At 55.3% G+C, this 57,671-nt stretch carries 49 protein-coding genes and 1 pseudogene (1 of these 50 running past the window's edge); 10 read left to right on the top strand and 40 right to left on the bottom strand.

The genetic code is table 11. The features are described from left to right. A protein-coding gene (gene pepT / locus AC6I8C_RS07440) for a peptidase T (protein WP_497822051.1) crosses the window boundary here: on the bottom strand, positions 1 to 997 show its 5' portion. It extends 233 nt beyond the left edge of the window; only the first 997 of its 1,230 coding nucleotides appear in the window; its start codon is at positions 995 to 997; the stop codon falls past the left edge of the window. 313 nt (positions 998 to 1,310) lie between these two features. Between pepT and potA the strand changes: the two genes are divergently transcribed. The 4 genes from potA to potD are packed head-to-tail and all read left to right on the top strand — an operon-like array spanning position 1,311 to position 5,095. Further along, on the top strand, positions 1,311 to 2,426 hold the full coding sequence (gene potA, locus AC6I8C_RS07435; protein ID WP_041456759.1) for a spermidine/putrescine ABC transporter ATP-binding protein PotA: 1,116 nt from the start codon (positions 1,311 to 1,313) through the stop codon (positions 2,424 to 2,426). Then, positions 2,419 to 3,270, top strand: a complete 852-nt coding sequence (gene potB, locus AC6I8C_RS07430) for a spermidine/putrescine ABC transporter permease PotB (RefSeq protein ID WP_497823317.1) — start codon at positions 2,419 to 2,421, stop codon at positions 3,268 to 3,270. The genes potA and potB overlap by 8 nt, the downstream gene beginning before the upstream one ends. Then, on the top strand, positions 3,267 to 4,040 hold the full coding sequence (gene potC, locus AC6I8C_RS07425) for a spermidine/putrescine ABC transporter permease PotC (protein WP_013357485.1): 774 nt from the start codon (positions 3,267 to 3,269) through the stop codon (positions 4,038 to 4,040). Before potB ends, potC begins: the two co-directional genes overlap by 4 nt. Positions 4,041 to 4,051: 11 nt before the next feature. After that, on the top strand, positions 4,052 to 5,095 hold the full coding sequence (gene potD / locus AC6I8C_RS07420) for a spermidine/putrescine ABC transporter substrate-binding protein PotD (RefSeq protein ID WP_497822050.1): 1,044 nt from the start codon (positions 4,052 to 4,054) through the stop codon (positions 5,093 to 5,095). A 33-nt stretch (positions 5,096 to 5,128) separates the two neighbouring features. Here potD and cobB read toward each other — a convergent pair whose 3' ends face one another. The 4 genes from cobB to lolC form a co-directional block, all read right to left on the bottom strand. Then, positions 5,129 to 5,962, bottom strand: coding sequence for a Sir2 family NAD+-dependent deacetylase (gene cobB, locus AC6I8C_RS07415; RefSeq protein ID WP_497822049.1), 834 nt, complete (start codon positions 5,960 to 5,962; stop codon positions 5,129 to 5,131). A gap of 146 nt (positions 5,963 to 6,108) precedes the next feature. Further along, positions 6,109 to 7,353 carry a lipoprotein-releasing ABC transporter permease subunit LolE gene (gene lolE, locus AC6I8C_RS07410; protein WP_497822048.1) on the bottom strand — a complete coding sequence of 415 codons (1,245 nt, stop codon included), beginning with the start codon at positions 7,351 to 7,353 and terminating at the stop codon, positions 6,109 to 6,111. Beyond that, positions 7,353 to 8,057, bottom strand: coding sequence for a lipoprotein-releasing ABC transporter ATP-binding protein LolD (lolD, locus tag AC6I8C_RS07405; protein ID WP_497822047.1), 705 nt, complete (start codon positions 8,055 to 8,057; stop codon positions 7,353 to 7,355). The genes lolE and lolD overlap by 1 nt, the downstream gene beginning before the upstream one ends. Next, positions 8,050 to 9,249: a lipoprotein-releasing ABC transporter permease subunit LolC gene (lolC, locus tag AC6I8C_RS07400; protein WP_150009675.1), complete on the bottom strand. Its 1,200-nt coding sequence runs from the start codon at positions 9,247 to 9,249 to the stop codon at positions 8,050 to 8,052. The genes lolD and lolC overlap by 8 nt, the downstream gene beginning before the upstream one ends. A gap of 247 nt (positions 9,250 to 9,496) precedes the next feature. Between lolC and AC6I8C_RS07395 the strand changes: the two genes are divergently transcribed. Continuing rightward, a complete protein-coding gene (locus AC6I8C_RS07395) occupies positions 9,497 to 9,706 on the top strand; it encodes a hypothetical protein (RefSeq protein WP_013357479.1) in 210 nt (69 codons plus the stop codon). Between the two features lie 227 nt (positions 9,707 to 9,933). Beyond that, positions 9,934 to 13,377, top strand: a complete 3,444-nt coding sequence (gene mfd / locus AC6I8C_RS07390) for a transcription-repair coupling factor (protein WP_497822046.1) — start codon at positions 9,934 to 9,936, stop codon at positions 13,375 to 13,377. Between the two features lie 133 nt (positions 13,378 to 13,510). Here mfd and AC6I8C_RS07385 read toward each other — a convergent pair whose 3' ends face one another. The 3 genes from AC6I8C_RS07385 to AC6I8C_RS07375 form a co-directional block, all read right to left on the bottom strand. Next, positions 13,511 to 14,053, bottom strand: coding sequence for a glycine zipper 2TM domain-containing protein (locus AC6I8C_RS07385; protein WP_033732285.1), 543 nt, complete (start codon positions 14,051 to 14,053; stop codon positions 13,511 to 13,513). 407 nt (positions 14,054 to 14,460) lie between these two features. Further along, positions 14,461 to 15,000 (bottom strand): hypothetical protein, encoded by a 540-nt coding sequence (locus tag AC6I8C_RS07380; RefSeq protein ID WP_497822045.1) that lies wholly within the window; start codon positions 14,998 to 15,000, stop codon positions 14,461 to 14,463. Between the two features lie 286 nt (positions 15,001 to 15,286). Further along, a complete protein-coding gene (locus tag AC6I8C_RS07375; RefSeq protein ID WP_497822044.1) occupies positions 15,287 to 15,850 on the bottom strand; it encodes an Ail/Lom family outer membrane beta-barrel protein in 564 nt (187 codons plus the stop codon). 1,110 nt (positions 15,851 to 16,960) lie between these two features. Between AC6I8C_RS07375 and AC6I8C_RS07370 the strand changes: the two genes are divergently transcribed. Further along, positions 16,961 to 17,191 (top strand): SymE family type I addiction module toxin, encoded by a 231-nt coding sequence (locus AC6I8C_RS07370; protein ID WP_497822043.1) that lies wholly within the window; start codon positions 16,961 to 16,963, stop codon positions 17,189 to 17,191. Positions 17,192 to 17,245: 54 nt separating this feature from the next. Here the strand turns inward: AC6I8C_RS07370 and AC6I8C_RS07365 are convergent, their stop codons facing one another. The 17 genes and pseudogenes from AC6I8C_RS07365 to hinT form a co-directional block, all read right to left on the bottom strand. Continuing rightward, positions 17,246 to 17,656 carry an Imm63 family immunity protein gene (locus AC6I8C_RS07365; protein WP_266308285.1) on the bottom strand — a complete coding sequence of 137 codons (411 nt, stop codon included), beginning with the start codon at positions 17,654 to 17,656 and terminating at the stop codon, positions 17,246 to 17,248. A 1-nt stretch (position 17,657) separates the two neighbouring features. Continuing rightward, entirely contained in the window at positions 17,658 to 18,341 is a 684-nt protein-coding gene (locus AC6I8C_RS07360; protein ID WP_497822042.1) for a TNT domain-containing protein, read from the bottom strand. 33 nt (positions 18,342 to 18,374) lie between these two features. Then, a pseudogene (locus AC6I8C_RS07355) lies at positions 18,375 to 18,584 on the bottom strand (DUF6862 domain-containing protein); the annotation flags it as partial. A gap of 10 nt (positions 18,585 to 18,594) precedes the next feature. After that, on the bottom strand, positions 18,595 to 18,843 hold the full coding sequence (locus AC6I8C_RS07350) for a hypothetical protein (RefSeq protein WP_497822041.1): 249 nt from the start codon (positions 18,841 to 18,843) through the stop codon (positions 18,595 to 18,597). Continuing rightward, entirely contained in the window at positions 18,830 to 20,839 is a 2,010-nt protein-coding gene (locus AC6I8C_RS07345) for a VENN motif pre-toxin domain-containing protein (RefSeq protein WP_497822040.1), read from the bottom strand. Before AC6I8C_RS07345 ends, AC6I8C_RS07350 begins: the two co-directional genes overlap by 14 nt. A gap of 148 nt (positions 20,840 to 20,987) precedes the next feature. Next, positions 20,988 to 21,608, bottom strand: coding sequence for a hypothetical protein (locus AC6I8C_RS07340; protein WP_497822039.1), 621 nt, complete (start codon positions 21,606 to 21,608; stop codon positions 20,988 to 20,990). Then, positions 21,598 to 22,170 (bottom strand): HNH/endonuclease VII fold putative polymorphic toxin, encoded by a 573-nt coding sequence (locus AC6I8C_RS07335; RefSeq protein WP_497822038.1) that lies wholly within the window; start codon positions 22,168 to 22,170, stop codon positions 21,598 to 21,600. The genes AC6I8C_RS07340 and AC6I8C_RS07335 overlap by 11 nt, the downstream gene beginning before the upstream one ends. 93 nt (positions 22,171 to 22,263) lie before the next feature. Continuing rightward, positions 22,264 to 22,527 (bottom strand): hypothetical protein, encoded by a 264-nt coding sequence (locus tag AC6I8C_RS07330; RefSeq protein WP_497822037.1) that lies wholly within the window; start codon positions 22,525 to 22,527, stop codon positions 22,264 to 22,266. Continuing rightward, positions 22,511 to 32,854: a hemagglutinin repeat-containing protein gene (locus tag AC6I8C_RS07325; RefSeq protein ID WP_497822036.1), complete on the bottom strand. Its 10,344-nt coding sequence runs from the start codon at positions 32,852 to 32,854 to the stop codon at positions 22,511 to 22,513. Before AC6I8C_RS07325 ends, AC6I8C_RS07330 begins: the two co-directional genes overlap by 17 nt. 39 nt (positions 32,855 to 32,893) lie before the next feature. After that, on the bottom strand, positions 32,894 to 34,612 hold the full coding sequence (locus AC6I8C_RS07320) for a ShlB/FhaC/HecB family hemolysin secretion/activation protein (protein WP_497822035.1): 1,719 nt from the start codon (positions 34,610 to 34,612) through the stop codon (positions 32,894 to 32,896). A 548-nt stretch (positions 34,613 to 35,160) separates the two neighbouring features. After that, positions 35,161 to 36,465 carry an NAD(P)/FAD-dependent oxidoreductase gene (locus tag AC6I8C_RS07315; RefSeq protein WP_497822034.1) on the bottom strand — a complete coding sequence of 435 codons (1,305 nt, stop codon included), beginning with the start codon at positions 36,463 to 36,465 and terminating at the stop codon, positions 35,161 to 35,163. Positions 36,466 to 36,677: 212 nt separating this feature from the next. After that, the gene (gene ycfP, locus AC6I8C_RS07310) at positions 36,678 to 37,220 is read right to left on the bottom strand and encodes an alpha/beta hydrolase YcfP (protein WP_497822033.1); all 543 of its coding nucleotides are present in this window, start codon (positions 37,218 to 37,220) and stop codon (positions 36,678 to 36,680) included. A gap of 40 nt (positions 37,221 to 37,260) precedes the next feature. Then, entirely contained in the window at positions 37,261 to 38,301 is a 1,041-nt protein-coding gene (gene nagZ / locus AC6I8C_RS07305) for a beta-N-acetylhexosaminidase (RefSeq protein ID WP_497822032.1), read from the bottom strand. 39 nt (positions 38,302 to 38,340) lie between these two features. Beyond that, on the bottom strand, positions 38,341 to 39,123 hold the full coding sequence (gene thiK, locus AC6I8C_RS07300; protein WP_497823316.1) for a thiamine kinase: 783 nt from the start codon (positions 39,121 to 39,123) through the stop codon (positions 38,341 to 38,343). A gap of 16 nt (positions 39,124 to 39,139) precedes the next feature. Next, the gene (gene lpoB, locus AC6I8C_RS07295) at positions 39,140 to 39,739 is read right to left on the bottom strand and encodes a penicillin-binding protein activator LpoB (RefSeq protein WP_135909237.1); all 600 of its coding nucleotides are present in this window, start codon (positions 39,737 to 39,739) and stop codon (positions 39,140 to 39,142) included. Between the two features lie 11 nt (positions 39,740 to 39,750). Beyond that, entirely contained in the window at positions 39,751 to 40,119 is a 369-nt protein-coding gene (locus AC6I8C_RS07290) for a YcfL family putative periplasmic lipoprotein (RefSeq protein ID WP_033732268.1), read from the bottom strand. Positions 40,120 to 40,139: 20 nt separating this feature from the next. Then, positions 40,140 to 40,490 (bottom strand): purine nucleoside phosphoramidase, encoded by a 351-nt coding sequence (gene hinT / locus AC6I8C_RS07285; RefSeq protein ID WP_013357465.1) that lies wholly within the window; start codon positions 40,488 to 40,490, stop codon positions 40,140 to 40,142. Positions 40,491 to 40,850: 360 nt separating this feature from the next. On the opposite strand from hinT, the gene AC6I8C_RS07280 reads away from it, so the two are divergent. Together AC6I8C_RS07280 and bglB are read left to right on the top strand one after the other, a co-directional pair. Beyond that, complete coding sequence (locus AC6I8C_RS07280) at positions 40,851 to 42,449, top strand: MFS transporter (RefSeq protein ID WP_497822031.1); 1,599 nt, start codon at positions 40,851 to 40,853, stop codon at positions 42,447 to 42,449. A gap of 3 nt (positions 42,450 to 42,452) precedes the next feature. After that, positions 42,453 to 43,592 (top strand): beta-galactosidase BglB, encoded by a 1,140-nt coding sequence (gene bglB, locus AC6I8C_RS07275; RefSeq protein WP_497822030.1) that lies wholly within the window; start codon positions 42,453 to 42,455, stop codon positions 43,590 to 43,592. A gap of 53 nt (positions 43,593 to 43,645) precedes the next feature. Here the strand turns inward: bglB and ptsG are convergent, their stop codons facing one another. The 14 genes from ptsG to yceD all read right to left on the bottom strand — a co-directional run bounded on the left by ptsG (position 43,646) and on the right by yceD (position 55,855). After that, on the bottom strand, positions 43,646 to 45,082 hold the full coding sequence (ptsG, locus tag AC6I8C_RS07270) for a PTS glucose transporter subunit IIBC (RefSeq protein WP_150009707.1): 1,437 nt from the start codon (positions 45,080 to 45,082) through the stop codon (positions 43,646 to 43,648). Positions 45,083 to 45,371: 289 nt separating this feature from the next. Further along, entirely contained in the window at positions 45,372 to 46,163 is a 792-nt protein-coding gene (locus AC6I8C_RS07265; RefSeq protein ID WP_013357461.1) for a metal-dependent hydrolase, read from the bottom strand. 18 nt (positions 46,164 to 46,181) lie between these two features. Continuing rightward, a complete protein-coding gene (gene holB, locus AC6I8C_RS07260; RefSeq protein ID WP_497823315.1) occupies positions 46,182 to 47,171 on the bottom strand; it encodes a DNA polymerase III subunit delta' in 990 nt (329 codons plus the stop codon). Beyond that, the gene (tmk, locus tag AC6I8C_RS07255) at positions 47,171 to 47,803 is read right to left on the bottom strand and encodes a dTMP kinase (RefSeq protein WP_497822029.1); all 633 of its coding nucleotides are present in this window, start codon (positions 47,801 to 47,803) and stop codon (positions 47,171 to 47,173) included. Before tmk ends, holB begins: the two co-directional genes overlap by 1 nt. Then, positions 47,793 to 48,812 carry a cell division protein YceG gene (yceG, locus tag AC6I8C_RS07250; protein ID WP_033782645.1) on the bottom strand — a complete coding sequence of 340 codons (1,020 nt, stop codon included), beginning with the start codon at positions 48,810 to 48,812 and terminating at the stop codon, positions 47,793 to 47,795. Before yceG ends, tmk begins: the two co-directional genes overlap by 11 nt. Then, the gene (gene pabC, locus AC6I8C_RS07245; protein ID WP_497822028.1) at positions 48,809 to 49,624 is read right to left on the bottom strand and encodes an aminodeoxychorismate lyase; all 816 of its coding nucleotides are present in this window, start codon (positions 49,622 to 49,624) and stop codon (positions 48,809 to 48,811) included. Before pabC ends, yceG begins: the two co-directional genes overlap by 4 nt. Positions 49,625 to 49,716: 92 nt before the next feature. Further along, positions 49,717 to 50,958, bottom strand: coding sequence for a beta-ketoacyl-ACP synthase II (gene fabF, locus AC6I8C_RS07240; protein ID WP_497822027.1), 1,242 nt, complete (start codon positions 50,956 to 50,958; stop codon positions 49,717 to 49,719). Positions 50,959 to 51,043: 85 nt separating this feature from the next. Then, entirely contained in the window at positions 51,044 to 51,280 is a 237-nt protein-coding gene (gene acpP, locus AC6I8C_RS07235) for an acyl carrier protein (RefSeq protein WP_003849865.1), read from the bottom strand. A 154-nt stretch (positions 51,281 to 51,434) separates the two neighbouring features. After that, positions 51,435 to 52,169 (bottom strand): 3-oxoacyl-ACP reductase FabG, encoded by a 735-nt coding sequence (fabG, locus tag AC6I8C_RS07230; protein WP_013357455.1) that lies wholly within the window; start codon positions 52,167 to 52,169, stop codon positions 51,435 to 51,437. A gap of 10 nt (positions 52,170 to 52,179) precedes the next feature. Beyond that, positions 52,180 to 53,112 (bottom strand): ACP S-malonyltransferase, encoded by a 933-nt coding sequence (gene fabD, locus AC6I8C_RS07225; RefSeq protein ID WP_497822026.1) that lies wholly within the window; start codon positions 53,110 to 53,112, stop codon positions 52,180 to 52,182. Between the two features lie 16 nt (positions 53,113 to 53,128). Beyond that, the gene (locus AC6I8C_RS07220) at positions 53,129 to 54,082 is read right to left on the bottom strand and encodes a beta-ketoacyl-ACP synthase III (RefSeq protein ID WP_098050954.1); all 954 of its coding nucleotides are present in this window, start codon (positions 54,080 to 54,082) and stop codon (positions 53,129 to 53,131) included. Further along, a complete protein-coding gene (plsX, locus tag AC6I8C_RS07215) occupies positions 54,083 to 55,123 on the bottom strand; it encodes a phosphate acyltransferase PlsX (protein ID WP_497822025.1) in 1,041 nt (346 codons plus the stop codon). It abuts the gene before it with no gap. Positions 55,124 to 55,148: 25 nt separating this feature from the next. After that, complete coding sequence (gene rpmF, locus AC6I8C_RS07210) at positions 55,149 to 55,319, bottom strand: 50S ribosomal protein L32 (protein WP_003849870.1); 171 nt, start codon at positions 55,317 to 55,319, stop codon at positions 55,149 to 55,151. Between the two features lie 14 nt (positions 55,320 to 55,333). Then, entirely contained in the window at positions 55,334 to 55,855 is a 522-nt protein-coding gene (gene yceD, locus AC6I8C_RS07205) for a 23S rRNA accumulation protein YceD (RefSeq protein ID WP_497822024.1), read from the bottom strand. A gap of 140 nt (positions 55,856 to 55,995) precedes the next feature. Here yceD and AC6I8C_RS07200 point away from each other — a divergent pair, with 140 nt between their 5' ends. Next, the gene (locus tag AC6I8C_RS07200) at positions 55,996 to 56,583 is read left to right on the top strand and encodes a Maf family protein (RefSeq protein WP_497822023.1); all 588 of its coding nucleotides are present in this window, start codon (positions 55,996 to 55,998) and stop codon (positions 56,581 to 56,583) included. A gap of 13 nt (positions 56,584 to 56,596) precedes the next feature. Here the strand turns inward: AC6I8C_RS07200 and rluC are convergent, their stop codons facing one another. Then, positions 56,597 to 57,553: a 23S rRNA pseudouridine(955/2504/2580) synthase RluC gene (rluC, locus tag AC6I8C_RS07195; protein ID WP_033732248.1), complete on the bottom strand. Its 957-nt coding sequence runs from the start codon at positions 57,551 to 57,553 to the stop codon at positions 56,597 to 56,599. Between the last annotated feature and the right edge of the window lie 118 nt (positions 57,554 to 57,671).

Below are 57,671 nucleotides of genomic sequence, written 5' to 3'. Positions count from 1 at the left end.
TGATATGCGGGAACGGCTCGACCTTTTCACGCATGTTGCGATAGCTGTTGGTGATCTCAACAGTGACCGAGCAGTCAGGGTGCAGGGTTTTGTTGATCTCCGCAGCGATCTGCAGCAGCGTCTGTTTACGCTGTTCGAAACTCTCGGTTTCAAAGTCACGAATGATATAGAGCATCTCGGCGTGCTCGACGCTGCCCTTGATCTGATGCAGATGGTAGAAGCCCTGATAGCCGTCGGTGTACTGCGGTTTTTCGCCGGCCGGTACGGCCGCATGAAACTGGTTAGCCAGCTCCAGCGCATTGACCATCACGCCTTTGGCGGAGCCTGGATGCACGTTGTTACCGACGATTTTGACCGTAGCCGAGGCGGCATTGAAGTTCTCATACTCAAACTCACCCAAATCGCTGCCATCAATGGTGTAGGCCCAGTCGGCGGCAAACGCCTCCACATCAAAGTGAGAGGTGCCGCGGCCGATCTCTTCATCGGGCGTGAAGGCGACGCGGATCGCGCCGTGTGGCGTATCGCTGCTAGTCAGCTGCGCCATCGCCGTCATGATTTCGGCGATACCCGCTTTATCATCCGCGCCCAGCAGGGTTTTGCCATCGGTAGTAATTAGCGTATGCCCAATCAGCTTGTGCAGCACCGGGAACATCACCGGTGACAGAACCTCATTGCCATTACCCAGCGCAATGTCGCCACCGCGATAATCTTCGATGATCTGCGGATTCACATGTTTCGCTGTGAAATCAGGCGACGTATCCATGTGGGAGATGAAACCGATAACTGGCGTCGGCCAGTCAACATTGGCGGGCAGTGTGCCCATGACGCAACAGTGATCGCTCAGGGTGACATCAACAAAACCCAGGGCCAGCAGCTCCTCCTGCAGCTGACGCGCCAGCGTCCACTGCCCTTCACTGCTGGGCACCTGGCGCGCCTGCGGCTTAGCCTGTGTCTCAACTGCCACATAACTTAAAAAGCGCTCAAGTAACTGTTCCATATCCCATCCTTTAAAAGTGCCGTCCGGTATTATTCACAGACCCGCCGGTCACAACGTTGCGTAAAATCATTCGCAGACAGGTTAGCGCTGTCAGTGACCTTTGTGAAAGTAATAAGCCCGAAAAAAACGCCTGATTACGTGATTGTTGCGGCAAACCTCGCAATGTTGTTAACAGCCGGTCAAATTGCCGCGGCCAGGCGGGCAAAACATGGCAATGCCTTATTTTTCAGGTATCATCCGCCCCTCTTTGCTGGCTGGCTGCGCTGAGCGGCTATGCTCTAACCTGTTCGACCTTAGACAGACTGAGACTAAAATGACGCAAACACGCGCACAGCAGGCGCTGGTTACGCTTTCTGGCATCAGTAAAGCTTTTGATGGTAAGACCATCATTGATGATTTTAACCTGACCATCCATCACGGTGAGTTCATCACCCTGCTCGGCCCGTCGGGCTGTGGCAAAACCACTATTCTGCGCCTGATTGCCGGGCTGGAAGCGGCAGATCGCGGCCGTATTTCGCTCGATGATCAGGACATTACTGATACGCCGGCCGAACACCGTCACGTCAATACCGTGTTTCAAAGCTATGCGCTGTTCCCGCATATGACGGTATTTGAAAACGTCGCCTTTGGCCTGCGGATGCAGAAAACCCCGGCTGCTGAGATAACGACCAGAGTCAATGACGCGCTGGCAATGGTGCAGCTGGAAAGCTTTGCCGATCGTCGCCCGCATCAGCTTTCCGGCGGCCAGCAACAGCGTGTGGCGATTGCCCGCGCGGTAGTCAATCGTCCTGAAGTGCTGCTGCTGGACGAATCCCTCTCGGCGCTGGACTATAAGCTGCGCCGCCAGATGCAGAACGAGCTGAAAGCCCTGCAGCGTAAGCTCGGCATCACCTTTGTCTTTGTCACCCACGATCAGGAAGAGGCGCTGACCATGTCCGATCGCATCGTGGTCATGCGCGACGGCAAGGTCGTGCAGGACGGTACGCCACGCGAAATCTACGAAGAGCCCGAAAACCTGTTTGTTGCCCGCTTTATCGGCGAAATTAATGTCTTTGATGCTGAAGTGCTCGCTAGCGATCGCGCGCCAGACGTGCGTGCCCGGGTCGAGGGACGCGAGTGCGAGATCCACTGTACGTTCCCGGTCAGCGTGGGGGACCGGCTTCATGTGCTGCTGCGTCCGGAAGATCTGCGGGTGCAGGAGATCCATGGTGACAGCGCATCAGATGGCCTGATTGGCTATGTGCGCGAACGTAACTACAAAGGCATGACGCTGGAGTCTGCGGTAGAGCTGGAGAACGGTAAGCTGGTTACGGTCAGCGAGTTCTTTAATGAAGATGACCCGGACGTTGATCACTCGCTTAATCAGAAGATGGCCGTGAGCTGGGTGCCGGGATGGGAGGTGGTACTGCCCTATGAAGCGGATGCGTAATGGTTTTCAGAAGGGGGTCATCGCCCTGATTGTCGGCTGGCTGACGCTGTTCGTCTTTGTGCCCAACCTGATGATTTTTGTCACCAGTTTTCTGACGCGCGATGATGCACATTTCGTCAGCGCGGTGTTGACCTTCAGTAATTACACCCGGCTGCTCGACCCGCTCTATGCGCAGGTGCTGCTGCACTCGCTGAACATGGCGCTGATTGCCACGATCGGCTGTCTGCTGCTCGGCTATCCCTTTGCATGGTGTCTGACAAAACTCACACCGCGCATGCGTCCGCTGATGCTGTTTCTGTTGATTGTGCCTTTCTGGACCAACTCGCTGATCCGTATTTACGGCCTGAAAATTTTCCTCAGCACCCGTGGCTGGCTGAATGATTTCCTGCTGTCGCTGGGGCTGATCGATAAGCCGTTTCGCATCATGTATACCCCGGAAGCGGTGATCCTCGGGCTGATCTACATTCTGCTGCCGTTTATGGTGCTGCCGCTCTACTCCAGCCTGGAGAAGCTTGATAAACCGCTGCTGGAAGCGGCGCGGGACCTCGGTGCCGGTAAGCTGCAGACCTTTTTCCGTATCATTCTGCCGCTGACCATGCCGGGCATTATTGCGGGCTGTCTGCTGGTGTTGATCCCGGCGATGGGGCTGTTCTACGTCGCCGACCTGATGGGCGGCGCAAAGAATCTGCTGATTGGCAACGTCATCAAAAGTCAGTTCCTCAACATCCGCGACTGGCCGTTTGGCGCGGCCACCAGCATTGTGATGACGCTGTTGATGGGATTGCTGTTGCTGATTTACTGGCGCGCGGCGCGACTGCTGAATAACCGGGTGGATTTAGGATGATGGCACGCCTGTTACGCGGCAGTTTTATGGCGATTATTTACGCCTGGTTCTATATACCAATTGTTATTCTGATCGTGAATTCGTTTAACGCCTCCCGCTTTGGCATTAACTGGCAAGGTTTCACGACCCGCTGGTACAGCCTGCTGCTGAACAATGATAGTCTGATTCAGGCGGCACAGCACTCGCTGATCATGGGCGTGCTCTCAGCCAGCTGTGCCACACTGATTGGCGCACTCACCGCTGTCGCACTCTTTCGCTACCGTTTTCGCGGCAAGCCCTTTGTCAGTGGCATGCTGTTTGTGGTGATGATGTCGCCGGACATTGTAATGGCTATCTCCCTGCTGGTGCTGTTTATGCTGCTGGGCATTTCGCTGGGCTTCTGGTCACTGCTCTTTTCCCACATTACATTTTGCCTGCCGTTTGTGGTGATTACCGTCTACTCACGCCTGAAAGGCTTTGATGTGCGCATGCTGGAGGCAGCCAAAGATCTGGGGGCCAGCGAAACCACCATTCTGCGCAAAATCATTCTGCCGCTGGCGATGCCAGCCGTCGCCGCCGGATGGTTACTGAGCTTTACCCTGTCGATGGATGATGTAGTGGTCTCTTCCTTTGTCACCGGTCCGACGTTTGAGATTTTACCGCTGAAGATCTACTCGATGGTAAAAGTTGGCGTCTCACCGGAAGTGAATGCGCTGGCCACTATTTTAATGCTGCTGTCACTGCTGCTGGTCGCGGCCAGTCAGTGGCTGCTGCGTGACAGAAATAAATAAGAGGATTGAGGATGAAAAAGAGATCTTACTGGCTGGCGGCAGGTGCATTGTTGCTGGGTATGAACGTGGCGCAGGCAGACAACAGTAATACCCTCTATTTTTACAACTGGACCGAATATGTGCCGCCGGGGCTGCTGGAGCAGTTCACGAAAGAGACTGGCATTAAAGTGATCTATTCGACCTATGAATCCAATGAGAGCATGTACGCCAAACTGAAAACCTGGAAAGATGGCGCTTACGATCTGGTCGTACCGTCAACCTACTTCGTGGCAAAAATGCGTAACGAAGGGATGCTGCAGAAGATCGACAAAAGCCAGCTCAGCAACTTCAGCAACCTCGATCCCGACCTGCTGAATAAACCCTTCGATCCTGACAATAACTATTCGATTCCCTATATCTGGGGCGCGACGGCAATCGGTGTCAATACCGATGAGATCGACGTGAAAAGCGTGAACCGCTGGGCCGATCTGTGGAAGCCGGAATATAAGCAAAGCCTGCTGCTGACCGACGACGCGCGCGAAGTGTTCCAGATGGCGCTGCGCAAACTGGGATACTCCGGCAATACCCGCGATCCTGAGCAGATCAAAGCGGCATATCTTGAACTGAAAAAGCTGATGCCCAATGTGCTGGCCTTCAACTCTGATAATCCCGGTAATCCCTATATGGAAGGCGAAGTGAATCTGGGCATGCTCTGGAATGGCTCAGCGTATGTCGCACGTCAGGCGGGCACGCCGTTAGCGATCGTCTGGCCTGAAGAGGGCGGCATTTTCTGGATGGATAACCTCGCCATCCCGGCTAACGCGAAGAACAAGGCGGGCGCGCTGAAGCTGATTAACTTCCTGCTGCGTCCTGACGTCGCGGCGAAAGTGGCGGAAACTATCGGCTATCCTACACCGAACCTCGCGGCAAAGGCGTTGCTGCCACCCGCCGTGGCGAACGATCCGTCACTCTATCCGCCTGCTGACGTAATTAAGCATGGTGAATGGCAGGATGATGTGGGCGACGCCAGCCTTCAGTACGAAACCCTGTTCCAGCAGCTTAAAGCGGGCCGCTAGCGGAGTTAAAGAGGCGGCTATCAGCCGCCTCACCTACTTATACAGTCCGCGCAGCAGGGTATGAACAAACTCCGGCACCACTTCGCTCGCCAGTCCGTAATGCCGTTCGGCAAACTCGTTACCCACCTGGCTCGGCTCCAGGTTCAGCTCGACGGTGTGCGCGCCCTGCAGTCTGGCCTCATGCACAAAGCCCGCGGCCGGATAAACATGGCCTGACGTGCCGATCGCGATAAAGTAATCGGCCTGTTCCAGCGCCTGATAAATCTGCTCCATCCCCAGCGGCATCTCGCCAAACCAGACCACGTGCGGCCGCAGCACAGAGGGGAACTGGCAGCAGGTGCAGCGATCATCAGGGGTGATATCGCCGGTCCACTCAATCACCTGACCGCTGGTGACACAGCGCACTTTTAACAGTTCACCGTGCATATGCAGCACCCGGCTGTTTCCGGCACGCTCATGCAGGTTGTCGATGTTTTGCGTGACCAGCAGGAAATTATCGCCTAACACCTGCTCCAGCTCCGCCAGCGCCAGATGGGCGGCATTAGGCTGGATGTCGGCATCCTGCAGCTGCTGGCGGCGCGCATTGTAGAAACGCTGCACCAGCGCGGGATCGCGCTGAAAGCCTTCGGGCGTGGCAACGTCTTCAACGTGGTGCTCTTCCCACAGGCCATCAGCCGCGCGGAAGGTCCGGATGCCGGACTCCGCGGAAATACCTGCGCCGGTCAGCACCACAACATGCGGCTGGGGATGGGCGGCCAGTTCGGCCTGACGATCGCGCTCAAAAATGCGCTGGCGAAAGCGCTGATGCACTTTTCTCCGGGTTTTCTTCAGGCGGGCAAGTCGTATGCGGCGACGTGGTGTACGCATAAAATCTCCTGGCGTAGCAGCTGCGGCGAGCTGCTCTGAACAGATTCCGGGTTAACATCACCCGATAGTAACGGTTGCTGAGGGCATGACCCAACAGCAAAGGTCTTAAACAGATGCGGCGCGAAATCACTCGCGCCGCATTTTTATCACTGCCCGCTTAATACCCGAGCCGGGTCAATGCGGCTGGCGCGTCTGGCGGGATACCAGCTCGCCAGCAGGCTCAGCAGAATGGCGGTAATCAGTACTGAGAACACGTCAATCCAGTGCAGTTCCGAGGGCAGGAAATCAATAAAGTAGATATCTCCTGCCAGCAGATGATGACCGGTGATTGACTCCAGCCCGCGCACCAGTGAGGTCAGATTCAGCGCCACCAGCACGCCAGCCACCACGCCGCTGACGCTGCCCAGCAGGCCCGCCAGCAAACCGTACCAGATAAAAATGGCGCGGATCAGCCGGTCTTTCGCGCCGAGGGTACGGAGTACCGCGATATCGCTGCTCTTGTCCTTCACCGCCATCACCAGCGTGGAGACGATGTTAAAGCAGGCGACACCAATCACCAGCACCATCGCCAGATACATGATGGCGCGGATCATCTGAATGTCGCGGTACATATAGCCGTAGGTGCCAATCCAGCTCTTAATATAGACATAGGAGCGGGTCGCTTCACCGGCATCGCGCACCAGTTTCACAGCCTGGAACGGGTCGGTCATCTTCAGCGCGATACCGGACACGCTGTCGCCCATTTCCAGATAGTGCTGCGCATCGGCCAGCGGCACCAGTGCCAGACTGTGATCGAGCATGCCGCTGAGTTGCAGGATACCGCTGACCTGCAACCGAATGCGTTTTGGCTGAAGCAGTTTGTTATCACCATCGTTATTCGGGATCATGATGGTGATCCAGTCGCCCTGCTTCACCTTCAGCGATTCAGCAATGCCGCCGCCCAGAATGATCTGCTGCTTACCGGCGGCAAAAGAGGACCAGGCGTTACCGGCGACAAACTGTGGCAGTGCGCTGAGGCGCGGCTCCTGGGCAGGATCAACGCCCTTCACCTGCAGCGCTTCCAGCCGGGCACCGCTCTCAATCAGGCCGGTGAAGTTGACATAGGGGGCCGCCGCCGCAATGCCGGGCACCTTTTCAATCGGCGCAATCATCGACTGCCAGTGCTGGAACGGCTGATTAACCGCCTCGATTTCACCGTGCGGCACCACTGCAAGAATGCGGTTATTCAGCTCACGCTCAAAACCGTTCATGGCGCAGAGACCGATAATCAGCACCGCCACGCCCAGCGCAATCCCGATGGTGGAGATCACCGAAATCAGCGAGACCATGCCGCCACGACGGCGACCACGGCTAAAGCGCAAGCCCAGCAACAGGGATAACGACGAACCCATTACACCGCTCCTGCCAGCGTAAGCTGATCGCTTAACTGACCATCACGCATTTCCATCTGACGCGTCATGCGTTTTGCCAGCATCAGATCGTGCGTCACCACCAGAAAGGCGGTGCCCTGACGGACGTTCAGCTCGCCCAGCAGTTCAAAAATGGCGTCGGCGTTGCGCGCATCCAGGTTACCGGTTGGCTCATCCGCCATCACCAGCCGTGGACGGTTGACCAGCGCACGGGCGATCGCCACGCGCTGACGCTCGCCGCCGGACAGTTCAGACGGCCGGTGCGCGGCACGGTGGTCCAGCCCGACGGCGGCCAGCATCTCGCGGGCGCGTTCCTGCGCTTCCGCTTTCGCGATTTTGCCAATCAGCAGCGGCATCGCCACGTTCTCCAGCGCGCTGAAGTCTGGCAGCAGATGGTGGAACTGATAGATGAAGCCCAGCTCGCGGTTACGCAGCTCGGCTTTGGCCGACGAGGACATGGCGTTCAGCGACTGACCATCAAACACCACATCGCCCGACGTCGGCGCATCCAGACCACCGAGCAGATGCAGCAGCGTACTTTTACCGGAACCGGAGCTGCCGACAATCGCCGTCAGTTCACCGGGCTGGAGGCTGAAAGCCACATTGCGCAGCACATCGGTCTGCACGCTGCCTTCCTGATAGCGTTTGCACAGGTCGCGGCACTGCAACAAAGGAGTGTTACTCATAACGTAAAGCCTCAGCAGGTTGAACGGCGGCAGCGCGCCACGAAGGATAGAGCGTAGACAACAGCGCCACAATCATCGCGCTGAGGGCGATGGTGACCACCTGCCACACATTGATATCAACCGGCAACGCGGCACCATCGAGGAACAGGCCAATCACCGGCATTAAGTTATTAAGCTGGCTGGCCAGCAGCACACCGAGCAGGGTGCCGAGCAGCGTGCCGATAATCCCGGCGCTGGCACCCTGCACCATAAACACCGCCACGATTTGCCGGCGCGTCAGGCCCTGGGTTTGCAGGATCGCCACTTCGCCCTGCTTCTCCATGATCAGCAGGCCTAATGAGGTGATGATGTTAAAGGCGGCCACGGCGATAATCAGGCTCAGCAGCAGACCCATCATATTCTTCTCCATGCGCACCGCCTGGAAGAGATCGCCTTTGCGCTCACGCCAGTCTTTCCAGACCAGACCCGCAGGCAGCGTCTGCTGACTCAGGCTGTCAACCGATAGCGGTTTGTCCAGCCAGAGTCGCCAGCCGGTAATGTTCCCGGCCGGATAGCGCATCACGCGCGACGCATCCTGAAGATTAACCAGAATCTGATAACCATCGACTTCGCTGTTGGCGGCATAGGTGCCCGCCACGGTAAACAGACGCTGGCTCGGCACGCGTCCCATCGGGGTAAACTGGCTGACCGACGGCACCATCAGACGCAGCTGATCGCCACGTTTAACGCCAAGCTGTGACGCCAGCTGCTCACCGAGGATCACATTGTACTGCCCGGCCTGCAGCACGCTCTGCTGGGTGTTCACCAGGAACGGCGTCAGCGGATCTTTTTCATCCGGCTCAATGCCCAGCATCACGCCAACCGAGACGCTGTGCGGGCTTTGCAGCACCACACTGGCGGTGGTCAGCGGCGCGATGCGGCTGACACCCTGCAGATTCAGCGAGTCAGCGGGTTGCTGTTGGGGGTTGAGACTGCCTTTGTCGCTGGTGATCAGCGCCTGAGGCATCAGGCCAAGAATATTGCCTTCGAGTTCACGCTCAAAACCGTTCATCACCGATAAAACAGTGACCATCGCCAGCACGCCGAGCGTAATGCCAATCGTTGAGAGCCAGGAGACAAAGCGACCGAAGCGATCCGATGCTCGTCCGCGCATGTAACGCAGACCGATAAATAGCGCGACAGGTTGATACATGGAATCCAGTAAGCCGTTGCCTGAAAATAGGTAGTGGGATGATAAAGGAGCGGCTCGCTTTATGAAACCTCTAACCCTCTGAGTCGGCAGCAAAGTTGCGTCAGGATACGTCACATTCACGACCAAAGCCGCGGAATAGCCGATAAAGCCATCGCTTATTGGCTGATTATCCAGCGCCCTGGCGCGTAGACTACACTCTGTAACAGGATAAGAGGTAATTTATCGCACAGCGATAGAGGTAGCGACCATGTTGAAATTTCCCAAAGGCAGTATCGTTAAACATCAATCCGGGGAAATCAGAGGCGAAATTATCAACGTCTTTGAGCAGGGAAGCGCACCAGCCGGCTACTACGTCAAGTGGGATGACGGCAACCTCAGCTATCATCCTGAGCAGGAGTTATCCTGGGCAAATATCGACCGCCCACGCATGTATTACACACAGCAATCCATAAAATAGAATGCCCGTTTAACCCCGTCGCTGCAGAGCGACGGCGGTTTTTTCTGATCCCTCGCCAGACTCGTCTATCCTCTCTCTATCCGCTGTATTACCGCCGACGCCCGGTAATGGCTGACCGATCTCCGGGTTCAGCGCGGCGCGGCAGGAAAATTGTGCCGCACAGGTGATCCCCCTGACATAATATGGAATGATTACGTCCTGGAAAAATGGAGCAACCCCGAGATCCCATGCCCGAACAGACTCGTTATACCCTGCCCGTTAAATCCGGCGACCACCGCCAGCTCGGCCAGCTCATCGGCGCTGCGCATGCGGTAGAGTGTGCCAGCATTACCGAACGTCATGCTGGCCCGGTATTAATGATTACCCCCGATACCCAAACCGCCCTGCGTCTGCTGGATGAAATCCGCCAGTTTACCGATCTGCCGGTGGTCCACCTCGCCGACTGGGAGACGCTGCCGTATGACAGCTTCTCGCCGCATCAGGATATTATCTCTGCGCGACTGTCGACCCTCTACCAGCTGCCGGTGATGCAGCGCGGTATGCTGATCATGCCGGTCAATACCCTGATGCAGCGTGTCTGTCCGCACAGTTTCCTGCACGGTCATGCGCTGGTAATGAAGCAGGGACAAAAGCTGTCACGCGACCGGCTGCGCGATCAGCTTGAGCAGGCGGGTTATCGTCATGTCGATCAGGTGATGGAGCACGGCGAATACGCCACGCGCGGCGCCCTGCTCGACCTGTTTCCGATGGGCAGCGATCAGCCCTATCGCATCGACTTTTTCGATGATGAGATCGACAGCCTGCGTCTGTTTGACGTCGATAATCAGCGCACGCTGGAAGCGGTGGCAGAAATTAACCTGCTGCCTGCGCATGAATTTCCCAGCGACAAAGCCGCCATTGAGCTGTTCCGCAGCCGCTGGCGCGAAATTTTTGATGTGCGCCGCGAGTCGGAGCACATCTATCAGCAGGTCAGCAAAGGCACGTTGCCTGCGGGCATCGAATACTGGCAGCCGCTGTTCTTTGAGCAGCCGTTACCCAGCCTGTTCAGCTATTTGCCTGACAACACCCTGATTGTGAACTGCGGCGACCTCGAAGGCAGCGCCACCCGCTTCTGGCAGGATGCTGAGGCGCGCTATGAGAACCGCCGGGTGGACCCGATGCGTCCGCTGCTGGAGCCGGTCACCCTGTGGCTGCGTCCCGATGCGTTAATGGGTGAACTGAAAGCCTGGCCCCGCATCCAGATGACCAATGAGGTGCTGCCTGCCAAAGCTGCCAACACCAATCTCGGTTATACCCCGCTGCCAGACCTCAGCGTTCAGGCGCAGGCGAAAGCGCCGCTCGATCATCTGCGGCAGTTTATTGAGACCTTCAGCGGCGCCGTGGTCTTCTCGGTAGAGAGTGAAGGCCGCCGCGAGAGCCTGCAGGAGCTGCTGGCACGGATTAAACTGCGTCCTCAGCCAGTGCATCGTTTTGATGAAACCGTCGACGATCGTTTCACGCTGATGATCGGTGCCAGCGAGCGCGGTTTTATCGATACCCAGGGTAACCGGGCGCTGATTTGCGAAAGCGATCTGCTGGGCGAACGCGTCAGCCGTCGCCGTCAGGATACCCGTCGCACCATCAACCCCGACATTCTGATCCGTAACCTGGCAGAGTTGCATCCCGGTCAGCCCGTCGTACATCTTGAGCACGGCGTGGGCCGCTATATCGGTCTGACTACGCTGGAGGCAGGCGGCATTGAGGCGGAATACCTGATGCTCTCCTACGCCAATGACGCCAAACTCTATGTGCCGGTTTCATCGCTGCACCTGATTAGCCGCTATGCGGGCGGGGCTGACGATAACGCGCCGCTGCACAAGCTGGGCAGTGACGCCTGGTCACGCGCACGCCAGAAAGCGGCGGAGAAAGTTCGTGATGTGGCAGCTGAACTGCTGGATATCTATGCTCAGCGCGCCGCCAAAACCGGTTTTGCCTTTAAGCATGACCGTGAGCAGTATCAGCTGTTCTGCGAAAGCTTCCCGTTTGAGACCACACCCGATCAGGCACAGGCGATTAATGCCGTGCTGAGCGATATGTGTCAGCCGCTGGCGATGGATCGACTGGTGTGCGGCGACGTGGGCTTCGGTAAAACCGAAGTGGCGATGCGCGCGGCGTTTCTGGCCATCGAGAACCATAAACAGGTGGCCGTACTGGTGCCGACCACCCTGCTGGCGCAGCAGCATTATGACAACTTCCGCGATCGCTTCGCCAACTGGCCGGTCCGCATTGAGATGCTTTCCCGCTTCCGTACCGCCAGAGAGCAGGCGCAGGTGCTGGAACAGGCCAGCGAGGGTAAGATCGACATTTTGATCGGCACCCACAAACTATTGATGAGTGACCTCAAGTGGCACGATCTCGGCCTGCTGATTGTCGATGAAGAGCACCGGTTTGGGGTGCGTCACAAAGAGCGCATCAAGGCGATGCGTGCTGATGTGGACATCCTGACCCTCACCGCCACGCCGATCCCGCGCACCCTGAATATGGCCATGAGTGGCATGCGCGATCTTTCCATTATCGCTACCCCGCCTGCCCGCCGTTTAGCGGTGAAAACCTTTGTCCGTGAATATGACGACGTGGTGATCCGCGAAGCGATTTTGCGTGAAGTTCTGCGTGGCGGACAGGTCTACTACCTCTACAATGACGTTGAAAATATAGAGAAAGCGGCGCAGCGTCTCAGCGATCTGGTGCCGGAAGCGCGGGTGGCGATTGGCCATGGACAGATGCGTGAGCGTGAGCTGGAGCGGGTGATGAACGATTTCCATCATCAGCGTTTCAACGTGCTGGTTTGTACCACTATCATCGAAACCGGGATCGATATTCCAACCGCTAACACCATCATCATTGAGCGGGCCGATCACTTTGGCCTGGCGCAGTTGCATCAGCTGCGTGGTCGCGTCGGTCGTTCGCATCATCAGGCGTATGCCTGGCTGCTGACGCCGCATCCGAAGTCAATGACCGCGGACGCGCACAAACGGCTGGAGGCGATCGCCTCACTGGAAGATCTGGGCGCCGGTTTTGCGCTGGCAACCCATGACCTGGAGATTCGCGGGGCTGGCGAACTGCTGGGTGATGAGCAGAGCGGACAGATGGAGACGCTGGGCTTCACGCTCTATATGGAGCTGCTGGAGAATGCTGTTGATGCGCTGAAAGCGGGTCGCGAGCCGTCACTGGAAGATCTCACCAGCAACCAGACAGAGGTGGAACTTCGCATGCCAGCGCTGCTCCCTGAGACCTTTATTCCGGATGTCAGCACCCGTCTTTCACTTTATAAGCGCATCGCCAGCGCGGAGGCTGAAGAGGAGTTGCAGGAGCTGAAGGTCGAGATGATCGACCGCTTCGGCCTGCTGCCTGACCCTGCGCGTAACCTGCTGGACGTGGCGATTATTCGCCTGAAAGCTCGCGCGGTCGGTCTGCGTAAGATTGAAGCCAGCGACAAAGGCGGCTATTTCGACTTTGCGCCGCAGAACAAGGTCGATCCGGCATGGCTGATTAGTCTGCTGCAGAAAGAGCCGCAGCAGTGGAAACTGGATGGGCCAACACGCCTGCGATTTACTCGCGAGCTGTCGGAAAGAAAAATCCGTATGGATTGGGTGCAGGGCTTCGTTTCACAACTGGCTGAGCATCAGGCGTAACGCCCCTGCCCGCGCTTTGCTGAGCTAATCGGTAAAGTGCGGGAAAATGGCGATAAAAAAGGCGCATCCTTAAGATGCGCCTTTTTCATTACGTCGTGCTGTGTGGCCGCGAGTGCGGCAAAGCTTTGCCCAATTACGCCTGGTCACCGTTAAGAATCAGCTGACCATTGCGATCCAGTGGAATACGCGTGCCGGGGTCATTTTCCATACGGATTTTACCCTGCTGATCGCCTATTTTATAGGTCACGTCATATCCCAGTTTTTTCTCTTGTTTGTCATACACTGTTTTACAGCGCTGTTCGGTTGTCGTGTAGGTATCACGATCCTGCAGTCCGCCCTGGACCTGATTACCCGCATAACCACCTGCCAATGCACCTGCTACCGTCGCAACATCCTTACCGCGACCGCCACCGAACTGGTGACCCAGCACTCCACCTGCCACTGCACCTAATACAGAGCCAGCAAGACGGTTTTCATCCTGTACGGCCCGACGGTGAGTCAGTGTGACATTACGGCACTCCTGACGTGGCTGTCTGATGCTCTCTTTGATTGGCGTTGCAGCCAGTACCTGAGCGTATTGAGGACCGCGATCAAACACATTCATGCCTGCTACGGCGGCAACACCCAGCGCTGCTGCCACACCAATACCGATACCCGCTAACATTGATTTATTCACAGGAAGTTCCTCCTGAAAAGTGTTACCGCGCAATCCTGCTGTTAAAGCATCCTCAGTAATTGAGGTATAACCGGCGTGCGCGACGCGCCGTGTTTGTTGAGATGAAGTTTTACAGATGGACCGAAAATGCAACATCAGATAAATGGAGGAAATTGGTCACTTTGCTATCAGGGCCAGTTTTTAGGAGAGTTCTGAGGTGCAGAGAATTGTTACTGGTATCGATTTAAGCCAGAAATTTAACTATTCAAATCAATGTGATAAACCTTTGCACAGCGTTATAAAGACGCTGACTGCCTATTCTGATAACGGCATTTCCATCGCTACCTGTAAGCAGGCGACTGACTATGCCGTAAACGTGAAAATTCATTCCTGAAGCAACCAGGCTTCAGGAATGAAGAAAGAGGAAACTAATCAAAAATACTCTCTGACGGGCATTCCTTCACGTCGCTCCAGCCCACTACGGCGCCGTCTGGAGTGAGATTTTTGATGGACACGCTATCGCCTGAATATTCAGAGCCTCTGACCACGATATCATAGTCATGGTTAGCCTGAGGAATAAATTCAGCAGTGGCAGATTTTTGAGTGTTCTGATAGTACCCAGTCTCAGTCCAGTAGTGGATGACCCGAATCATTTGTCCCGGCTTCAGGGTGAACTCATTGATGAAAGCACCATTATTATCAGACGAGGCTGGCATACCTATTCGTTTATTCCCTGTGACAGGGATACCCAGAATGGCAAAGCCAGAAGTAATACGGCGTTCCAGTACTTTTTTATAGCAACCTGAACCCTGCTTTTCAAAGAACTGAAGAGCCGTATTGCCCTCTGAAGCGACGCGAATCCGGGCCGCATCCTGTCTTTTGTAATCATCCAGAGAAGGTCTGAAACCTGCGGTGCAACCACTCAATAATAGTGCTATCAATCCAGAGATGATGATTTTTGCCGCCATTGTTTATTGTCCTTAATTTAACTGAATTAAAAAATGGGATTATTTTAATGATGTCGGAGCCGGGTGCCTGTTGCGTTGCACAGTCTTTATGGGGCGATGCAACTATTAAACAAAATGGCTGGCCAAATCATTGTGCAAAGACTTTATTAATCCTGCGGGAAGAATAAAATAAGGTATCTATATCTGACAACTAACCAAGACCTTAGATTCATTAAATACTACCCTTCACAGGCCGCAAAAAAACAACCCTGACCAGATGATCAGGGTTGCAGATTTTAGCTTTAAATCAGAAACGGTAGCCGATACCAATGTTGAAACCATTGATAGCAACATCTTCGTTATATTTCACGCGAGTACCTTCATAGCCAACACTCACAGAGAGGTTGCTGACTGGATTCACGACAATACCTGCGCCATAGGCAAAAGAGGATTTATTTTCGCTATAATTTTCGGAATACGCTCCGAGATAAGTCACGTTCTCATCCACTTTGGTATGGGCAACACCGATCAATCCATAGAAGCTGACATAGTCATTGATGCGATATGCCGGACCAGCCATCAGTGAGTAATATTTCACTTTAGTTTTACCGTCATACCCGCTGACATCGCCATAAAAATCTTCGCGCTCAGAAAAATTTTGATCGCCTTTCAGATAGCTGAACGAACCAATAACGCTGAGAGGAGAGTCCCACTCATAGCGATACTGAACATTGACGCCACGGATATTTTTAAAGTCTTCAACCTTGCTTTGTGCATATCCAACCGAGACGGTGTGATTATCAGCCAGCGCATTGCTGCCCACGAGAAGACCGCCACACAGTAATGCCAGCATCGTCACTTTAGAGGTCATGTAGTTAATTCCTTTTCATAATTTAACATTATTTCCCTGCGCTTAACGCAGGACTTCGTTCCCTGAATCACCCATACCCGACGGACTGGTTATTGTTTTATCAATCCGCCTGTACCGGCCAGGAATTTCCTGTAGCGCTCCGCGCCTTATGCTCAGACAGGGTCGGAGTGGATCTGTTTATACCCGGATGTTTTAAAACAGGCTGACCTGTGGAAATCTGGGATTTAAATCCCACTCGTTCACAATGGCATTTCGTCCATTTAATTTGAGTTAAGTCAGGAATTTCACCACCTGAATAACTAATGTACTTTATTTATTAATCCATTTTCAGGGCATTATTAGACCAAAAATAATCAGAGGTATCAAGACCGCATCGTCACAAAAAAAATCACCGAAAATATTATCGCTAATACATCCAGAAAACCACACGGTTTTATACCGTCTATTAACACGGATTCTCAATCTGACCGCAAGGTTCCCCTTTATTCAGACTCTGAGTTACAGATCTATTTAAATTGACCTGTATGGAAAAAAGCAATTGGCGAGTTACACCTGCACTTATTCAAAAATGCTGACCTGAAACTGACTGCCAATGCTTATGCTCCCACCAGTGTGCTCTGTTGTGCAGTGCACATATTTCGCAATGTTGCCGGAGTTCTGCAATCTGATGCCGGAACGATTTTTATTTACTGTAGCTATGGAGGCTGTCAATGCTCCCTTCTGCCGGATGTGCTCATCCGCAGTCATGTTACAGCTGCGTCACGTCGCAGCCTTTATTACCGACTTTAGTGGAGGCAAGGCGTAATCAGTAAGACAGAATGAAGGCTGATTAATTCGGAATCATAGTATGACATTCCGCCGGGAACAGATATTCCGTAAGGCGATATAAAGAAGGGATAAGCAAAATGCAGACCGGAAAAAAAGAATCCGTTTTCAGAGACGCCTCGCAGTTTATTACCTGGCATTAAGCGAGTTTACCCGGCAGAAGGTGTATATTTGAACAGGAGAAAACGGAACAAGAAGAGCACAACGAGAGATTTTTTAGCGCGGGCTGAGGGTGGTGGAACACCAACAGCCCGCTGACCACAAGCAACTATCGAGGAGTTGATTATGGCTGACACCCATCATAAGCCAGAGACGCACACACCCACAACTACCGCCAGCGAATCGCAGGTGCATTATTACAAAGTGGGGTACCGGCCTAATAAAGGCCAGCCGAACCCGCTGCCGCAGTTGACTATTAAAGGCCGCTGGCTGGAAACGCTGGGATTTACGACAGGACAGAAGATCGAAGTGGTCACCGGGCCGGGACAGTTGATCATCCGGCTGGCTGGGGTGTAATCGACAAGTAAAGACATCCCGGCTCGGTAGCCGGGATTAATTGAATTAAAAGTATTAGTAGAGGCTATCGTTGTAAGGGCTGGCAGCAAGAGTTTTTTCAATTTCATCTTCTGCTTTTGATTTCCATGACGAATTCATTTTCGTCATTAGCTCAATATAATTTGGAAAAGCAATACGCCTTCCATCTCTACCCCCAATACGATTTTCTAATTCATATTGAAATGCGATCTTATAAGCAAGCTCTGACATAATCCAATAAAGTAGCTCATCTGTTGAATCTGTAACCTTTCTGGAGAACTCATAACCTCTTTCGGAACAAATGTAATTATACTTTCCGTTCTCAAATGAAATATAAGGAGTTCCATCACCAATAGGAGCTGTACAAAGATTAACTGAAAGCCTTGGCAGGCCTGCTTTGAAAATCAGTTCATCAACTTTCTTTTGCAATTCTTCAATATTTAGCATATTAGTGAACCTCACGGATATATTCATTTTTCAGAAGCCATTCAACATTCACACGCTCTTGCATATTAGGCAGAATCTGAATGCCTCCTCCAGCCTCACCGAAAGCAGGGGCTATTTTTCCTTGTATGACTGGCAAAGGTTTAATGACCTCATATTCATAATATTTTTCTGCGCCCGCTCCAGGAGCAAGAGCGCGCTGTTCATAAGGAGTTCCCTTAGGTGCCAGAAAAGACCCACTTGGTTCTCCATACCTATCCAAACGAGTACCTACAGGAAGCGTTGTTTTTACTGGTTCTTCGGCAAAACCTAATTTTGCAGGCCAGTTCCAGTCTCCACTTTCATTACGGTATTTATTGTACTGTGACCATCCTGAAGCTTCCTCGTCAGCAGCAATTCTATTTGGCTCTGCTGTTCTTCCCGTTGAAGGCTGAGATTGTTGTTTAGCTGAACTCTCTTTTGTCGGTTCCTTAATTACACTTTTCAGCCCATAAGCACCAGCCAGAGCGGCAGTCAGCTCCTGAGTTTGCATTGCTGTATCATAACGGCCAGCTGCCGTTTCCCAGCTTACACCGGAGGCCTGTGCTATTGCTGTGATGGCTTGGTCGCGGCTGATGCTGCCTGCATCCAGTCCCTGCAAAACACCTTCCAGATTTTTCACATCTTGTGGGTATAAATCTTTGTACAATAATGAGTAGGTGGCATTTTCACCGTACTTCTTCAGCGCATCCTGTGCCGGGCCAATCAGAGCACCACAGGCTGCTCCACCTTTATTGCCATCAGTGCAGACCGATTTTATTGCTTTATTACGCGCTTTATCTGACTGATTAATATCTGCCAGTTCTTTCGCTTCAGCCGATGTCAGTTCCTGTTTCAGGTAGTCGCGCTTCGTCTCCAGCTGTTTCTTTCTGTCGGCTTCCTGAACGCTCAGCCAGTTATTCTCAACCCTTGTTGCCCTGCCTTTCTCTTAACTTGCCTTTGAGCCAAATACCGATACCGAGTATTATTCCTCCGATACAGCCTTTTTTAAGAGTATCAGGCAGAACTATTTCCCAGTCGATATTGAAAATACCCACTTTAAAATAGATTATCGCAAGTGCTATTAAATATGCGAGCATTACAGCGCAACAAAGAATGCACATACAATAAAAAATCAATATAAATAGATCCTTGATGTTAATTTTTTCCATTCTTGTCACCTGCATTATTCAGAGCATCTTGTACATTTTTTCCTGTAATCTCGCTCACAGTTCCACCCGTAACTGTCCCTATAATTTCTGCACTTCCTTCTTTGACCACAGGTTTCAACTGTTCTGTAGCAACCTTTCCGGCCACTCCTCCAAATATGGAACCAGCACCAGCGGCAATGGCTGAACCTGTAGGATCTTCACCTTTTATCGCGCTCCCAACCACTGCGCCGCCCACATTGACAGGGGTTGAAACTATAATGCCCTTCCCGGTTGTCGCGGCTGCTGTGACTCCCGCCATAATGACATCGACATAACTGAACGGATCTTTTCCGGCAAGCTGAACGCCAGCATTAACTCCCACACCGATTGCTGCATTAGCCGCCATACCTTTCACAGTCACTCCCAGCACGCTTCCACCAAATATCAGTGGCGCATCGCCGATGCTGGCATTCGATTTATGGTAACCCCAGGTATTCATTATCGACTGAGCCTTGCTCATCGCTTCAGAGTCTGGATTCCGTTTCACATAGTCCTGACCCGACAACAACCCTTTCACCAGTTCCTGTGATACCGCTGAGCCATATTCTTTTTCCATCTCAGCAGCATAAACACGCAGATAACCCGCCAGCTCAGCCCGTTCTGTGCTGTCCATCTGCAACGGGTCTTTAGTGAATTTAGAAACCAGCGCATCGCTGCGTTTGTCGGCATTTTCAAGCTTTATCAGCTCATTAGCCGCCGCCAGTGATTTATCTCCCTGTTTGATTTTCTCAATCGCCTTATCCAGTTTGTCGGAAGATGTGACACTCAGAAAGTTATTCTCAACCGCATTTTTACCCGCCTGCGCGCCCGCCACCGCATTGCCGGCGCTGTCGCCGGCAATGCCGCCCGCAAGGCCCGCCGCCAGCGTTCCCAGCGCGCTTATCGTCTGGCGCTGCTCCTCACTCAGGTCCTCGCGCTTGACCCCCGGATACATCTGCTGCGCGATGTACTCGCCCATCGCCGCGCCCGAGGCACCCGCCAGTGCCGCGTTGCCCGATGCGTATGCCGTCACCGCACCCACCACCGCATGCGCTATCAGGTTCGCCTCAACGTTCACCACGTCCCTGCCGTCGGGGCCTTTCGTGGTCGTCAGCGTATGTATCTGCTCCGCCAGGTACGGTGCCGCCGCCCCGCTCAGCGCCTGGGCCACGTTGCCCCCCGCCAGCCCCTGTATCGCCGCCGTCGCCGCGCTGATACCCTGCTGCACTGCCCCGCCGGTTCCCATTCCGCTGTCCAGCATCGCCCGGTTGTACAGCGTCTGGTACACCTGACCGGTGATGTCGGCCGTGGTGGGTTCATGACCCGGATTCGCCTTCCGCCACTGCGCTTCGGCGTCCTTCCTCTGGTCCGGCGAGATGTTTTTCATCTTCTCAGTAGCGGCCTTTGTCGCCGCTATCTCGCCCTGCGTCCGCGCAATGTCCCCCGCCTGGCTGCCGATTTCCGCCAGCAGCTGCGCCGTCTCCATCCGCCGCTGCTCTTTCTCCTTATCGAAGATTTTATCCAGCCCCGGATTCGCACCCGCCGCGTCGCGGCTCAGGTCCGCCACCTCCTGCGTCTGCTTCGCCTTATCGCGGATAATGAGGGTGCCGTCGCTCACCGCCGCCTTTGTCACCGACGAGGCGCTGCCGCTGCCGTTCAGCCCCGCCAGCAGACCGTTCGCCATGTTGCCTTCGAACTGGCTGCCGATGCTGCCGCCGGTACTCATCCCCACGCTCTGGTGCTCGGTTTTGTAGTCCGCGTGGTTCTCTATGTTGCTGAAGCCCAGCGTGCCGGTGTCGAGCCGGTTTTTATCCGCGCTGGCGATGGAGCTGATAACCGCACCGTTGAGCTGGGTGTGCTCACCGGCCGTCACGTCAAAGCCGCCCTTACCGGCAAAGATGCCCGTCTGTTCGGCCACGCTCTGCCAGTTGCTTTGCATTTTGTCCTGGCTGAGGTTCACGCTCGCCGACCCGGTCATTGAGCCGAAGGTGAAGCTGCCGCCCGCGCTGGCGTTCTGCTGCTTACTGTCGTAGCGGTCGCTGTCCTGCTCTGAGGTCAGCGTCAGGTTGCAGTCCCCGACATACGTTCAAATTCATGTTAAAAATCAAAAATTACCACCACGGCCTTTATGGAATAATTTTATTTACGTCACCAATCATAACAATTTCGGAAGACTTAAAATCCTCATCACCTAAGAGAATAAATACTACTGAACCTTGAGAAAGAATATAATCCATAACTTTACCAAATGAGTTTTTCTGTATAACCGAAATAAAACAACCCTCATCAAAACATGAATCAGAAACAAGAAAATAAAAACCTTTTTCCTTGTATGATGTCGTCATGATCATGTCAGATAAATTTTCAAATTCCAACTTAACAAACCCACATAGCTTTATTTTCTTATCTCTAACTAAAAATACATTTCTTCTTTCTTTGAGGAAAAAATAATTCTTACAGCTATATGGCTTTAAACCCCAAAACCCTTTATGTCGGTTTATTTTTGTATCATCTAACCAAGGCGCTAATTCACCATAGAAATAGAGTGATTTTTTTTCAGATGGGTAATCGAACCACTTCAACATGTCACTTAAAATCTGGTAATAGCCATCATTTCTATTGCTGCTATTTATTTCAAAGCTGACAGCTTTATAATCACCAGTTAATTCATTGATGTAATCAAAGCAGATAACATCATTATCTTTCTTGATGCTATCTGTCTTTCTTATCTTATATTCAATAGTCATAATGGTTACCTAAATCGTCATTAAAATGCGGACCTCTATTTTGGGGATCATTATCACCAAAAAAATGGCCTTTAGCATCATCTCTAATAATTATAGTTTTGATGTTTCCATTTTCATCCCGTGTATCAAACTCATAATTTTTACCGGGCTGTAACTTACCACGGCGATCATAATTAGGAGTTACTCTATCCGGGTGTTTTGATACAGGTATACCAGACTGTCTCTTCGCCTCATTGAAAGCACCTGAGCGACCAGCCCCTTCAGGAGAAAGATTTGCAGGCTTGTCCCCTTCAGCCAGATAAGCCAGATCATCCTTATTTTGTGTGGGAATCGGCGTTACCGTGGTATTGCCTCCCGTATCCGGCAGACCATCCGTATTCCCGGTATTGCCTGGTCCCTGCTCACCAGACCGATCCGGCGTGACCAGTGAAGTTCCTTTATTTTCATCCTGCGCCGGGTTGACCAGCTTACCACCCATCAGGTCATCATTAACCGGCACGGTTTCAGTTTTGCTGCCTGCTCCGTTCGTATGCTGCTGGCTCTGCGCCGAAACTATTGCCATCAGCACGCAACTGGGATTTGCCCGGCAGGACGAATCAAGTCCTTCCTTAACTGCTGTAAAAAAATCCCGGCTAAATTCGACCAGTTTTTTTGTTTATTCTGAATCTGATAGGTGGGATTTTCTGGCTTTTCGCTCATCTATTTTAGCGAAGATCCATGATCTAAGAGCCGCTGCTGTTCCTGCAATAACACTTACGACCACAACATGCTCAATATCTGATCGCTCAAAACTTACCTTATCGGTCATTATGAGTTCTACCATTACCAGAGCCAGAGAGAAAAAGATCAAACAGCAAAAAACCATGTATGAAATGCTTAAAATTAGTAAGCCTACTGTCGGCTTATTTTTTCTTCTCATTAACTCGATCCTTAACAGCATTGCTAATAAATTCTCCTCCTGCAGCCCCGATAATATCACCAACTGGAACTGAACCTGGGCCTAATACAGGACTAAACACAGGGGGGGCAATTACACCAACAGCTGTACCAAATGCCCATCCAGCACTTGTGCCAGTTAACGCGCCTTTATCAGGACCATCAGTAAATATAGTTCCTCCCAATGATATTCCCAGATTACCGCCTACCCCGCGCCCCGGAGCCAATCCCCCCGTCACTGCCGCGGAAGCGCTGCCCCAATAATCCCAGGTTTTTTGCTGATTTTCAGGCAAACTCTGGTTCTTAATACTGTTTATATCAAACCACTGATATGTTCCGTTCGCTATTTCTGCGATTACTGCACCACCCACGACCTTACCTATCGACGCCGCCGGGCCTAAATACCACGCACCCGCAATCAATACACCATCTTTATAACCGTTTACGATAACTTTGGTTATATTTGCCCCTTCAGGCATATCACCTTTAACATTTTTACTCATTGCCGCGTTGATCTCTTCCGGTGTCGCTCCTGCACCTTCCATTGACGTCCCAAGCGTTGAGGCTGCACTACCATAACTGTTCAACCCTGACGGCAGATTGAACATGTCGTTGTTCTCAGAAGTATTTTTTCCTGCCTGAGCCCCTGCAACAGCTGAAGCTCCACTGTCTCCGGCAAGGCCGCCCGCCAGCCCACTTGCCAGCGTACTCAGAGTTGATATGGTCTGCTTTTGCGCCTCATCCAGTTTGCTATAGTCATCCGTACCGTACAGCGTTTTCGCTATCACGGAAGTTACGGCGGAGGCGGTCGCGGCACCTGCCGCTCCGCCCAGCGCTGAGTTACCAGATGCCTGCGCCACTACTGCGCCAACTACAGCATGCGCCATCAGGTTGGCTTGCGGGTTGCCTTCCGTCAGTTTATGAATCTGCTCCGCCAGGTACGGCGCGGCCGCGCCGCTCACGGCCTGCGCCACGTTGCCTCCCGCCAGCCCCTGTATCGCCGCCGTCGCCGCGCTGATACCCTGCTGCACTGCCCCGCCGGTTCCCATTCCGCTGTCCAGCATCGCCCGGTTGTACAGCGTCTGATAGACCTGTCCGGTGATGTCGGCCGCGGTCGGCTCCTGACCCGGATTCGCTTTGCGCCACTGCGCTTCGGCATCCTTCTTCTGGTCCGGCGAGATGTTCTTCATCTTCTCCGTGGCCGCTTTCGTCGCCGCAATCTCGCCCTGCGTCCGCGCAATGTCGCCCGCCTGGCTGCCGATTTCCGCCAGCAGCTGCGCCGTCTCCATCCGCCGCTGCTCTTTATCCTTATCGAAGATTTTATCCAGCCCCGGATTCGCACCCGCCGCGTCGCGGCTCAGGTCCGCCACGTCCTGCGTCTGCTTCGCCTTATCGCGGATAATGAGGGTGCCGTCGCTCACCGCCGCCTTTGTCACCGACGAGGCGCTGCCGCTGCCGTTCAGCCCCGCCAGCAGACCGTTCGCCATGTTGCCTTCGAACTGGCTGCCGATGCTGCCGCCGGTACTCATCCCCACGCTCTGGTGCTCGGTTTTATAGTCCGCGTGGTTCTCAATATTGCTGAAGCCCAGCGTGCCGGTGTCGAGCCGGTTTTTATCCGCGCTGGCCGCTGAGCTGATGACCGCACCGTTGAGCTGGGTGTGCTCACCGGCCGTCACGTCAAAGCCGCCCTTACCGGCAAAGATGCCCGTCTGTTCGGCCACGCTCTGCCAGTTGCTGTGCATTTTGTCCTGGCTGAGGTTCACGCTCGCCGACCCGGTCATCGAGCCGAAGGTGAAGCTGCCGCCCGCGCTGGCGTTCTGCTGCTTACTGTCGTAGCGGTCGCTGTCCTGCTCTGAGGTCAGCGTCAGGTTGCGGCCGGTGTCGACCTTCACGCTATCGCCGCGCACCTGTGCGCCCGACAGCGTGGTGTCGCGCCCGGCGTTCAGGCTCAGCCCGTTGCCCGCCGTGAGCGTGGTCCCGGTGTGGGTCAGCCCGTTGCCGTTTGCGCGGCCTTTACCCGCGTTGACGCTGGCCGACACGCTGATGCCGTAGCCGCCCGATCCGGCAGTCAGCCCGATGCCGGCGCTGCCGCCCCTGCTGCTGCTGGTGCTGTCGGTGCGCTCGCTGTTCTGCGCAGAGAGCAGGCTGATGTCATTTTTCGCCGTCAGCCCGAGGTCGCCCCCCGCCTGCAGCTGACTGCCCTGCACGAGGATATCGCCCGCGCTGCCCGGCTGCGCACCGGTGGCGGTGATGTTCAGATTACTGCCCGCGCCCAGCGTACTGCCCTGCGCCTCGCGGCTTTCAGAGCGGGTCTCGCTTTTCGACGACTGGCTGCCGTAAGAAAGACTGATGCCGATCGAGTTGGTGGAGCCTTCTTCATAACCTTTGTCGCCCGGCTTCAGGCCTGCGGCGGTGTTTCTGGCGTTCGCCGCGTCGGTCTGCGCGCCGTCCATCTGGTAAGCCTGCGCGGCCTGGGCCGCCGTCAGCGCCGCTTTGGTGCCCTGCAGCGCCTTCAGCCGGCCATCATCGCTCTGATCAGCGGTGCGGGCGGTCTGAACCGTCGTGTTCAGCGCCGCGCCCACCGTCCCGGACAGCGCCAGCGTCAGGCCGCTCTGTTTCTGCTCGGTCTTCGTCAGCACGGTATGGCTGTTTTCGGCTGCGCTGACGGTCACGTCGCTGCCGCTCAGAGAGAGATCGTTACCGGCGATGACGTCGCTGCCGTGCACGGTAAGCTGATTACCGGCGCTGAGGGTCACGCTGCCATCGCTGCTGCCCACCGTACTGCCCCGGTTAAGTGCACCGCTGGCGTCGGTGCTGCTCTTCTGCATCGCCTGCCCCACGGTGAAACCGATGCCGCCAGTGCCCATCAGGCCCGATTTTTTCTCCTCACGCTGATGCACTTCATCACGCGTTTCTGTGGCGGTCGTGATGCTGAGATCGCGGCTCGCGGTCAGCGCCACATCCTGCGTACCGGCGACGTTGCTGCCGGTCACGGCAATGTCGCGGCCCGCCTGAAGCCGGACGCTGTCGCCGCTCAGCGTGGTACTGAGCGCCTCGCTGCTGTGCAGCTCGTCGTGGGTCTCCAGGCTGCTGCCCGACAGCAGCCCTTTGCTGGACTGCCTGCTGTGTTCGGTGAGATCGGTACGGCTGTTGCCCGCGCTGAGCACGATGTCGCGTCCGGCACTGGCGGTCAGTGCCCCGCCCGCCGTGACGTCCGCTGCCGTAGCGCGGATATCCTGTCCGGCACTCAGCTGCAGCGCGCCGCCGGCGGTGATGCGTGTCCCGGCATCGTTCTGCTGTGACAGGCGACGGTAGTTGCTGCTGTTCCAGCTGTCGTCTTCACTGTGCTGCGTGCTGAGGGTGCCGAGCGTCAGGTCATTGCCCGCCTGAATCGTCGTGGTACTCTTCTCTCCGGCGTTGCCGATATCGCTGGCGGCCAGAGTGATATTGTTCAGCGCGCTCAGCGTCAGCGCACCGTCACTGCCCTGCACGTAGATACCGGCCGGACGGTCGATCCAGCGGTCGGTGCCGTCGCCGCGCAGCGTGGACTGGCTGGTAATATCCCGTCCGGCCAGCAGCGACACCTGCTTATCACCGCTGATGACGCCGCCGAGGTTAGTGATATCCTGACGGGCGGTAAGATTAACGGTGTTGCCGCTGATGTAACCGCTGTTGGTCAGCGACTGCGCCGTCAGCTGCGTCACATCGCGTCCCTGAATGGTCCCGCTGTTGGTGATGTCGTTACGGGCGTTCAGCGCCACGCTACCGCCCCCGATCAACGCGCCGTCGCCGGTTAAGTCACCCTGTTTTACCTTCGCATAAACCTGCGGCACCAGCACGGTCTGCTGTGTGCCATCCGCCAGCGTTACGGTCTGGTTCACCAGCCAGACGATGTCGCTGGTGAGCAGTGCCATCTGTGCCGGGGTCAGCGCCACGCCGAGTTCCAGGTTGTAGGCTTTGCCAAAGGCTACCCCATTATTCATCAGCCCGCGATACTGATCTTCATCGCTGCCATACCCGCTGATATAGCGGTTCCCGGTCAGCTGAATAATCTGATCACGCACCAGCCGCTGCTCGTAATAACCATCACCCAGCCGCTTCAGAATCCGGCTGCTGTCGGTGGTCAGGGCATTCTGCATATAGTCGCTGCTGAGCCACTGTTTCTGATTCACAAAGCGCGGATCGGTCTCAACCAGGTAGTGGCTGTCACTGCCGGGTTGCAAATGGTAGAGGCTGTTATCCGGCAGACGGATGTCCGGTGAGACGGCGCGGATCACCGGCGTAATCGTCTGTCCGTCGACCACCGTGGCGGGCAGCGTCAGCGAGAACTGCTGCCCGGCAGGTAACAGCAGCGGCCGGTCTTTGAGGCTGCCGAGTTTGTCCAGCGTCAGTGCGCTGTCATAGCGCAATCCGGCGGGCAGTAAGGTACTGCCGCTATCCGTGGCACTCAGCGCCACGGCGGTAACCGCCTGCTGAAGAGAAGGCGAGCCAATACTGTCGGCCTGCGCAGTGACACCCTGCTGCTGCCGGTTGCCGGTCTGATAGCCATTGCCCTGCGGCGCGGCATTCGCCTGCCAGCTCAGCGTCTGCAGATCGATGGTTTCCGTTACGGGGGCCGGGCGATAGGTTTTCCGATCCTTGCCCTGCGAGGTTTCGGTCCCGCCAAATTTCTTTTTCTTCTTCTTCGCGTACCAGCGCACCGATTTCCCGTCGTCCGTGGTGACGCGCGTTCCTTTCGTCGCCTGATTATTCAGCTCGCCTATCTGTCCGCCCAGCACGGCCCCGGCGACGATCTGGCTGTCGTGGTTGTTGAGACGGCCGGCGCTAAAGGTCATGTTGCCGCCTGACAGGATTTTGCCCGGATCGCTCTCCTGGATCTGGGTTTCTTTCACTACCCTTCGGTAGTCATACTCATAAAACTCGCTGCCGCTGGTGCCATCCGGCATTTTTGCCGTGTGCACGCCATATTTATTTTTTTTGCTGGTGTCCACTTTGGCCCAGTCGAAGCGGTCAGTATGGCCTTTGAGCACCGCATCATGATGCTGGCTATCTTCAGTCGTAACGACCTGCGTGGTCAGATGACGGTTGGTATTGTTGATTTCCGCCATGCTGATCGTGGCATCCTGCCCGGCCTCAATGGTTGCCCCGTCATTGTTGAGCTGCTGCCCCTGTCCGGTGGCCTGATAATTCGCATCCAGCTGGCCGCCAATATGCAGATCGCCATCACTGTAAATCAGCGCATGGTCACGATTATTCAGGGTGCCCGCCCCGATATCCAGCCGCTGTCGGGCAGCAATCACCGCCGCTTTGCCCTCTTCGCTGAGGTTATTGAGCAGCGAAGCCGCAATGGCAATGTGATCACCAAAGATGCGGCCGGTGCCGCTGTTATTCAGGACGCCCGCAACCAGGTGTGTCAGTCCGCCGTCAATCAGACCGCGATTATTCAGGGTATCCGCTGCCGTGATGTCGGTCTGTCCGCCGCTGATCTCACCACCTGCCTGATTGTTGATGTTCTGTGCGGTCAGGAACAGCGATTGCTGGGCCGCGAGGGTGCCGTCGTTGATGACGTCACCCCCTGTCGTCAGGCGCAGTGTGCCGTTGGCTTTGACCGCCGAGGTATTGTGGAAATCACCCGCCAGGGTGATGCCAAGATCACCCTGCGATAACACCTGCCCGTCGCCGCTCAGTGCAGCGGCGTTGATCTGCGCTTCGTGATCGGCGATCAGGGTGCCCTGCTGGTTGTTGATAGTCAGCGTCTGACCCGGCGCATTATTGATGGCCAGCATCCGACGCTGCTGGATTTCAGAAGCCGCAGACCGGGCTGGCGCACTCTGCTGGATGGTCAGGATATCGGCGGAAGAAATCAGCCCGCTGACGTTGTCCAGCGCCTGCTGCACGATCAATGCCAGCCGCTGATTTGCACGTAACGCACCCTGGCAGTTATCCAGGGTATCGGCTTCGAGGGTTAAGCTGCCCGCTTCGATCCCTTTGCCGCTCTGTCGGGTATCGCGGTTGATCAGCGATGGCGTGGTAATCGTCATCTGCTGGCCGCCCTGAATCATCCCGCTGCGGTTATCCAGTTGCTGGCTCAGCAACAGTAAGCCGTCACCGACGCTTTGCACCAGCCCGTCACTGTTGGTGAGCTGACCTGCCGTCAGTGATAGGGTGCCTGCCGAGAGGAGTTTGCCTGTCTGATTAAACAGCGCATTTTGTCCCGCATTGAGCGTCAGATCGGTGCCGCCCTGTATCTGCCCCTGCTGGTTATCCAGCGCGCCACTGTCGATGTGAAGGTTACCGCCACTGGCAATCAGTCCGCGCTGGTTAGCCAGCGTCTGGCCGGACGTGTTAAGGGTGATATCCCCCGCCGACTGCAGTTTACCGTCACTGTTTTTCAGTGCCTGACCGCTGAACAACAGCCCGCCATTGCCTGCGACCTGTCCCTGGCTGTTGTTCAGTTCACTGGCGCTGAGTGATGCCTGCTGTCCGGCGGCAATGAAACCCGTCTGGTTATCAATCGCACCACTGCGCAGATCCAGACTGTTCAGAGCAACGATGCCACGCTGGCTGCCACTGTCGCGATTGATCAGGGTTTGGCCCTGGGTGTCCAGCGTCATGTCGCTGCCGGCCTGTAACAGACCGCGCTGGTTCTGCAGCTCGCCACTGGTGAGATCAAGCCGTCCTTTACCGCCCGTCAGCGTGCCGGACTGGTTGTGAATGTCGCCTGCCGCAATCTGTGCCCCTTTGCTGCCGGTGATAAAGCCGCGCAGGTTATCCAGCGTGCCGCTGTAGAGCTTCAGGATGCCCGCACTGAACAGACCGCCTGCCGCTCCACTGTCACGGTTAATGAGATCGTTGCCATGGGTATCCAGATGGAGATCGCCGCCCGACTCAATCCTGCCTGCACGGTTGTTGAGCAGCCCGCTGTCCAGTTGCAGGGTGCCTTTAGCACCCAGTTGACCCTGTTGGTGGTCGAAGGTCTGCTGATGAGTGTCGATACGAATATTCTGTCCCAGCATCACCCCGCTACGGCCATCAATCTGGCCGCTGGAGATCAGCAGATCGCCGCCTGCAACAATGCCACCGCGTTCGCCGCTGTCGCGGTTATTCAGTTCGCCGCCCTGGGTGTTGACGGACAGCGCCTCACCCGACTGAAGCAGGCCGCGCTGGTTATCCACGCTGCTGCTTTCCAGCATTAATCCATGATCGGCATTAATAATCCCATCGACGTTGTTCAGTCCACCGCTGGTGAGCCGCATAGTGCCCGCCGAGACCAGCGAGCCCGTGCTGTTATCAAGATCACCACTGCTGATATGCAGATTAGCCCCCGCAATAACGCCGCCTGATGCCGCATTATTCAGCGCCTCTCCGTGTGTATTAAGCTGCATATCACCGCCGGACTGCAGTCGCCCGCCGCTGTTATCCAGCGCGCCACTGCTCAGCAATAGTTCGCCTCTGGCGCTGAGCAAAGCAGACCTGAAATCAGCGGACTGACCCTGCGTATCGATCACCAGGTTTTGTCCCTGAATGACGCCGTGATCACCGGCTAACTTTCCGGTTGAGAGTTGCAGATTGCCGCGCGCCACAATGCCCCCGCGATCGCCGCTGGCGCTGTTATTCAGCTGCGCGCCGTGAGTATCCAGTGAGAGCGCCTGACCCGCTTGTAATAAGCCTCGCTGATTGTCGAGCGCGCCGGTCTTCAGCGTCAGCGCCCCATCAGACATCAGTGTGCCGTCAATGTTGGTCAGCAGGCCGCTGCTGATGTTGGCCGCCGAGGCAGCGGCGATGACGCCGTTCTGGTTATCCAGGTCGCCACTGTTAAGGGCAAGTGCGCCACCGCTGATTATCCCTGCTTTACCGCTGTCACGGTTAATCAGCGCCTGTCCGTGGGTATCAAGTGTCAGATCGCCGCCTGACTGGATCAGACCGCTGTGATTGTCCGTTGTCCCGCTGGAAATGCTGAGATCGGTACGGGCGACCAGGTTACCGCCAGTATTGTTCAGTTCACCCTGCTGCGTGTCGATGGTCACGCCGTGGCCAAGCAGGGTTCCACGCTGATTATCCAGCGCCTGACTGCGCAAAGTGACCTGCTGGCCCGCTTCGATGCGACCCTGGGTGTTATCAATAGCCTCGCGGGTCTTCAGCGTAGCGTCACCGCCAGTTGAAGCAATCAGGCCCTGCTGATTATTCAGGCTTGCGCTGGTGAGTTGCAGATTGCGACTGGCCTGCAGCGCGCCCTGTACGTTCGTCAGGGTTTCCTGAACCTGCAGTTGCAGATCGCCGCTGCCCGCCGCCAGTAGCGTCCCGCCACTGTTATCCAGGCTGGCTGATGTGACGCGCAGATTACCGCCGCTCTCTATCCGTCCACCACGGTTGTCTGCATCACCTGAAACCGCAATCGCCATCTCGCCTGTGCCACTCTGCGACAGCAGACCCTGATGGTGATCCAGCGTGCCCGCCGTCAGCGTCAGCGCCTCTGCCTGGGTATGTCCCTCTGAGAGATCGATCCTGTCACCGCTGAGCGTTAACGCACCCGCTGACAGCAGATTGCCCTGATTGCCTTCCAGCCGGGTCGCCTTAAGGGTCAGCGCGCCGTTGCCCGCCAGCTGCACCGTGCCGCCCTGATTATCCAGCCATGGCGTATCAAACTGCAGCGAATCACCGTTGCCTGCGATGAGTCCACCGCGATTTTCAATGTGCTGTGCCTGCAGCCGGGTATCGCCTTCATTGCTCAGCGTACCCTGATTGTTGAGTAATGAACCGGTGGAGAGAGTCAGCGCTTCACGGTTCTGCTGGCGCAGCAGACCGCGATTGTTACTGACGTTTTGGGCTGTGATGGCCAGGCTGCCAGCAGACAGTTTGCCATCATCATTGTTAAGCGCTGTTGCGGCCTGGATCGCGAGCGTGCGGCCCGCTACCGTTGCCCCCTGGGTACGGATATCCGCCTGGGTGGAGGTCAGCGCAATCGCATCGGCTGAGGTATGACTGCCGGCCAGATCGACCCGGCTGCCCCGCGCCTGAATCTGGTCATTCGCCAGATTTTTACCCTGAGCTTTCAGCTCGCCCTGACTGGTCAGCAGCAGATTGCCGGGCTGACTCAGTGTACCGTTGCCGTCAACGCCTGCCGCCAGCGTGCTTTCAGCGCTACTCTGCAGGGTGCCGGCAGAGAGCGTGGCGTTTCTGCCCGCGCTCACCAGACCGCTGTTTCGCAGCGTACCGCCGGACGTCAGCGTAACATCCTGCTGTGAGACGATATTCCCGCGGTTATCCTGGTCGCCATTGCTGGCTATCTGCAGTGCGGCCTGACTTTGCAGCGTGCCGCTGTTCTCCAGTCGGCCATCTACCGTCAGATGCAGCTCACCGGCGCTGGCCCCCAGTTCACCGGCATTCCGCACGCCAACGCCCTTTTCAGTCCCGGTCAGGGTAATTTTATTGGCATACATGCCGCCAATTGCCGCCACATCGAGCGCAAACTCAGGCCGTGTCGCCCCATCATCCGCTTTAACCGTCGTGACGTTACCTTCAGTCGCGACCTGGTTCCTGCCCGTGACCACATTAAGTTCACGGGCATGCACTCTGGCGTTCACCGCTACCGACTGCGCAATGATCTGGGTGTAGTCCGCATCGCTGTCATTCAGGCCTTTACCTTCGATATTGATGCGGCCGCCATTCACATCGAAGCCTTTAAGCTGACCATTTTCGATCAGCGCCTGCCCGGTGGTGAGCGTATTGCGGCTGGCATTGATAAATCCGCAGCCGTTACAGGTGATGCCTGAAGGGTTAGCAATCACTACCGCCGCTCGTTTACCCGCCACTTCGATAAAGCCGTTCAGTTGGCTCGGGTTACGGCTGTTCACCTCATTGAGGATGACCGTCGCTTCCTGCTTTGACAGCCAGGGGTTTGCCGCAACCATGCCGCCCAGTTGAGTCGCGGTGTTCTGATGACTGTTGTTCAGGATTGCGCCACGCGCATCGACGTCGAGCTGGCTGTACTGATTGCGGGAAACGCCCTGGCTGTTGGGCGTCTGAATGTTAATTTGCGGCAGACCGTTGGCAGTGGCTATAACGGTAGGCTGCTGGCTGCCCGGCGCGCTGCTGTCGGCCACAATGTTAGCCTGCGCTGGCAGGCTGATTACCCCAGCCGCCAGCCAGAGTGCAAAGCTGAGCGGTGAGATCCTTACCCGTGTCTCTGACAGTGAGGTGCGTTTCGGGCTGCGGGCAACGCGCGAATAGCCGCTGCGGGTGATGTCGGACACCACCATTAACATGCCGCGAGCCCGGTTGAAAATAATGCGATAGCAAAGTTTATTCATAATGCGCACAGTCCATTGTCAGCAATATTGATAAAGGATTTAGTAATTCCAGTTCACGCTAAAACCAAACGTTACAGGATCGGTTTTGAAGCCGTCCGGTTTCGACAGAGGCATTCCGGCAAACAAGTCGTAACTGACACCGGCGGGCGTGATGCCGCCGCGCAACCCGATGACGCCACCCGCCAGATGACGTCCCAGTGGCCCACCCTGTGAGGCACTGTTGCCCCCTACCTCGCCATAGTCGGCACCCAGGTAGAGTTCCTGCGCAGGCAGCGGTGTCTGCCAGGCCAGCGTGTTCTGAACGGTCCAGCCCCGGCTGGCACTCAGGGTGCGTTCACCATCAAAACCGCGCACGGTCCAGCGGTTGCCAATCGCGAACTCATCCTGCGGAGTCAGCGGGGTGTTGCTCATCTGGCGACGATATTGGATGTTGTAACTTAAATGCTGACTACCCAGCGCGAACGGCGTGGTGAGTCCCGCCTGCCAGGTCAGAATTTTTGATAGCGCGGTGGCATAGGTGGAATCCTGATATGACTCCTCCCAGGCCGGCAGCGCGCCGAACCAGCGCGTGCCGCGCTGATAACTGACACCGGCGTCCAGCGTGGCGGCGCCGATATAGTGCCGGTGCGACAGGCCGAGTCGCCATGCGCTGGTACGGCGCTGCTGGCTGGTAATTTCGGTGTCGTTGATGAAGTTGCGTGACGCTTTGACCAGCACATCAGCGCTGACGGTGGTTCTGGCGGTCGCATTGCGGTAGATCACCCGACTGGCCTGAACATCCAGCGATCGGCTCTTACCGGCATAGAGAAAATCGCGGCTGTAACCGGCAACCGTCTGATGATAATCGTAGTCGCTGGCGGTAACGCCAAACAGCCAGTAGCCCAGAGGTACCGAGTAGTGTCCTGACAGACTTTTGCTGCTTTTTCTGCCCGCAAATCCCAGGTCGCGGCTGGCGGTCAGGTAGAAGAGATCGCTGAGGGAGGTGGGATTATCCAGCGCCAGCATGATCCCGCTCTGGTAACGCCCGGTACTTTCGGTGCCCGAGTCATCCAGCCATGCGCCGAGTCGCCAGAAACGACGCTGCGTGCGTTCAATCACAATGTCACTTTCCCCCGGATTGAGACCAGGGCGCAGCGCCATGTGCGCCTCTACCGTCGGCAGACGCTGCAGGTTCTCCAGCCCCTGTTCAATATCCCGCAAATCCAGCAGATTGCCGGCATGAGCGGGTAATGTCGGCCACAGACTGACGTAGCGTGATGAGGCGGGTGACAGTTCCACATTGCGGATCCGGCCGGGCACAATCAGCAGCTGCAGCACGCCCTGACGCAGATCCTGCTGCGGAGCCAGTACGCGCGTTGTCACCCAGCCGTGATTAATCAGCCGGTTTTGCAGCGTGCCCATTAACTGGCTAATCCCTTTTACGCCGAGACAGTGGCCATTCGCCTGACTGGCGAGACGTTGCAGAGGCACCCAGTGCGGCAGCGCTTCCTGCCCGGACAGGCTGACCTTCTGAATAACAAAACAGGGGGTTTCCTGCGGAAACTTAAGACGGGAAGGTGACGGAACCGTTTCTGAGAGACGCACATCAGGCACCTGCGGCATCAGCCGCTGCTGACGCGCTTTCTGTTGCGCCTGCTGATGCTGCAATTGCTCATCACCGGGTGCCGCCTGCACCGTGTGCACTGCCAGGGCGTTGATCAGCAGCGCACCGGGCAGAAGTGCCAGCGCTGCGAGAAGTCCATTTTTATCGGGCCGCATAACCTGTCCATGTGGTTAAGATGTTACAAAATGTATATAGCTGCTTACTCTGCGCACATTATGCCGCCGCAATCTTAAATCTCAAGAAAGAATGCAGAAAAAATTACATAAAACTTACAATAGAAAACTGCGCGCCCCATTTAAAAACGTACCATCTCTGACCAGAAATCCGCTTATAGCAGGGACAGAGGCCTGTTCAACCGCGCATCAGCCCGTGTTAAATCGTCGACGCAGTAAGCCTGGTGAAGCCTGCAGCCCGGATATTCCGACTTAAGTGGATGGCGGACACGCTGGAAAGAGGGTCCACGATTAAATCTGACCACCCGGACTTACCTCTTATTTAAGATGGCACGTAAATCCAGCCCCCCTTCCCTGTAAGCTGGCGATCGCCACAGGAAATTCATTAAGTCGTGTTAATCAATGTATTAATGCTGGCGAGATGAAGGTTTTTTTCTGCTGCCGGCATCGGTTTCAGCCTCTTTTCAGGGCATAAAAAAGCCCCCTCAGAATGGAGGAGGCTCAGCCTTTACCAGATTAAGCGCAGTTGCTTAGTGCAGCTTAAGCCGCGGGCGGATAACCCGGTTGATGCTGCCGACCAGCATCATCAGGCCGGTTTTAAAGTAGCCATGCAGTGCGATCTGGTGCATACGATAAAGAGAGATGTAGACAAAGCGCGCAATGCGCCCTTCCACCATCATCGAACCGCGCATCAGGTTGCCCATCAGGCTGCCGACCGTACTGAAGCGGGAGAGCGACACCAGCGAACCATGATCTTTGTAGACATAAGCCTTCAGCGGTTTGCCCTGGCGCTGAGCAAGGATATTGTCCATTGCGCGTGAGGCCATCTGGTGCGCTGACTGGGCACGAGGCGGAACAAAGCCGCCGCCCGGCAATGCGCAGGAGGCGCAGTCGCCAATGGCGTAGATGTCATCATCCAGCGTGGTCTGCAGCGTCTCTTTCACCACCAGCTGATTGATGCGGTTGGTTTCCAGTCCGCCAATCTCTTTCAGGAAGTCCGGCGCTTTAATGCCCGCCGCCCAGACCATCAGATCGGCTTCAATAAACTCACCGCCTTTGGTATTCAGGCCATTCTGCTCAGCGCTGGTAACCATAGTCTGCGTCAGAACGCGCATGCCCAGTTTGGTCAGCTCCTGATGCGCTGCAGCAGAGATGCGCGGTGGCAGTGCAGGCAGAATACGTTCGCCCGCTTCGACCAGCGTTACGTTCAGCGCTTCGCGTCCCAGCCCTTTAAAACCGTAACTGTGCAGCTGTTTGACCGCATTGTGCAGCTCCGCTGACAGCTCAACGCCCGTTGCGCCGCCGCCTACGATGGCGATGTTAACTTTCTCGACCTTGCCTTCGCTGGCAGAGAATTTCAGGAACAGGTTGAGCATTTCATTGTGGAAACGGCGTGCCTGATGTGGGTTGTCCAGGAAGATGCAGTGATCTTTGACGCCCGGCGTGCCGAAATCATTTGAGGTGCTGCCCAGCGCCATCACCAGCTGGTCATAAGACACTTCGCGCTGTGGCACCAGCACTTCACCCTGTGCGTTCAGCACTTCGGCCAGACGGATCACTTTGCGGCTGCGATCGATGTCGGTAAGCGAACCCAGCTGGAACTCGAAACCGTGATTGCGGGCATGAGCAAGATAGCTCAGCGCATCAATGCCTTCATCCATCGAACCGGTAGCAACTTCGTGCAGCAGAGGCTTCCACAGATGGCTGTGGTTACGATCCACCAGGATAATCTCGGCCTTCTTTTTACGACCCAGTTTATGGCCCAGCTGCGTCGCCATTTCCAGGCCGCCCGCTCCCCCTCCGACAATAACAATTCTTTTAACAGACGTAGTCAACAAAGACCCCCTCAAATTGTGAACCAAAAGTTAACCAAAGGTTAAATTAAACCTTAAGAAACATAGGGTTGGCGAAGTTAAAATCGCTATCTGCTCGCAGAATAGCATGGCGGGAAGAGGAGAACATAAGAATATTGATATACATCAAAGCGAGGAAATAAAACTCGGATAATTACGTAATGAAAACAGGCACCTTGCGGTACCTGGCCTGCTTAACCTAATGTTTTGAAAGCTTTTATCCGCTGAAGATGTGGGGATATGTTTTTGAATTTATGCCCTTCTGTCTCGTCCCAGACAATTTCATAGAAAGGATGCAGCTGCTCGGCGGTGCGCTGGCTGTCCAGCGCCTCATCCTGACGGGAGAGAATGGTCAGACAGCGGTCACGATTGCGTTCGCGAAAATCGCTGACGCATTTGGTGGCGATGTCCTGATACTCTTCAGGCCGGTCGATCTTCCCTTCCATGTTCTCCTGCGGAAAGAGGTTGGGATTGAAGATTGCCTGCCGGATACCACACAGAAAACCGATGCGCTCTGACCAGAAGCCGCCCAGCCCGACGCCGCAAATCAGCGGACGATCGTCGTCGGACAGCGTCAGCATTTTATCGGTCTCTTTCAGCAGAAACTGCATGTCATGTTTAGGATGGCGGGTGCTGTAACTGAGCAACCTGACATCAGGATCGATAAATTGCAGTTGCAGCACCTTTTCGTGATTGCCCGGACTACTGGAATCAAAACCGTGCAGATAGATGATCATGATAATCCTCAGGTTAGTGATAGCGCCGGGCAGTCACTGCTTACCACGACGCTTTGTGAGCCAGCCAGCGTTCCTGAAGTGCACTCAGTTGCTGGGCATTGTTTTTCCAGCGATGCGTTGCCTGCAGCTCATCGCGGGTGAACCTGCCCTGATGATACAGCTGCGTAACCCGCTCTGACCCGACCGGGATCAGGTTATCCAGCACGTTAATGGCACCCTGACGCTGATTGCAGACCAGAATCATGTCACAACCGGCAGAAAGAGACTGCTGCGCCCGCTCAGGATAGCTGCCCATCACGGCGGCGCCCTCCATTGAGAGATCGTCGGAGAAAATCACGCCGTCGAAGCCCAGTTGCTCACGCAGCACGGTTTTGAGCCAGTAGGGCGAACCACTGGCGGGCAGGGGATCAACGTCGGTGTAGATGACATGTGCAGGCATAATCGCATCCAGTGCCTGCTCGGTAATGAGCTTGCTGAAAATCGCCATGTCATGCTCACGCAGCGTCTTTTCATCACGTGGATCGCGTGGCGTCTCTTTATGCGAATCAGCGCTGACCGCGCCATGTCCCGGGAAATGTTTGCCGGTCGTTTTCATGCCTGCCTCATGCATCCCCGCAATAAAGTGGCGGGCAACAGCAAGCGCGATGGCCGGATCGGCATGGAAAGAGCGATCGCCAATCGCAGCACTGATATGACCAATGTCGAGCACCGGCGCGAAGCTGATATCGATATCCATGGCAATCATCTCGGCTGCCATCTGCCAGCCCGCCTGCTGCGCCATTTCACCGGCGGTTTCTGCATCGTGAAGCGCCGCAAAAGATTGCATGGCGGGCAGTTGGGTAAAGCCGTCACGGAAACGCTGCACGCGACCGCCCTCCTGGTCCACCGCAATCACCAGCCGGGTGTGAGAGGCCGCGCGGATCTGCCGCACCAGCTCTGCCAGCTGGGACGGGTCGTGATAGTTTCGGGCAAATAAAATTAAGCCGCCTACCAGCGGATGCTTAAGGATCTCGCGCTCTTCGCCATCCAGTTCATAGCCCTCAACGTCGAGCATCAGCGGGCCGGGTAAATGTGATCTCATAACCTGAATCCTGTAGCATTACGCACCTGCATAACGCGATTAAATCTGTTCCCAGCTCTGTCGGGCCAGCTGGTGTAATGTGTCGTCGTCACCCTGACCGGCACGCAGCTGATACCAGCTGGCCATCAGCAGACGCAGCCACGGCTGCCAGCGTCTGACCTGCTGCACCAGCACCGGAAGCGACAGCTGCATCGCTACGGCGTAATCTGCCAGCCAGTCGGTCTGATGCTGCGGATCGCTGGCACAGACGGCCGCCAGCTCCAGCGCCACATCGCCATCAGCGGCATATTCCCAGTCGATCAGACGCAGGCCCTCCGGGCCCTGTATGATATTTCCGGCATGCAGATCCATGTGCAGCGGTGCCAGCCTTAATGGCTGAGGTTCACCCTGCTGCGTCAGACGTCTGAGCGCCCGCAGCCAGCGGTGATGCCGCTGTGGCGAGAGCTGCCAGTAGCGCCATAACAGCGGCAACAACTGCAGGCGATAGCCGGTTAACGGCTGCTGATGCAGCTGCCGCAGCAGTGCCACAATCTGCGGACGCTGCTGGCTGAAGCGTTGTTCATCCAGCGCGTCGCCTGCGCACCAGGTCAGCACAATGCCCTGACGATGACCAGCAACGGGCTGCGGTGCCAGTCCGCTGGCTTGCATTTTTCGTAACAGCCGGAATTCGCGCTGCCGATCCACAAATGGAATTGCCGGTTGTGGCGCCGCCCGCGCGATGAAGGTACCGCGCGAGCTGACAATCTTCTGACTGTGACCGGTCAGACCGGCCAGCGGGATAGTTGATACCTTTCCTGGCTCGCCGGTCGCCTGCTGAATTATCCGCTGAAAGACGGGATTAATTCTGTGCAATGCCGTTGCCGGACCAGATGATCTCACCGGTCTGAACCAGCATCAGCTGCATCTGCAGAGTTGGCGCTTTAACATCGCCGCGTGCGTTACTGTAGAGCACATACTGGGCATTAACGTTGCGTGCCAGACCAATCGCTTTGCTGCGCGAGTTCAGGCTGTCATCCGGCGATAATCCCAGCGTTTGCTTGGCCTGCGCCAGCTGATCGGCAGAAACCAGCGTGAATTTGCCATTGTTGTTCAGCGCATTCTGGATAGCCGCTGTTGCTTTCTCGCTTTGCAGCGCGCCATTGGTGCTGTTTTTGATGCGGTCGACCAGCAACACGCTACCCGGCTCGGCGCTGGCGGCCTGCAACATCTGCGCCACCAGCGGCTGTACGCTGGCATCCCAGTTGATAGTGACCAACTTCGGTGGCTGTGGCACAGGCTGAGGCTGCGGTTGTGGCACCGGCTCAGGTTGCGGAACAGGCTGCACCGGCTCGGCTGGCTGGGTCGGTTCAACCGTGGCGGGCTGCTGCTGTTTCACTACACAGCCGGTCAGAATGAGCGCCATCAGGAGCGCTCCGGTACGATTAACACTGCGTATCACGTAGAAAATCCTTAAAGATAGAGATAAAGACGAACCTTGCTGGCAGTCAGGTTACCCAGCTGCGAGGTGGCGACAATACTGCCCTGCGCCGGAACGGTAACGGTCTGCGCCGGTTCCTGCGGGGTGATTTCCAGACCTTTGTCGTCATACCAGTAATAACGATAGTGCACAACGACCGGTGTTTCGCGCTGATTATAGAGCACGCTGGTGGCTCGTTTCAGTCCATCGTTCTCATCCAGCGTCGGTTCATCGGTAATGATCCCTGCTGACAGCACAGAAGACTCCATCACCAGCGACTGTGAGGTATTGATCATCGGTTTTTCACTGCTGCAGGCCGTCAGGCAGAGCAGGATCGGCAGGCCAGTCAGCCAGGATCGCATAGCTTTTTTCCGTTATCAGGTCAGTCTGAGAGCATCGGGCCCAGCGGTTCGCCGCCCAGCAGATGCATATGGATGTGATAGACCTCCTGACCACCATGTTGATTGCAATTCACAATCAGCCGATAACCATTCTGATCGATCCCTTCCTGACGGGCGATTTTCGCTGCGGTGGTAAACATACGTCCCAGCGCATGCTCATGGGCCGCTTCCGCCTCGTTGACCGTTGGGATCAGCACATTTGGCACGATTAAAATATGGGTCGGTGCTTTAGGCGAAATGTCGCGGAAAGCCGTAACCAATTCATCCTGATAAACCACATCAGCGGGGATTTCGCGGCGGATAATTTTACTAAAAATGGTTTCTTCAGCCATGGTGCAATTCCTTGAGCCTGAGTCGTAATCAATCAGTATGCGGGAGAAATTTGTTTTCTTTCAACCTCAGTACCACTTTTCTTGCATTGTTCGCCTGCCTTTGCAGCAGCTCCTCTCCTCTGTCACCTGAACAGCATTCCAGATGCTCGCAAGCTGCCTGCCATACCAGTAAAATGAAACGCTGTTTTATAAATTAGAATTTCGCCACCCTTTTCTTTATATGGCTGCCACTTCAGCCCAGGCGTTAGCCAAATTGCGAAGGTTTAGCCGCCCGGTCAGCTCTACTTTGCTAACCAGTCCGGGTGAGAAGTCCGGCGTCACCAGGGATATACCGCCATATAACATCAAGGAGCATTAGCCATGCGCTCACGTAAAATTGGTCTTGGCCACTATCTGGCCTATGGTTCCGGAGATTTTCTCGGAGCAGGCACCACGGCGCTCACAGCCGCCTGGTTACTCTATTTTTATACCACCTTCTGTGGATTAACCCCGATTCAGGCCACCTTAATCTTTGCTACCGCTCGCGTGCTGGATGCCGTGGTCAGCCCGCTCATGGGCTTTATTACCGACAACTTTGGCTCAACCTGGCTGGGCAAACGCTTTGGCCGCCGCAAATTTTTTATCCTGTTAGGCATACCCTGTGTATTCAGTTATAGCCTGATGTGGGTCAGCGACATGAGCTTCTGGTGGTATCTCTGCACCTACCTGCTGTTTGATATCGTCTACACCATGATCCTGGTGCCTTATGAAACGCTGGTCCCGGAAATGACTGACGATTTCAAACAGAAAACCCGGTTCTCCGGCGCGCGTATTGGTCTGGCGCAGCTCTCAGCCATTCTGGCCGCATTTCTACCCGGCATTTTACTGGGTATGCTGGGCAAAGATAATCCTGACTCCTTTTTCTACGCCAGCCTGGTGTTCTCGGTAATCTGCGCACTGGTGCTGACGCTGGTGTGGTGCTTTACCTGGGAACGTCACCCGGATGATTTCTCTGCCGAGTCGCGCCGTGCTGAGCAGGAAAAACAGCAGCTGACGCTGATGCAGAATCTTAAACGGCTCTATGTTGAGCTGGCCTCAACTTTGCGTATTCGCATCTTCCGCCAGCACCTTGGCATGTACCTCGGCGGCTATATCGCCCAGGATGTTTTTAATGCCGTCTTTACCTGGTATGTGGTGTTTGTGCTGATGCAGAGTGCTCAGGTTGCCTCCAGCCTGATGGGTACCATGGCAGTACTGCAGTTTATTGCTGTGATGGCGATGATCCCGCTCTGTATCCGCATGGGGCCTGCACCTGCCTATCGTCTGGTGGCCATCCTGTTTGGCCTGGCGTCACTCTCCTATGCCGGATTGTGGTATGCCGGCATGAACGACAACATGTCACTGCTGTTAGTGATCTCTGCCCTGGCAGGTCTGGGACGTGGCGGCATTAACTATGTGCCATGGAACACCTACACCTATATCGCGGATGTCGATGAGGCCATCACCGGTCAGCGCCGTGAAGGCATTTTTGCCGGCATTATGACCCTGACGCGTAAAGCGTCGCAGGCGGGTGCCGTCATGCTGGTCGGTATCGTGCTGCAGCTCTCTGGTTTTGTCTCTGGCCAGGCAACCCAGGTACCCGGCGTCAGCCACACTATCCTGGCGATCCTGAGTATCGGTACAGTGGCCGTTCTGGCCTGCGGCTTTATCGTGTCACTGCGCTTTAAACTTAATCTGCAGACCCATACTGTCCTGCGCCAGGAAACGCTGAAAATGCGTGAAGCGGACCGCATCGTGCCGGAAAGCATCACCCCGGAAGCACGCGGGATAGTTGAAACACTGGCTGGCATGCCTTACGAAAATCTGTGGGGCAACAATAACATTGGCTTCCTTAACCGGAATAAGCCAGCGCCGGAAAAATTGTCCGCGCACCCCTCTTTACACCCTTCTATAAACCCGACCTTAAAACGACAGGAATAAACCATGACTGTATTTCCCGTTAAACACAGCAAATTATTGTGCCAACCTGAGCATCTGCTGCCACGCAGCGAACTGGTACAGCTGATTCAAAAGCTGACACAAAATCTGGTTAACATCACCGATGAGACAGGCGAATTTTTATTGCGGCTGGACGATGGCCGGGTGATTGATACTAAAGGCTGGGCGGGTTGGGAATGGACACATGGCATCGGTCTGTATGGCATGTTGCACTACTATCAGCAAACCGGCGACCAGCAGACGCTGGCGATCATTGATGAATGGTTCACTGAGCGTCTGGCGGAAGGAACGCCGACCAAAAATGTGAATACCGTTTGTCCTTTTCTGACGCTGGCCTACCGTTACGAAGAGACCGGGAACCCCGCCTGGGTGCCGGTGCTGGAGCGCTGGGCAGAATGGGTTATGTATGAGATGCCGCGTACCGAACAGGGCGGCCTGCAGCACATTGTCTATAACAACGAAAATCCACAGCAGCTCTGGGACGATACGCTGATGATGAGCGTAATGGCGCTGGCTAAGATTGGACAGTTGCTGAAACGTGATGAGTGGGTTGAGGAAGCGAGCTACCAGTTCCTGTTGCATACCCAATATCTGATGGATCGCGAAACCGGCTTATGGTTCCACGGCTGGAACTTCGATGGCCGTCATAACTTTGCTGATGCACGCTGGGCGCGTGGCAACAGCTGGGTGACGATTGTGATTCCTGACTTCCTGGAGATGATGAACTGGCCTGAGCATCACGCTACCCGCCGCTTCCTGCAGCAGGTGCTGGAGACCCAGGTCAAAGCGCTTAAGACCTGTCAGCACAGCAGCGGCTTGTGGCACACTCTGCTTGATGACCCAGACAGCTACCCGGAAGCCTCCGCCACGGCAGGATTTGCCTATGGCATTCTGAAAGGGGTTCGCAAGCGCTATCTCCCCGCGGAGTATCTGGAGGTAGCAGAAAAAGCGCTGCGCGGCGTGATTGCGAATATCGATGACGATGGCGAGCTGAAACAGGTTTCCTTTGGAACCGCGATGGGCTGTGACCTGGACTACTATCGCACTGTCCCTCTCACCTCAATGCCCTACGGTCAGGCGATGGCCCTGCTCTGCCTGACTGAGTATCTGCGCGTTTACCTGTAACACGTGCCAAAAAAAAGCCCCGCTAAGCGGGGCTTTTTCATTTCTCTGAATGATTACATGCTGCGGATGTAATCATCCATATCGGTTTTCAGGTTATCGGATTTAGTCCCGAAAATTGCCTGCACACCGGAACCGGCAACCACCACGCCACGGGCGCCGAGGTTTTTCAGTTCAGTTTGATCCACTTTAGCCACATCAGCGACGCTGACGCGTAAACGGGTGATACAGGCATCCAGGTTAGTGATGTTCTCTTTACCACCAAACGCCGCCACCAGCTTGCCCGCCATCTCTGTACCGGTCGCGGTAGATTGCTCGCTGCTGCTGCTCTCTTCACGGCCAGGTGTTTTCAGATCCAGTTTGGCGATCAGCACACGGAACACGGTGTAGTAAATCAGGCCATAGATGATACCGACAATCGGGAACAGCCAGATTTTGCTGCTGTTGCCGCTCAGCACGATAAAGTCGATAAGACCGTGTGAGAAGCTGGTGCCATCACGCATACCGAGCAGGATACAGATTGGGAATGCCAGACCTGCCAGCAGCGCATGGATCACATACAGGATCGGTGCGACGAACATGAATGAGAATTCAATCGGTTCGGTGATACCGGTCAGGAATGCGGTCAGCGCGGCGGAGATCATAATACCGCCCACTTTAGCGCGATTTTCAGGCTTCGCTGAGTGCCAGATAGCAATCGCTGCCGCTGGCAGACCGTACATTTTGAACAGGAAGCCGCCAGAGAGTTTGCCTGCTGTCGGGTCACCCGCCATGTAGCGTGGGATATCACCGTGGAACACCTGACCTGCCGCATTGGTGTATTCACCAATCTGCATCTGGAAAGGAACGTTCCAGATGTGATGCAGACCAAACGGCACCAGTGCACGTTCGATTACACCATAAATACCAAAGGCGACAACCGGGTTCTGATAGGCCGCCCACTGTGAGAATTCCTGAATCGCGGAACCAATCGGTGGCCAGATAAAGGAGAGCAGCACGCCGAGAATGATAGCGGCCAGACCGGAGATAATCGGCACAAAGCGTTTACCGGCAAAGAAGCCCAGATATTCCGGCAGTTTAATGCGATAGAAGCGGTTGAACATATAAGCGGCGATGGAGCCCGCGATAATACCGCCCAGAACTCCGGTGTCGGCGAGGTGTTTAGCCTCGATCTCTGCCGCAGGCATATGCAGCACCAGCGGCGCAACCACCGCCAGGGTTTTCACCATGATGCCATAGGCAACCACTGCTGCCAGCGCCGAAACGCCATCGTTATTGGTAAAGCCCAGTGCCACACCGATAGCAAAAATCAGCGGCATGTTGGCGAACACCGATCCACCCGCTTCTGCCATTACATGCGAAACCACTGCAGGTAACCAGCTGAAATTGGCTGAACCGACCCCTAACAAAATACCGGCAATCGGCAGAACCGATACCGGCAGCATCAGCGATTTACCGACCTTTTGAAGGTTGGCAAAAGCATTTTTGAACATAGCGTGAAGCTCCTGAGTATGAGTGCATATTTGCGCAATGCGCGTGGCAAAGAGGGAGGATTCTTTGCCGGGTTGGCGGTGACCGCCTTTTGATTTATTACGAAGGGTAAAATAAATCCCCTTTTGTTACTTTGATGGCTATCACGTTTCGACAATCACAGGGGCGCACTTTACGAAATTTCTCACTGACGCGCATCGGTAATTGACGATAAAAAGCTGACCCTGTCTGAAAAAACAGGGTCATATAGGCAGGTTACAGATTAATTACAGAGGCTGAAATAAAAGCCGATCAGGCGCCGAGCTGGCTCATCGGGATATGGAACAGCGTTGAGAAATTTTGCGTGGTGGCGGCAGCCAGCGTTTCCACATCGACACCTTTCAGTACCGCCAGGTAATCGGCAACATCGCGCGTATAAGCAGGCTGATTCTCTTTGCCACGATACGGCACGGGTGCCAGATAAGGTGAATCCGTTTCCACCAGCATCCGGTCCAGCGGCACATAACGCGCAGCTTCGCGTAGCTGTTCAGCATTACGGAAGGTGACGATCCCGGAAAAGGAGATATAAAAGCCCATATCGAGCAGCTTAGCGGCGGTGGGCTGATCCTCAGTGAAACAGTGCAGCACGCCGCCGCAGCGCTCAACCTGCTCTTCACGCAAAATCGCCAGCGTATCTTCGCGCGCATCACGGGTGTGGACGATGATCGGCTTATTCAGCGCGATCCCGGTTCGGATATGTTCCCGGAATGAGCGCTGCTGCTGATCTTTGGTCTCTGGCTGATAGTGATAATCCAGCCCGGTTTCACCGAGCGCTACCACCTGAGGATCGGCAGAGAGCCGGCGAAACTCTTCAACGTCATAAGCCTCTTCCTGATTCAGCGGATGCACGCCGCAGGAGAGCGCAATATTTTTCCGCTCGCCGACCAGGCTCTTCAGAGTATGGAAACCCGGCAGCGTAGTGGCGATAGCCAGCATAAATTTCACATCACGTGCCGCCGCTTTAGCGATCACATCATCAAGGTCACGATGGTTCTTTTCATAATCCAGGCCATCGAGATGGCAATGGGAATCCACAATAAACATAATTACTCTCAGATAGGTTTAGCCGACCAGCGCAGGCTTCTGTTTGTCCGCCCAGCTCAGAAGCTGATCGGTCAGCAATAATTCGCGATTCACTGACGCCACATGCAGTAACTGCTCGCGACAGCGCATCCATGCCAGGGTACTGCTGTTGAGTGCGCTGGATGAAAAGTATCCGGCCAGCAGCTGCACAACATCCTGGCGGTCAATGTTACTCAGCCACTGACCTGCATTTTGCTGCCATTTCATCGCATCCAGCAGTAAAGAGAGCAGCCAGCCGATACGTGCTGTCGCATCGTCAGCATTCAGCGCAGGTAACAGTTGCAGGATGTCCTGCTGCAATGCCGCGGGCAGCGCATCGCAGAGCTTTTGCCGCGCCTGCCACGGCCCGTTTTCAAGCAGGCTCAGCGCCGCCCCCGGCGCGCCGGCGCTCAGGCGTAGCGCCGCCAGCAGCATCTGTTCATCGTGCGAGGACTGCTTCTTCAGCCAGAGCAGGCTTTGTCCTTCATCGGGCGGCGTCAGATGCAGCGTCATGCAGCGACTGCGCAGTGTGGCCAGCAGACGTGACGGATCGCGGCTGCTAAGGAAGAACCAGCTGTTGGCTGGCGGCTCTTCCAGCGTTTTCAGCAGGGCGTTAGCGGCCGCTTCCGAAAGCTGTGCAGCATCCGGCAGCCAGACCACTTTCGCGCCACCCTGCTGGCCAAAGTGATACATTTTTTCTGTCACCTGCCGCACCGCATCGATGCCCAGGGTACTTTTGCCCTTCTCCGCCTCTAACCGATACCAGTCAGGGTGAGTATTAGCCTGCATCAGCTGGCAACCGTGGCACGCTCCACAACTTTTCAGTCCATCCGGCTGCTGGCACATCAGCCAGCGACTCATCCCCCAGACCAGCGCGTCATCGCCCATGCCAGCCATCGCCTGGATCAACAGCGCATGATGCGCGCGATTCTCCTGATGCTGGCCAATCACCTGGCGATAAGGCTGATTCAGCCACGGATACCAGTTCATCACGCCTGCTCCGCCAGCCAGCTCTCCAGCGCCATCTGAAGTGACACTGTCACCTCGGTCAGCGACTGAGTGGCGTCGATGGTCAGGATAGTGGGATCTTCTGCAGCAAGGGCCAGATAGCGTGTACGGGTACGTTCAAAGAAGCGCAGCGACTCCTGCTCAATACGATCCAGCTCTCCACGCGCACGGGCGCGCTGCAGACCGATCTCAGGCGTGACATCAAGATAGAGCGTCAGATCGGGACGAAAATCGCTTAAGACCGCATCGCGCAGCGTCTGCATCAGTCCGCTGTCAAGACCCCGACCGCCACCCTGATAAGCCTGCGAGGAGAGATCGTGACGATCGCCGATTACCCAGGCACCGCGAGCCAGCGCCGGTTTGATTACGGTCTCTACCAACTGAACCCGCGCCGCATAGAGCATCAGCAGTTCGGCTTTATCCGTCACCTGCTCACCTTCAATACCCTGCTTAACCAAAACCCGAAGCTGTTCTGCCAGCGGCGTACCGCCAGGCTCGCGGGTAAAGACCAGATCTCTGATACCACGGGCATGCAGCGTAGCGACAATAGCGTCGCGCGCGGTGGTTTTTCCGGCGCCTTCCAGGCCTTCGATGACGATAAACTTACTGTTCATTTTTTTCCTTCAGCGTCTGCCGGTAGACCTGCACCGCCTTGTTATGGCTGGCGAGGTTGGTGGTAAACGTATGTCCGCCCTTGCCGTCTGCAACAAAGTAGAGATAGTTCGTTTTCTCGGGATGGGCCGCTGCCTGCAGTGAGGCTTTGCCTGGCATCGCGATCGGTCCAGGCGGCAGGCCATTAATAATATAGGTATTGTACGCGCTGGCCGTCTCAAGATCTTTGCGGGTCAGCGTACCGTTGTAGCTGTCACCCATGCCATAGATTACCGTGGGATCGGTCTGCAAACGCATACCCGTGCGCAGGCGATTAATAAACACCGAGGCCACGCGCGCGCGCTCTTCGCTGACGCCGGTCTCTTTCTCGATGATCGATGCCATGGTCACCAGATCCTGTGGCGTTTTGTAAGGCAGATTATCCGCCCGTCCCTGCCACACCTCATCGATGGTTTTCTTCATCCGATCATGCGCGCGTTGCAGCAGCGCCATATCGGTCGTGTTGGCGGTGTAGAGATACGTGTCCGGAAAGAAGTTGCCCTCCAGTTGTTCAGGCTCCACGTTGAGTGCGCTGGCAAGGGTGGCGAACTGATCATCTTTCAGAGTGTGGCGGATATAGGGCGCTTTACGCAGCTCGCTGAGCCACTCTTTCAGCCTCTGCCCCTCCACAAACCGCACCGGGAACTGCGCCTCTTTACCACTGGCCAGCAGCTGTAACAGCGCGCGCACCGTCATGGTCGGTTCAAGGCGATAGGTGCCCGCCTTAAAGGTCGCCAGCTCCGGCTCCAGACGCAGCAGCGCGCCAAACCAGATACTGTGCGGAATGATGTTTTTCTCTTCCAGCTGCGCCTGGAGTGCGACCCGGCCTGTACCGGCTGGCAATGTGTAGATTGTTTCCTGCTTAATGGTCAACGGGGTGGCCGCAAACTGCTTAACCTGCCAGTAACTCAGCACAGCAGCGAGACCCACAATCGCCAGCAGGCTGACGAGAATTTTTTTGCTTCGAATCATGATGCATCCATTATCTTTTTACAGCTAGCGTGCAACTGATTAAACAGCGAGCGCTCAGTAAACTGTACGGCTTCTATCTGTCGGACCGGCAGAACCGGCATCAGCGCGTTACATATCACAACTTCATCAGCATCCAGCAGCTGTGCCGGTTCGCTTTTTATCACCTGACAAGCGTGACCTGCTGCTGCAAGTTGCGCCATCAGACTTCGCCGCATAATGCCGTCCACGCCTGCCGCTGATACATCGGGCGTAAAAATTTGTCTGCCCTGCCGCCAGAATAAATTGGCCGCACAGCATTCCACCACCCAACCTTCAGTGTCAAGCACCAGCGCCTCGTCAGCGTCTGTCTGGTCAAGATGAGCCCGAATCATCACCTGCTCCAGACGGTTAAGGTGCTTGATACCGGCAAACTGCGGGTTTCGCGCCAGACGAACCGGACTCAGCCGGAGTGAAGCACCCTGCTGCTGTAACCCGGCGTAGTGTTGCGGCCAGGGTGCTAATGCGACGATGCGCGTGGGTTCACCACAGCCCAGGCGGCTATAACCCCGTCCGCCGCTGCCCGCACTGATAATGACTTTCAGCACCGCCTGAGTCTGCTCATGCGCGGCCTGTTTCATCTCAGCCTCCAGCTGATCCCAGTCGACATCGCCGATCCATAACCGCTCGCAGCCCGCTTTGAGGCGCTGCATATGGCTCTCAAGCAGCAGGATTTTACCCTGAAGGACGGCGGCGGTGGTAAAGCAGCCATCGCCGAACTGCATGCCGCGGTCGCTGGCAGCCAGCGTCGATTGTTTGACTCCGTTAATCCACATCGTTCTCTCCTGAGCGTGAGACGTGATTTCAGCGCATTCTGCAGGATAAAAAAAGGCCCGCATCGCGGGCCTTTATTAGCAATCTGCAACGATTACACTTTACGGAAGATCAACGAACCGTTGGTTCCGCCGAAACCGAAGGAGTTACACAGCGTGTACTCCAGTCCAGGAACCTGACGCGCGGTGTGCGGCACGAAGTCAAGATCGCAGCCCTCATCCGGGTTATCCAGGTTAATGGTCGGTGGAACGGCCTGGTCGCGCAGTGCCAGAATCGAGTAAATTGATTCAACAGCGCCTGCGGCACCCAGTAAGTGTCCGGTCATTGATTTGGTTGAGCTGACCATTACGCTGCTGGCTGCTGCCCCAAAGACCGATTTCACCGCCTGCGCTTCAGCTTTATCACCGGCTGGCGTGGAGGTGCCGTGTGCGTTAACATAGCCGATCTGCTCTGGCGTAAGCTGAGCATCACGCAGCGCATTGATCATTGCCGCCGCTGCACCCGAACCATCTTCTGGTGGTGACGTCATGTGGTAGGCATCGCTGCTCATACCGAAACCTACGATTTCTGCGTAGATTTTCGCACCACGTTTCTTCGCATGTTCGTACTCTTCGAGCACCACAATGCCAGCGCCGTCACCCAGCACAAAACCATCACGATCTTTATCCCACGGGCGGCTGGCCGCTTGCGGGTTGTCGTTACGAGTTGAGAGGGCGCGTGCTGCACCAAAACCACCGACGCCTAATGGCGTGCTGGCCTTCTCAGTGCCACCCGCCAGCATCACGTCAGCATCGTTATAGGCGATGATACGTGCGGCATGACCGATGTTGTGCACACCCGAAGTACAGGCTGTCGCAATAGAGATGCTGGGACCTTTCAGGCCATACATGATGCTGAGATGACCCGCCACCATGTTAACGATGGTTGAAGGCACAAAGAATGGGCTGATTTTACGCGGGCCGCCGTTGACCAGTGAGGTATGATTCTCTTCAATCAAACCTAAGCCACCGATGCCGGAGCCAATTGCTGCGCCCATACGATTTGCATTTTCATCGGTAATAACCAGACCGCTGTCCTGCATGGCCTGCATACCGGCCACAATGCCGTACTGGATGAAGGCATCCATCTTGCGCTGATCTTTGCGCGAGATGTAGTCATCACAATTAAAATCTCTTACCAGACCTGCAAAACGGGTTGCATAAGCACTGGTATCAAAATGGTCGATCAGGGTAATGCCGCTCTGACCGGCAAGGAGAGCACTCCAGGTAGACTCTACGGTATTGCCGACAGGAGACAACATGCCAAGACCAGTCACAACTACACGACGCTTAGACACGTTCGTCCTCCAGGGAGGGGAAATAGGGAACTATGTGGGACAAACAAAAAAATCAGGCGGTCGAGCGACCGCCTGAAGATATTCATTAGCCTTTATGGCTATTGATGTAGTCGATCGCTGCCTGAACGGTAGTGATTTTCTCAGCTTCTTCGTCTGGAATCTCAGTATCAAACTCTTCTTCCAGAGCCATCACCAGCTCAACGGTATCAAGAGAATCGGCACCCAGGTCTTCTACGAAAGATGCAGAGTTGGTGACTTCTTCCTCTTTCACACCCAGCTGCTCACTGATGATTTTCTTAACGCGTTGTTCGATATCGCTCATACTATTTAATTTCCTATCAAAACTCGCTTACGCGATGGTTTTCGTAGTGTATAAAATGGTGAAAAAGATGCAACAAAATCCCGGCTGGTCGAACCACGATTTTGCGTTATTTTGCGGTTTTAACCGCAAATAAAGCAAATGATTTCGTGATTTATCAGACCATGTACATTCCGCCATTGACGTGCAGCGTTTCACCTGTGATGTAGGCTGCTTCGTCAGAGGCTAAAAATGCCACAGCATTGGCGATTTCCTGTGCATCGCCTAAGCGACCCGCAGGGACTTCCGCCAAAATACCGGAACGTTGATCTTCGTTCAGTGCCCGCGTCATGTCAGTCTCAATAAAGCCTGGAGCCACGACGTTGACGGTAATGCCACGTGACGCGATTTCGCGCGCCAGTGATTTGCTAAAGCCAATCAAACCCGCTTTTGCTGCTGCGTAGTTTGCCTGGCCCGCGTTACCCATGGTGCCAACAACGGAACCAATGGTGATGATACGGCCCACGCGCTTTTTCATCATGGCACGCAGGACCGCCTTAGAAAGGCGGAATACCGATGTGAGGTTAGTATCCAGGATATCCTGCCACTCATCGTCCTTCATGCGCATGAGAAGATTATCACGCGTAATGCCTGCATTATTGACTAAAATATCCACTTCGCCAAATTCAGCGCGAATATTCTCTAAAACGCTGTTAATTGAATCAGCGTCAGTCACGTTCAGTAACAGGCCTTTACCCTTGTCGCCAAGGTAAGCACTGATGGCGTCGGCGCCACTCTGGCTGGTTGCAGTTCCTACCACTTTGGCACCACGTGCCGCCAGGGTTTCTGCAATCGCACGACCAATGCCGCGACTCGCGCCGGTAACCAGCGCAACTTTACCTTCAAAGCTCATGATTTTCCTCTTATTCCTTACCGAGTGCAGCCGTCAGGGATGCCGTATCGTTAACGGCAGCCGCTGTCAGGGTATCGACAATACGTTTGGTCAGACCGGTCAGGACTTTACCTGGACCCATCTCCAGCAGCTGTGTCACGCCCTGTGCCGCCATCGCTTCCACGCTCTCGGTCCAGCGAACCGGGCTGTAGAGCTGACGAACCAGCGCATGACGGATGGCCGCAGCGTCAGTTTCCGCTTTCACATCGACGTTATTGATCACCGGCACCGCTGGTGCATTAAACTTAATGTTCTCCAGGGCAACTGCCAGTTTATCAGCGGCAGGCTTCATCAGTGCACAGTGGGAAGGCACGCTAACCGGCAGTGGCAGGGCACGCTTAGCACCCGCAGCTTTACAGGCAGCGCCTGCACGCTCAACGGCTTCTTTGTTACCCGCAATGACAACCTGGCCTGGCGAGTTGAAGTTAACTGGTGAAACAACCTGGCCCTGCGCGCTCTCTTCACAGGCTTTGCGAATAGCCGCGTCATCCAGGCCAATAATCGCCTGCATTGCGCCGGTGCCTTCTGGCACCGCTTCCTGCATCAGTTTGCCTCGCAGTTCTACCAGCTTCACTGCGTCCGCAAAATTAAGCACACCCGCACAAACCAGCGCCGAATATTCGCCCAGGCTGTGACCGGCCATCAGGACAGGCTGTTCACCGCCTTGCTGCTGCCAGACGCGGTAGATGGCCACAGAGGCAGCTAACAGTGCAGGCTGAGTCTGCCAGGTTTTGTTCAGCTCTTCAGCCGGACCCTGACTCACTAACTGCCACAGGTCATAACCCAGCGCGTCAGAGGCTTCATGAAAGGTCTCTTCTACCAGCGGATACGTCGCCGCTAATTCAGTCAGCATGCCCACGGTCTGTGAACCCTGACCTGGAAAAACAAATGCAAATTGCGTCATCTTCTGTTCCTGTCAATCAAAAGCGAACCAGCGCAGAACCCCAGGTGAATCCACCACCAAAGGCTTCCAGCAGAATAAGGTGTCCGGGTTTGATGCGGCCATCACGAACCGCTTCATCCAGTGCGCTTGGCACCGATGCAGCAGAGGTATTGCCATGGCGATCCAGCGTGACGACCACTTTATCCATGGTCATACCGAGTTTTTTCGCGGTCGCGCTGATAATGCGCAGGTTCGCCTGATGCGGCACCAGCCAATCCAGCATTTCACGATCGAGATTATTAGCCTGCAGCGTTTCATCAACGATGTGGGCCAGTTCGGTGACGGCGACCTTGAAGACTTCGTTACCTGCCATGGTGACATAGGCAGGCTGATCCTGATGGGCACGATCCTGATAAGGCAGCGTCAGAAGCTGTGCATAGCGACCATCAGCATGAAGGTGAGTAGAGATAATCCCCTGCTCTTCGCTCTGGCCCAGCACGACCGCACCCGCGCCATCACCAAACAGGATGATGGTGCCGCGATCTTCCGGATCCAGCGCGCGTGCCAGGACATCAGCGCCGATAACCAGAGCATGCTTAACAGCGCCATTTTTGATGTATTGATCGGCTACGCTCAGTGCATAGGTGAAACCCGCACAGGCGGCAGCAAGGTCAAATGCCGCGCAATCTTTGATTTCCAGCATTTGCTGGATCATGCAAGCGGAGCTGGGGAAAGCATGGCTGGACGAGGTTGTGGCGACAATAATCAGCCCAACATCGTTCGCGTCAATGCCTGCCATTTCAAGCGCGCGTTGCGCCGCGCTGAATCCCATGGTGGCGACGGTTTCGTCAGGCGCAGCAATGCGACGCTCACGGATGCCGGTGCGGGTAACAATCCACTCGTCCGACGTCTCCACCATTTTTTCCAGATCGGCATTGGTGCGAACCTGGCTGGGCAGATAACTGCCCGTACCGATAATTTTGGTATACATCTAGGCTTTGTCACTCCTGGCTAATACAGCATCAAGGCGCGCAGCAATTCGCTCGGGAATTTGCTGCCTCACCGCCTGCTCTGCCTGTTCTATCGCCACGGCGAAGGCGTGTTGATTTGCTGCGCCGTGACTCTTGATCACTGTTCCGCGCAATCCTAACAGACAAGCGCCATTGTACTGGTCAGGGTTGAGTTGCCCGAAGCGCTTCGCCAGACGTTTCTGGATTAAGCGCCTCAGCAACTGAAGCCACCATGACCGTTTTTGACCTTCCCCTGATGACTTCAGCAGAGAAAGAAACATTCTTACCACGCCTTCCATCGTCTTCAGCGTGACGTTTCCGACAAAACCGTCACAGACCATCACATCCGTTTTGCCGGTGAGCAGCTCGTTACCTTCGAGGTAACCAATATAGTTGATTTGCGGTGTTTCTCGCAGCACTACTGCCGCATCGCGGATGGTTTCCAGCCCTTTGGTCTCTTCATGACCAATGTTGAGCAACGCGACACGGGGCCGTGGAATACCAAGCACATGCTCAGCCATCACCGACCCCATCACAGCAAACTGCACCAGCATCGCACTGTCTGAACCCACATTCGCACCCAGATCCAGCACCACGGTTTTACCCTGTTGCTGATGCGGTAAAACGGACATCAGCGCCGGACGCTTAATCCCATCCAGCGGTTTTAATAAGAGTGTCGACAGCCCCATCAGCGCACCGGTATTACCGGCGCTGATGCAGGCCTGTGCACGTCCCTCTTTCACCATCTCCAGTGCCACGCGCATTGAACTGCCGCGACTGTTCCGGATGGCCTGAGCGGGCCGCGCATCACTTGCAATAACCGATTCGGCAGGGATCACCTGCAAACGCCCCGTCAGGGAGGAATCCGCTTTGGCAAGCAATGGCGTGAGGGCGTCGGGATGTCCGACCAGAAGAAGGAATAGTTCCGAATGAGAGGCCAGTGCCTGCAATGCTGCAGGCACTGTCACGCAGGGACCGAAGTCCCCGCCCATGGCATCAATCGCCAGGGTCAAACGTGTCAAGGTATCGCCTTGCTAAGCAAGAAACTTACTTAACGATAACCTTGCGACCGCGGTAGTAACCGTCCGCAGTGATGTGGTGACGCAGATGAGTTTCGCCAGAAACTTTATCTACTGACAGAGCAGCAGTGGTCAGCGCATCGTGTGAACGACGCATACCACGCTTAGAACGGGTGGGTTTATTCTGTTGTACGGCCATGGACCTTACTCCTATTACTTACGCTTTAAACTGGCTAATACGGCAAATGGATTTGGTTTCTCCGCCTCTGCAGGCAGTTTGCCAAAGACCATGTCCGCCTCGGACACTTCACAGTGTTCAGAATCGTGCACCGGAACGACCGGCAGCGCGAGAATCAGTTCATCCTCAACAACCGCCAGCAGATCGATTTCACCAAACTCGTTGACATCGACCGGCTCGTACGCTTCCGGTAATGCTTCGGCCTGCTCTTCAGAAGAGACAGGGCTGAAGCAATAACTCACTTTTACGTGATGGGGAAAGGTCTGGTTGCAGCGCTGACAACGTAACGTCACCTGTACTTCAGCAGTACCCGTCAGTACCGCCAGACGTTGGTTATCAACCGCAAACGACATGGAACAATCCACATCACTGTCCACACTAACGACCGACTCGGCCACACGCTCCACCTGAACAGATGTGTAGACACCCTGATAATCAAGGCGCTTCTGAGCGGTGCGGACAGGGTCCAGCGTTAGGGGTAATTTTACCTTTTGCATAGGGCGCGCATATTAACTTTGTAATGTCATAGAGTCAAAGAAAAAGGCCGTTAAACAGCATCTTTCAACCACTATTCGCATCCAGTGCGGCGCACAGTTTAAAATGACTGCCACCAATTCGCTATCACTATTGAAAAAAAATGACGCCATCAATTCTTTTAGCTTCAACCTCGCCCTTCCGGCAGACATTACTGCGCAAGCTGGGCCTGCCTTTTATTACCGCTGCGCCTGAGGTAGATGAGTCACCGCAGCCCGGTGAAAATGCCGAAGCGCTGGTAATTCGTCTTGCCGTGGCGAAAGCGCAGGCGCTGGCTGGAACCTATCCTCGCCACTGGATAATCGGCTCAGATCAGGTCTGCGTGCTGGATGGCGCGATCGCCGGTAAACCTCATACGGCTGAGAATGCGCGGGCGCAACTGCGTGCCGCCAGCGGTCAGGCGATTACCTTTTACACCGGACTGGCGCTGTTTCATCCGGCCAGTGGCAGGCTGCTGCAGTGTTGCGAACCCTTCGTGGTGCATTTCCGCACCTTGACCGACGCTGAAATCGCCGGATATGTGGAAAAGGAGCAGCCGCTACAGTGTGCAGGCAGTTTTAAAAGTGAAGGTCTGGGAATTTGTCTGTTTGACCGGCTGGAGGGGCGCGATCCTAATACGCTGGTCGGGCTGCCGCTGATTGCGCTCAACGGGATGTTGCAGCAGGCCGGCATCAATCCTTTAACGGAGTGATGCCGGGGAACCGTTATGCTTTCAGCTGACGCAGCTTATTCAGGCACTGCTTCAGGCCCTCATCCAGCGGCGCTTCGACACGCATGACTTCGCCAGTGCCGGGATGGGTAAAGGTCAGTGCCGCCGCGTGCAGGAACAGGCGTTTCAGACCGGTTGATGCCAGCTGACTGTCAAAGTCACGTTCGCCATAGCGATCGTCGAAGGCAATCGGATGGCCAGCATGCAGCGTATGTACACGAATCTGGTGGGTGCGTCCGGTGACCGGACTGGCTTTCACCAGTGTGGCAAACTCAAACCGCTCTTCCACTTTAAAGCGGGTTTCAGAGGCTTTACCTTCGCTGCTGACGCGTACGACACGCTCACCGCTCTGGAGAATATTTTTCAGCAGGGGAGCCTGAACGACCTTAAGATGCGAGGGCCAGTTGCCGCGTACCAGGGCCAGATAATCTTTCTGCATCCCCTTTTCACGCAGTTGCTCATGCAGGGAACGCAGCGCTGAACGCTTTTTTGCGACCAGTAGAATGCCGGATGTATCACGATCCAGGCGATGTACCAGTTCCAGGAAGCGCGCTTCCGGGCGCAGCGCACGTAGCCCTTCAATCACCCCGAAACTGAGCCCGCTGCCGCCATGCACGGCCGTGCCGGACGGCTTGTTCATCACCAGCAGCGACTCATCCTCAAAGAGGATAGCGTCCGCCAGCGAAGCGACCTTCGCCAGCTTAGGTGATACAGCGTCTTCATCGCGTTCCGCGACCCGGACCGGTGGAATGCGAACCTCATCCCCCTCCTCCAGTTTGTACTCTGGCTTGACGCGCTTTTTATTCACCCGCACCTCGCCCTTGCGTACGATGCGATAAATCATGCTCTTTGGCACACCCTTGAGCTGGGTGCGCAAAAAGTTATCAATACGTTGTCCGGCATTTTCAGCCGTGATGGCGACAAAATGTACGCCGGGATTCTCTGTTTTCATGGCGGCGATTCTAAATAGTGTCCCCTGATAGCGCCACCCCTTTTTCTGTGCTTAACTCTGGGGTTGATGTGATGGCAGGTCGCTTCTCTGCTGGCTTTTTCAGCAAACCGCTGCTTTG

The sequence above is a fragment of the Pantoea sp. X-Soil-YNGN-844 genome, assembly GCF_059730595.1.
This window is presented reverse-complemented; position numbering and strand designations above follow the sequence as displayed.

Coding starts and splice junctions, on each gene's coding strand:
- AC6I8C_RS07200 (WP_497822023.1), top strand. CDS start 55,996: ATGACGCCATCAATTCTTTTAGCTTCAACCTCGCCCTTCCGGCAGACA.
- rpmF (WP_003849870.1), bottom strand. CDS start 55,319: ATGGCCGTACAACAGAATAAACCCACCCGTTCTAAGCGTGGTATGCGT.
- AC6I8C_RS07395 (WP_013357479.1), top strand. CDS start 9,497: ATGTTGAAATTTCCCAAAGGCAGTATCGTTAAACATCAATCCGGGGAA.
- rluC (WP_033732248.1), bottom strand. CDS start 57,553: ATGAAAACAGAGAATCCCGGCGTACATTTTGTCGCCATCACGGCTGAA.
- lolD (WP_497822047.1), bottom strand. CDS start 8,057: ATGAGTAACACTCCTTTGTTGCAGTGCCGCGACCTGTGCAAACGCTAT.
- mfd (WP_497822046.1), top strand. CDS start 9,934: ATGCCCGAACAGACTCGTTATACCCTGCCCGTTAAATCCGGCGACCAC.
- AC6I8C_RS07290 (WP_033732268.1), bottom strand. CDS start 40,119: ATGCGATCCTGGCTGACTGGCCTGCCGATCCTGCTCTGCCTGACGGCC.
- AC6I8C_RS07350 (WP_497822041.1), bottom strand. CDS start 18,843: ATGGAAAAAATTAACATCAAGGATCTATTTATATTGATTTTTTATTGT.
- potD (WP_497822050.1), top strand. CDS start 4,052: ATGAAAAAGAGATCTTACTGGCTGGCGGCAGGTGCATTGTTGCTGGGT.
- potB (WP_497823317.1), top strand. CDS start 2,419: ATGCGTAATGGTTTTCAGAAGGGGGTCATCGCCCTGATTGTCGGCTGG.
- ycfP (WP_497822033.1), bottom strand. CDS start 37,220: ATGATCATCTATCTGCACGGTTTTGATTCCAGTAGTCCGGGCAATCAC.
- yceD (WP_497822024.1), bottom strand. CDS start 55,855: ATGCAAAAGGTAAAATTACCCCTAACGCTGGACCCTGTCCGCACCGCT.
- fabG (WP_013357455.1), bottom strand. CDS start 52,169: ATGAGCTTTGAAGGTAAAGTTGCGCTGGTTACCGGCGCGAGTCGCGGC.
- AC6I8C_RS07345 (WP_497822040.1), bottom strand. CDS start 20,839: ATGACCGGGTCGGCGAGCGTGAACCTCAGCCAGGACAAAATGCAAAGC.
- AC6I8C_RS07265 (WP_013357461.1), bottom strand. CDS start 46,163: ATGTTTATTGTGGATTCCCATTGCCATCTCGATGGCCTGGATTATGAA.
- potC (WP_013357485.1), top strand. CDS start 3,267: ATGATGGCACGCCTGTTACGCGGCAGTTTTATGGCGATTATTTACGCC.
- AC6I8C_RS07365 (WP_266308285.1), bottom strand. CDS start 17,656: ATGCTAAATATTGAAGAATTGCAAAAGAAAGTTGATGAACTGATTTTC.
- AC6I8C_RS07330 (WP_497822037.1), bottom strand. CDS start 22,527: ATGAGAAGAAAAAATAAGCCGACAGTAGGCTTACTAATTTTAAGCATT.
- nagZ (WP_497822032.1), bottom strand. CDS start 38,301: ATGAGATCACATTTACCCGGCCCGCTGATGCTCGACGTTGAGGGCTAT.
- AC6I8C_RS07325 (WP_497822036.1), bottom strand. CDS start 32,854: ATGAATAAACTTTGCTATCGCATTATTTTCAACCGGGCTCGCGGCATG.
- ptsG (WP_150009707.1), bottom strand. CDS start 45,082: ATGTTCAAAAATGCTTTTGCCAACCTTCAAAAGGTCGGTAAATCGCTG.
- hinT (WP_013357465.1), bottom strand. CDS start 40,490: ATGGCTGAAGAAACCATTTTTAGTAAAATTATCCGCCGCGAAATCCCC.
- fabD (WP_497822026.1), bottom strand. CDS start 53,112: ATGACGCAATTTGCATTTGTTTTTCCAGGTCAGGGTTCACAGACCGTG.
- AC6I8C_RS07340 (WP_497822039.1), bottom strand. CDS start 21,608: ATGACTATTGAATATAAGATAAGAAAGACAGATAGCATCAAGAAAGAT.
- acpP (WP_003849865.1), bottom strand. CDS start 51,280: ATGAGCGATATCGAACAACGCGTTAAGAAAATCATCAGTGAGCAGCTG.
- tmk (WP_497822029.1), bottom strand. CDS start 47,803: ATGAACAGTAAGTTTATCGTCATCGAAGGCCTGGAAGGCGCCGGAAAA.
- AC6I8C_RS07370 (WP_497822043.1), top strand. CDS start 16,961: ATGGCTGACACCCATCATAAGCCAGAGACGCACACACCCACAACTACC.
- lolE (WP_497822048.1), bottom strand. CDS start 7,353: ATGGGTTCGTCGTTATCCCTGTTGCTGGGCTTGCGCTTTAGCCGTGGT.
- AC6I8C_RS07375 (WP_497822044.1), bottom strand. CDS start 15,850: ATGACCTCTAAAGTGACGATGCTGGCATTACTGTGTGGCGGTCTTCTC.
- holB (WP_497823315.1), bottom strand. CDS start 47,171: ATGAACTGGTATCCGTGGCTGAATCAGCCTTATCGCCAGGTGATTGGC.
- AC6I8C_RS07335 (WP_497822038.1), bottom strand. CDS start 22,170: ATGGCAATAGTTTCGGCGCAGAGCCAGCAGCATACGAACGGAGCAGGC.
- lolC (WP_150009675.1), bottom strand. CDS start 9,249: ATGTATCAACCTGTCGCGCTATTTATCGGTCTGCGTTACATGCGCGGA.
- pabC (WP_497822028.1), bottom strand. CDS start 49,624: ATGTGGATTAACGGAGTCAAACAATCGACGCTGGCTGCCAGCGACCGC.
- yceG (WP_033782645.1), bottom strand. CDS start 48,812: ATGATTCGAAGCAAAAAAATTCTCGTCAGCCTGCTGGCGATTGTGGGT.
- cobB (WP_497822049.1), bottom strand. CDS start 5,962: ATGCGTACACCACGTCGCCGCATACGACTTGCCCGCCTGAAGAAAACC.
- potA (WP_041456759.1), top strand. CDS start 1,311: ATGACGCAAACACGCGCACAGCAGGCGCTGGTTACGCTTTCTGGCATC.
- AC6I8C_RS07280 (WP_497822031.1), top strand. CDS start 40,851: ATGCGCTCACGTAAAATTGGTCTTGGCCACTATCTGGCCTATGGTTCC.
- AC6I8C_RS07320 (WP_497822035.1), bottom strand. CDS start 34,612: ATGCGGCCCGATAAAAATGGACTTCTCGCAGCGCTGGCACTTCTGCCC.
- AC6I8C_RS07380 (WP_497822045.1), bottom strand. CDS start 15,000: ATGGCGGCAAAAATCATCATCTCTGGATTGATAGCACTATTATTGAGT.
- bglB (WP_497822030.1), top strand. CDS start 42,453: ATGACTGTATTTCCCGTTAAACACAGCAAATTATTGTGCCAACCTGAG.
- AC6I8C_RS07220 (WP_098050954.1), bottom strand. CDS start 54,082: ATGTATACCAAAATTATCGGTACGGGCAGTTATCTGCCCAGCCAGGTT.